Below are 56,600 nucleotides of genomic sequence, written 5' to 3'. Positions count from 1 at the left end.
GGCTTCGGCGGCCTCCAGCGCCTTGCCCACGCGTTGCAGCGCGGCAGCCGGATCGCAATCCAGCGCCTCCAGCAAGAGCGCGACGTCGCCGCCGCCTCGGCGCAGCAGGCAGAGCAGCCAATGATCTAAATCCACCAGCGCGTGCCGGCGCGAGCGCCCCAACGCGGTGGCTTCCACCAAGGTGTCGTATGCGGTTGGGCCTAAGCGGCCGAAGATGCGTTCTCGGTTCACAGCGGATCCTGGAATGATTCATACACGGTGAGAGTCCGGAGCGAGACGCCGGGGCGGGACCATGCGTCCACCCCCAGGCGCATGCGCCCCACCTTGCCTGCCAGTTCCGGCCGGGTGCGGACCTGGACCTTGATGACCGGAGCGGCCCGGCCATCGGCGAAATCGGCGGCGACGGCGAACATCGCCAGCACCGCGGGCGAGCCGCGCCGCCAGCGGGCAAACTCGGAGGCGTCGATCGGCCCTATGGTGATGTCCAGCGCGTGCTGGGCGTCCCAGATCCGGCTGCCGACGCGCCAGTTTCCCAGCCGGCGCGGCCCCCCGACGCCGCGCAGCGGTATCCAGCGCCCCTGGCGCGGGGACAGACGCACCGGCGCGCCGAAATAGCCGGCCAGGATTTTTCGCAAGTCCGCCAGCGAACGGCGCGGCGCGTGATAAGCGCCGGGATGGCTGCGACGGCAGGCGGCGGCGTGCGGGTCCAACAGAGACTCCGCGTCCGGCGCGGCGCCGGCCAATGCGGCGACGCGTTCAGCGAAGGGGTGGCGACCGCGCTCGTAGCCCAGCGCCGGGTGCATCGCCGCGCGGGCGGCGTAATGCAACCAGGCCAGATCGCCGCAGGCCAGATTGACGAAGCGTTCGAAGGCGGCGTTGCGCTCCAGCCGGCGCTCGTGCAGCGCGTGCTCGGTGATGTGCAGCGGCAAGGGGCCGTAGGGCGCGAACAGACCGAAATGGCGGCACACCACGCTGACGCGCGGCGCGGCGTCGTTCTCCGCTTCTTCCACCCTCACCCCGCTGATTTCGCTGCTGGCGAAGTGCATGTCGGCGGCCTGCTCCAGGCCCAGCCAGTCCGGCCGGCGGCGCAGCCGGCTTGCCGCGGACGCGTCCGGCAAACGCCATTGCCAGGTTTCGACGCGGCGCATCAGTTCGAAGAAAGTGCGCTGCGGGCTCAGCTCCCGGATCATCTGCTGCCGTTTCATTGCAGTTCTCCGTCTGGGCGCAGGGTATTGCCATGCCGGCTGACCAGCTCGCCGTCCAGCCGCAGGCTGACCTCGATGCCGTCGTTGAGCGTGACCGCCTGGGCCAGGGCCTGCGCCAGCAGCCGGCCGAACAGCCAGCCGCCTCGGTCCGCGTGCATCACGGCGGCAATGTCGATGTCCACCAGGGCGGCGCGCACCAGGGCTTGCGGCGAGCTCCGGCCTGCGGGCAAAAAGCCGGCTTGCAGATGCGCGGCCTTCAGGCTGTCTATGCGCTGCCGGTCCAGCGCCAGCTCCGGCTGAGCGGCCAGCCGCAGTTGTTCTGTCAGCCGAGCGCTGATGTCTTGACGGCCGGCGCCGCGCAAGCTGAGCGGATTCAAGCCGATATGGGCCACCGCTTGCCAGCAGCGCTCCTGGTCCGGGATCGGCCGCGGCGCGCTGGCAGGCCACAGGCATTCCAGCCGCGCCACCGCGCCGCCCTCGGCCCGCAGCTCCGCGGCAGGCAAGTCCTCTGGCCGCCAACCGCGGTCCGCCACCAGCGCGCGCCCGGTCAGCGTGGCGATGTCGTCCAGACCGATGTCGCCGGCGCAGGCGGAAATGGTGATCAAATCGTGGCTGCCCAGTGTGTCGGGGCGCGCCTGTCGCGGGCCCTCGCTCTGGAGCGCCGGCTCGCGGCGCAACGAGTAGCGCGCCGCTGCCGGGCCGCTCTGGTAGCCGCCGGCGTCCAGAGCCGGCCGCGCTTCGCGAGAACGGCCGTTGCTATCGCACACATTGACTTCCAGCAAGCGCCACAAGTGGTGCTCCGCCGGCCGCATCCGGTCCACCGGAATCCATTGTTCGGTCTGGTTCGGGTCGTAAGGCACCGGGTCCAGCCGCTTGGGGTAGAGATTGATTGCCGGGGTGGCGAACAGACGGAACTGGTCCGCGTCGACTTCGCCTATCAGATCCAGCGGCGCCTGGCGCAAAGCCAGGATCAGCTCGAAGCCGCGCGCCGACGGCGCCCGCGCCGCCAAAGCCGCCAGCGCGTCCAATTCCACGCTGAGCAGCCGCGCCGGCTGGGCGAAGTATTCGCGCAGCAGCCGCAAGCCCGGCAAACCGCCCGCGTCGGTGGGCAGCAGCGCCTCGGCCTCGTCGGCCGCGGACAGGCGCAGGCCGCTGAGCGGCAACTCCAGCAGGACTTCGCCGCCGCGTCCGTCGTCGGCCGTGGCGTACCAGGCGCCGACATCGGCCAACATGGCCCGGTGCAGCGCGTAAGCGCGCGGCAGATCGCCGGCCAAGCTCAATTGCAAGGGTTTGGCGCCGCCTTCCACGGCGGCCAGGTCGCCCAGCGCCACCGTGCCCTCCAGCTTGAAGCTCAGTCGCAAGGCGGCCTGGGACGAGGCCAGCCGCCGCGCCAGTTCGGCGGATATCCGGGCCAAGCCGCGGCCGCATTCCGCTCGCTCCAACCTAAGCGGCAACAGCGTCACTTCGCGCCCGGTGGAGAAAGTGACGGGCCGGGCCGCGCCCGGCAGCGTCGCCTGGATCAGCGTGCCGCGCGGCATGCTGCGGCCGCGAAAGGCCTCAGGCGAAGCAAAGTCCGGATGGAAGGCGAAACTGCTGATCGCCGGCGTGGCGCTGAGATAAAGCGGGCAGACCTGGGCCAGCGCCTGACGCGCGAATTCGGCGCATTCCAAGTCCAGCCGGGTTTGCACTCGGGCCGACAGAAAAGCCACGCCTTCCAGCAGACGCTCGACAAAGGGGTCCGCTACCGAATTTGGCCGTAAGCCGAGCGCCGGAGCGATCTGCGGATGCTCGCGGGCGAAACGCGCGCCGGCTTCGCGCAGATGGCGCAATTCATTATTGTAGTGATCGAGGAAATTCATCCGGCTACCCCCGCCTCCGCCGTGCGCGGCAGGCCAAAATAGCCGTCCAGATAGTTAAGCGTCAGGCAAAGCCGCAATGTTTCTCCGCCTTCGCGGGTCTGTGCGGCCACGTCGAAATACAGCAGTTGCCGCGCAAGCGGCCCGCTGCCGGCGCGCGCGCTCACTTCCACGCGCTCCGGGTCCAGCCTCGGCTCGAAGCGGCGGATCGCGTCGCGAATGTGAGCGCAGACGCGCGCCGGGTCGATCAGGCTGGACTTCCTCTCCGCCAACGGCGGCCGCCCATAGTTCCACACCGAAGTCTCCAGCTGGCTGCCCGGCGCCAGCGGCAGGCGCGCGCCGCGCAGCGCGGCGTTCATCAAGTGAGCCAGATCGCGCGCGATGCTGACGGCGAGCGTCTCTCGCCCGGCGCGGGCGGACAGTTGGTCGAATAATCGTGGCGTCATGGCTGCCCGGCGCCGCCTGAGCGGCGCCGTCCCGATAGTGATAGAGAAGAAGGCCGGAAAGACCCGGCTCAAATGGCTTAAACCGCGGCGTTCAGCTTCAGGTCGTAACCGGCCTTGATCACCGCGCCCATGGTTCCGTCGTTACGCTGTTCGCGATATTCGAACTCGATCTTGGCGAAGTTGATCTTGATCTCGTCGGTGGGGAGCACGCTTTCCACATCGCCGCTGCCGTGGCCCATGATGGCGTAGGGCATATTGCCCAGCGTGCGGAACGAGGACACCAGGCCGCTGGCGAAGGTGATGATCATGAAGTCCTGCTGCCCGTTGCCGGACTTGCGGCAGATCAACTTGGCGCGCGGGATGTGCTCGCCGGTGGCGCACATCAGGAACAGCTTGGGCGAGGCCTTGTTCGAAACCATGCGGAACTCGAAGTCTTTCATTTCCACCTTGCCGGCGCCGCCGCCGCTGCCGAAGCCCCATTTACCCGAGTTCTCCTCGGCCCATTGCCAGCTTTGGATCTGGATCAGGCCCGAGTACTGCTGGTCAGTTGATTCTCCTTCGACTCCTTCAATCTGTAGAAAGTAGTCAACCAATGCATTTGCCATGTTGCGATACTCCGAAAAAAAGTGATGGACATGTCAGACCTGAAATGGAATGCAAGCGCCGGGGCGACTCAGGTCGTTCCCGCCCCGCGCCAAACCGGCCGCCGTCAAACCCCGCTCACAGCTTCGAAAGCTGGGGAGAAACGAGCCGAAAACGCTTGAAAAAACGCAATGCGCGAGCGACGCTTGAGCCTTTGGAAACGGCTTCCAACGCGGCTTCACCAACACGCGGCGAACCTGAAGCGGCTTCTCAGCGGGCGCCCTCCTGCTTGGCCGACGGCAGTTTGGAAACCAGCCGCAGCGACACGGTCAAACCTTCCAGCTGAAAGTGCGGCCGCAGGAAGAACTGAGCGCGGTAATAACCCGGGTTGTCCGGTAGTTCATCCACCAGCACCTCGGCCGCGGACAAGGGACGCTTGGATTTGGTGATCTCGCTGGAAATGCTAGGGTCCCCGTCCACGTAGTTCATCAGCCAGTCGTTGAGCCAGCGCTGAGTGTCTTCCCGCGATTTGAAGGAACCGATCTTGTCGCGCACGATGCACTTGAGGTAATGGGCGAAACGGCAGGTGGCGAAGATGTAGGGCAAGCGCGAGGACAGATTGGCGTTGGCGGTGGCGTCGTCGTCCTCGTACACCGCCGGACGGTGCACGGTCTTGGCGCCGATGAAGGCGGCCATGTCCGAGTTCTTGCGGTAAACCAGAGGCATCAGGCCGGATTCGGACAACTCATGTTCGCGGCGGTCGGAGATGGCGATCTCGGTGGGGCAATGCAGCTCCACTTCCTTGTCCTGCGACGGCAGCACGAACTTGGGCAACACTTCCACCGCGCCGCCGGACTCCACGCCGCGGATCTTGGTGCACCAGCCGTAGGTGCTGAAGGCGCGGGTGATGTTGGCCGCCATTGCGTAAGCGGAGTTGGCCCAGCAAAAATCGCTGGCGCGGTTGGGATCCACCTTCTCCTCGAAACCGAACTCCTCTATCGGCTGGGTCTTGGGCCCGTAGGGCACCCTCGCCAGGAAGCGCGGCAGGGTCAGCGCCAGGTAACGCGAGTCGTTGCTTTCGCGCAGCCGGCGCCAGAAGGCGTATTCGGTGGAGGTGAAGATCTTGGACACGTCCCGCGGATTGCCCAATTCGCTCCAGTCGTCCATTTGCAGCAAGCTGGGCGCGGCGGCGGAGATGAAGGGCGTGTGCGCGGCGGCGGCGATCTTGGACATCTCGGTCAGCAAGGCCACATCCTGAGCGCTGTGGTCGAAGTGGTAGTCGCCAACCAGGCAGCCGAAGGGCTCGCCGCCGAACTGCCCGTACTCCTGCTCGTAGATCATCTTGAAGATCGGGCTTTGGTCCCACACCACGCCCTTATAACGGCGCAGGGTCTTGCCCAGCTCTTTCTTCGACACGTTCAGGTAGCGGATTTTCAGGTTCTCCGTGGTGTCGGTGTTGGACACCAGGTAATGCAGGCCGCGCCAGGCGCCTTCCAGCTTCTGGAAATGCTCGTTGTGCAATACCAGGGTGAGCTGTTCCGAGATCTTCCGATCCAGTTCGGCCACCAGTTGCTCCACCGTCTGCGCCACGTCTTCGCGCACCACCACCCGGCTGCGGCGCGCATAGGCCAGCAAGGTCTGTACCGCGCTTTGCACCGCTTCGGCGGCTTCATTGGTGCGCGGTCGGAAAGAACGGCGCAGGATGTCCTTCAATCCGTCGTCTACCGTCGTTTCGGTCTGCCCGGCCGCGGCCGGCGCCAGCATCTCGGCGTGGGTGCTCATTTCGCCTCCCCGTCGGCTTGGACCGCGTCGCCCGGCGCGGCGGCGTCGTCCGCGGGCAAATGCAGATCTTTCAGCAGCTGCTCGATCAACTCTTCGGCCGCCACCTTGCCGTCCATATAGGTCAACAATTCCTTCAACTGGCTGCGCGCATCCAACAACACCGCCAGTTCAGGGATCTTTTTCACCACTTCGGCCGGCTCGAAAGACTCCATGGAATCGAAGCTCAAGTCGATCGGGATCAAGGTTCCGTCGTCGGTGATCACGTTCTTCACGTGGTAGCTGAGTTCCGGCGCAATCTGCGCCATCCGCAGGTCGAAGTTCTCCACGTCGATTTCGGTAAAACGACGGTCTTCTACCGCGCCCAGCGGCTCGGTGTTGTCGCCGGACAAGTCCGCCAACACCCCGGCCACAAAGGGCAGCTCCACTTTTTTCTGCGAACCGTAAACTTCCACGTCGTATTCGATTTGCACGCGGGGCGCACGGCTTTCCCCGATGAACTTCTGCGCATCCTTCTGTCGCGCCATGGCATATGTCCTTTCCCTGATATTGGTTGACTACCCTTGTGAAGACCGGGGGCGATCCAATTTCGCCACCAGCGCATCCGATTCGGCGAACAACTCCGCCATCAACTCCTCAAAACCCGCGCCCAACATCCTCTTGGCGCGCAGCAAAAAAATCGGCGCCGGATGTCCTGGCTCGTGTTCGCGGAAATACGCGACGATCAAGTCCAGCGCCGCCGCCACCTCCTCCCGGCTCTTTAAGGCGCCGGCGGGCAGCGCCCTTGCCGCCGCCGGGGCCGCCTCGCTCAAGGCGGGCGCCTCATCGGGGGGCGCGGCTAGCGTCGGCGTCAGCGCGGCTTCCAGCTCGTCCAGCAAGGCGATCAGACCGGCGCAGTCAAACTGCTCGGCAAAACCTTCGCTCTCGCTCAGCGCAGTCAAGCCCGCCAGGCCGGCGCGCAGCCGGGACAGGTCCCGCAGCGCCCGCTCCCGCGCCGCCGGCCCGGCTGCGGCGGGGTCCTTGGTCAATTGACCGACGCTGACCTCGCTGTCCGCGCTTAGTCGGCTGTGCGCCAGTTGATGCAGGAAGGCCGGCCCGCACAGCCAGGCCAGATGTAAGGCATGGGTTTCGCCCGCCGGCGCGTCCGGCTGACCGGCCGGGCGGATATTTTCCAGCGGCTGCGCCGCTATCGCTCCCAACGCCGCCAAGCCTTCCGCCGCGCCGGCCAGCCCTCTCTGAGCCACCGCCGCGCGCAGCAGCCACACCCCTACCCGCACATCGGCCGCCTTGCTCAGCAAAGTGCGGCACGCGCTTTCCACGCTGGTCCAGTGGAAGGGTTCCGCGCCCTTGCGCAGAGGAACGTGGCCCACCGCGTCGTATTCGCAGATCGCGGCGTCGACGCGGGCAAAATCGGCGTCGAAATCCAACTCGTCCAAGACTGGACTTTCCGGCAAGGCGATATCAGCGATGGCGTAACTCATGGTTTCAGCGTTCATGGCGAAAGTTTGATCCCGGCTGCTGCCCTGCATAGGGCAGTCTCAATATTTTGAATAAGGCGCCGATAAATACCTGGCCCTCTTTCTCAAAAACTCTAGAACAAAGTTATAAGCAAACGCTTGAGCCTGTCCAAACAAAAAGGCCAACGATTGGCTTGCGGAAAAACAGAGGGGAAATGGAAAAAAATCGCACGGCAATACAAATGCATGCCACGCTTTTCATGACAGACGCGCATGCGTGCCATCAGCGAATGGCTTAGCGGACCCTTGAAGACAAGGCTTGCCGAAGGGGTGGCGGGAGACAAAAAAGACAAGACAGGAATGCTGCGAAAAGTTTAATCGCAGTCTATTTTCAATGAGGCTTTAAAAACATACGCCTCGTTCACAAGCTGCGGATTTTATTTGCACTTTCTTCGGAGGAAGGCGGACGCGCGCTTGCGCGGGCCCGGCATGCTTGCGTGCCGGCCCGCATAGCCTCGGCCTTTATCTTCATCCGTATTGCGGGCCCTCTAAAAAATGGTGAGACCGCCTTGGGCAATGTGAAAAATACATACTTATTAGTATAATTTTGAGAAAAGTTTTTTATATTATGATTTACTTAGTGTAAATTGGCATAAACTCACGAATTGCTGAAAACTTGCCTCGCATTTCGGTTTTATTAAGCCAATACTTAAAAAATCGATGTACCCCAGCTTGTGCCCCGCTCAAAAGCGCAAGGTGCAAATTCACATTCCGGTCAAACATTGTTGCATTTGATACACAAAACCCATCGACTGGGAATGGCGCCATTTTTGCACGTTAGCATATTTAGATGATTGGGCACGTCTTAAGGCCTTATCGGCATAAATCAAAAACAAGATTAGGGTTATCCCTAATCTTGCGCAATAAAATAAACGATTGTTTAATTTTGAAAGTGTTTAGATATTTTTATTAAAATTCTTGCCGGCGATCAAAATAATAAACCCCGTCATTGACGGGGTTTATTATTGCCAGCAATCGCCTATTAGATTTGCGTTCAGACCTAATCCAGCACGCGATCACGTTTTTTCAAGCAAACTCGCCGGCCTCCAGCGACTTGCCCACCAAGCGCTCACGCAGATCGAGAATTTCCTTGACCAGAGCCGCGCGTAGTTCCAGTACCAAAGCCAGCAAAGTGGCCATGCGCCGGCGCGGCTCCAGCTTAGCCAGATCTTTGGGTTTCATTTGCCGCCCTTCCGCCGCCAGCTTGCCCATTCGCTGTTGCGACACCAGGTTCTGCAAGCCCGTAGGCAGCGATAAGGCATCTATCGCCTTCAGCTTTTCCAGATTCTGCAGCATCCGCAGCAAAGCCGCGCGCGCCTGCAAAACAATGGCCACCAGCATGGCCATGCGCCGCTGCGGCTCAAGCTCGGCCAGGTCATGACAACTCATGCCGTCGCCCGAGCGCGCCCACTCCAGCATCCGTCTCGGCCCCACCAACTGAGTCAAATTCGAAGGCAAGGCCAAGGCTTCCACCACCCTTAAGCGCTCCAGTTGCGGCGCGGCGCCGCGCGCGCGCTCAGAATTCAGCCGCAGCCAGGCCAATGTCGTCAGCTTTCCGCCCTCCCTCAACTCCAGCAAAGCATCCAGCCGTTCGCGCTGGCCGGCGCTCAAAGCGTCGTTAAGCCGAGCGTAGACTTGACGCGAGCCCAAGGTCAGCGCGGCCGCGCAACTGCGGTCTATCACCCCGATGCTCGGCAAAACAATGCGGCGCTCGCGCAACCAGGACACCATCGCCTGCGCCAAGGTCAACGCCTGGTCGGTTTGATTGGCCAGCCTGGTCAGATGGCGCAATGCCGCCTGGCCGTCCTCGGCTCGGTAAGGTCTCAAGCCCAGATAAGCGTAAAGCTTGACCAGATGTTCGCGCCGGGTTTGATCGCGGGTGGCGTAGCGATCCCAGTCCGACTCCTTCGCCCCCAATGCGGCCGCCACCCGCCGCAATAGCCGGGGAGCCGGCTGGCAGCCCTCGTCCAAAGCGATGCCCGGGTGGCGCAGATAGCACAGCAGTACAGCCACCCCCAGCCGATTGGCGCTACCGCGGTGCTGCTGGATCAAGGCGAAATCCTGTTCGCTGAAAGCGGTTAACTGATTTAGCTCGTATTCGTCCTCTGGAGGCTCCAGCAAGCTGGCGCGCTCCAATGGCGAGAGCAACGGACGTCTTGGCATGATTCTCTTCCCCTGGCCTTGGCCAATGTGTGCTGCGCCGGACAGGCAGCCCGCCGGCGGTGTCACCATGCTCCCCGCTCTGGCGGCGGTATGGAGCCCTTAGAACCTGTTCAAAGCCTGCTGCGCGTCTGCGATACGGCGGTAAAAACCGCTTCGAAATGCTCATGCATCTTGATGTACGCTCCGCATTCTCATCCGTTCCGCCTTGTCTCGCGCTAGCTTGCGGGCCTTTGAACAGGTTCTTACCGCCCGCCGTCGCGGGCATGACGCCAGCGACGAAAGGGCTAATTAAAACATTTTGAAGATATGCTTTCTTCTATGGTAAGCAAACATTTGTGATAGCTAGTATCGGGCGGAGTTCCCAAACTTATGCCATTTTCTTATGGCGAGATATGTATTAATCATTCGACACTTATTTATTCATGAACAAAATGACATTGGGTTTAACCGAACAGCGCCAGGCCATGAAAAAACCCGCCGGCGGCGGGCTGTGCGACTGGCGGTTTTAACGCCGAGTCAGGCATCTCACAAGCGGTATTGCGATAGGGTGGCAATCTGTTCCTTGGCCAACCGGTCCAGTTGCTGCGCGCTGCTAGCGGTTTCCTGTGCCGCTGAGCTGGCTTCCTCCGACATCTGGGCAATGCTTTCCACCTGCACCGCGATATTGTTGGTTGCGCTGCCCTGCTCCTTGATCGCCGCGGAAATCTCGCTCACCATGCGCACGGTGTCGCCGGTTGCGCCCCCTATCTGACGGATGGCGGTATCCGCGTCATCCGCCCTCTCCACACTGTTTTTCACAAGATCTTCCGCGGTTTGCATCTGGGTGCTGGCTTGGCGCGAGCGCTCCTGCATCGCCGACAAGGTGCTGGAAATTTCCTGAGTGGAACTGGTGGTGCGCTCCGCCAGCATGCGCACCTCGTCCGCCACAACCGCGAAGCCGCGCCCCATCTCGCCGGCGCGCGCCGCCTCTATAGACGCGTTCAGCGCCAACAGATTGGTCTGATCGGCAATGTCCTTGATCACACTGACCACGGCATTGACCTGGCCGCTGAATTTTTCCAGTTCGCGAATGCTGCCGGCGGCTTCATCCACCGCCCGAGAGATTTGACGGATATCGTTGATGGTCTGGCTGATGGTGGTGGAGCCCTCCATCGCCATGGTGCCGGCGGAGCTGGCCAAGCTATGGGTTTCCTGTGCGCGGTCGGCCACATGGTTGACGCTGACCGTCATCTGTTCGATGGTGGCCGCCACATTAGCCGAAGAGCTGCTTTGGGACGCTGCCGCCGTGGCCACTTGCTCGGCAGTCTGGTTCAGCGCCTGAGAAGCGCCGGCCACCTCCTGGGCGCCTGACAGAATGGCGCCGAGATTTTGCTGCAAGCGGCCCAGCAAATCATTGAAGGCGCTGGCGGTTACGCCGATCTCATCCATGCGCGCCACCGGAGCGCGACGGGTGAAATCCAGCTGTGCGCTGACCTGTTGGATGGTGTCTTGTATCTGCGCCAGGCCGCGGCGGATCACCGAGAGCACCTGACCGCCCAACAAGGCCACCAGCGCCACCACGAGCGCAATGAAACCGGCCATCATCCAGAGAGTGCGCTCAGAGGCGGCTTCGTTCGCCTTCTGGATTTCGGCGGCCACTTGCATATTGAAGGCAACGTGCGCGTCAATCGCTTTGCGAAACGCTTTGGTGCTCACCCCTATCGCTCCGCTGATGAACTCCTTATTGGTCGCGGCGATATCATTGGTATTGGAGATGGCGAATAATTTCTGCCTGCCTTCTCGCAGTTGCGCCAAGGTGCGAAGGTCTTCATCCAGCAGTTTGCGGTCGCGCTCATCGTAAACATTGCTCTTGCCGTAAGTGTCGAAGGCGCTGTCCAGTACCTGGTCTGCTTGCTTGACCATGTCCTCGGCCGCCCGCTTGTCTTCCGGCCGGCTGGCCAATACATGGCGGATAATCCCGCTACGCATATCGATGAAGCCGCTAGTCGCCTTGTTCAGGTCTCGCACGCTGGGAATCAGATTGCCCAAGGCATCGTCGAAACGATGCTTGGCCTGTTGTTGTTCCCACAGGCCGTAGCCGCCTACAGTCAGCACCGCCAGCAAGCTGGCCGACAGCAGCATTACTATTCTTTGCACAATCGTCATCAACGCTCTCCTCTGTTTTTACCGCGCATGCCAGGATGGACGGCTTCCATGCGATCACTATAGGCGATTGAGCCGGCAAACCGACGGGTAACGCGGATTCATGCATTTGGGAACTTCTGTCCATGCCAACCAATCTCACCCCACCAATAGTGATTAATATAGTCAGTTTCACCCGGACACATGGCCTCAAGGGAGAACCGAATGTTTGAATCCTGGATCCGTTTTTCCGTACTCCTATCTATAGGAGTGACTGTGCTGTCGCTGGCCATCACCGGCTTTCTGCTGTTTCGTTCTTTCGACTGGACCTCGCAACTGCGCGGCCTGCCCGGTCCATGGCAGCGCGAAAGCGTGAAAGACGGTATCCGGCTCAATGCCGACGTGCTGTCGATCCGCCAAACCGGCTTGCTGGTCAACCAAGTGCCTATGATGCGTTTGGAATTGAAAGTATGGCAGGACGGCTTTAGCCGGGAACTGACGATTGAACAACTGATAGACTTGGGCAATATGCCGCGAGCAGGCGAGAAAGTGGAAATCATGGTGGACCGCCATGATCCGTCTCGCGCTTCTTATCTGCGCTTGGCCCCGGCGGGAGACGCGCCGGCAACGCGTTTCCCCTAGAACGGTTTACGATTTTTCGTGCCAAGCCGAGACAAGGCGAAAACGGCTGAGAGAACGACGCGCGCCACGTTTCACAACGCACGGCAGATCGTAAACAGGTTCCGATAGATCGGGTTTGACGCGGCGCTAGGCCCGAGTCGATTTTCGCGGCCGCCTGGCGCGCCGCTGCAATAGTTCTTCCAACTGAGCGCTGATTTCCAGCGACGCCTTCACGCCCAGCCCCTGTTGCAGCGCGTCGCGCTGCGGCGGCGCGGCCTGGGCGAACAGCATGGTCTCCCTCAGCAAGGCGTTCATCGAATCCAGCCCGCCCTGAGCATGCGTTTGCAAGCGCGCGTTGATGCGGCGCAGGCTGTCGGCCACGTCGATGGAATCCGTGACCGCGCTGTTCAGCCGCATCAGCTGCCCTATTTTCAGGTAGTCCTGCAACTTGATGGCGCCGCTTTGGCTCATGGTCAGCACCAGGCCTTCGATGATTCTCTCCAGCGCGGCTTGCCGCGCAACCAGCATCTCCAGAATGTCATCCATATCCACTCCTCAATATCAGGCGCGTCAAAGGCAGACTAACAAGTAAACAGTTTTAAATACATATTAATTTAGACCAGTTTACGCATCCGCTTTATCACGCCGGGTTTTTATCGGCTTATGGCATCAAATATTCAATATGGGAAACGGGTTTGGCAAGCGAAATACCGCAAGACTCAGGCAATGTCAGCGTGGCTGTCGCCAAATTGCGTCGCGGCGACAAACAAAAAAGCGGCGGGCAATGCCCGCCGCCATTCGGAAATTGAATCCCTATTACATTAAATTCTGCTCGGCCACGTTCAGGTTCAAGTCAATCATCTGCTCGCTGCCGCTCCGCTCCGCTCCCGCCTTGCCGTCCAGCCGATCGGCCTCGATCGCGTCCAGATAGGCCGGCGTGATATCGCCGGTAATGTACTCGCCGTTGAAGCAGGAGGTTTCGTAGCTGCTCAGCTTGGGATTGACGCTGCTGACCGCCTCTTCCAGCGCGGACAAATCCTGATAGATCACCGCATCGGCGCCGATTTCTTCCGCGATTTCGGCCTCGTTGCGGCCCGTTGCCAGCAGTTCCGCGCGAGTCGGCATATCGATGCCGTAGACGTTGGGGAAACGCACCGCCGGGGCGGCCGAGGCGAAATACACTTTCTTGGCGCCGGCGTCGCGCGCCATCTGCACGATTTCCTTGGAGGTGGTGCCGCGCACGATGGAGTCGTCCACCAGCAGCACGTTGCGGCCCTTGAACTCGCAGGCCACCGGATTGAGCTTCTGACGTACCGATTTCTTGCGCACCGCCTGGCCCGGCATGATGAAGGTGCGGCCGATATAGCGGTTCTTGATGAAGCCTTCGCGGTACGGCAGGCCCAGGTGGTTGGCCAACTGCAAAGCGCTGGGGCGACTGGTGTCCGGGATGGGCATGACCACGTCGATGTCCAGTTCCGGCAAGGCGCGGCGGATTTTCTCCGCCAGCTTCTCGCCCATCACGATGCGCGCCTGGTAAACCGAGGCGCCGTCAATCACCGAATCCGGCCGCGCGAAGTACACGTATTCGAACAGGCAAGGCGCGTGGCGGGTGTCGCTGGCGCAGCTACGGGCGTGGAATTCGCCGTCGAAGCCGACGAACACGCCCTCGCCCGGCTGCACGTCGCGCAGCAGGTTGAAACCGGAACAGTCCAGCGCCACGGACTCGGACGCGAACATGTATTCGGTCTTGCCGTTGTTGACGCAAGTGCCTATCACCAGCGGGCGGATGCCGTTGGGATCGCGGAAGGCCACCAGGCCGTAACCGGCGATCATCGCCACCACCGCATAGGCGCCGCGCACGCGGCGATGCACCGCTCCGATGGCGCCGAACACCGCGTCCACGTTCAACTCGTTGCCGCTGAGCCGCTGGGTTAGCTCGTGAGCGAACACGTTCAACAGCACCTCGGAGTCGGAGTTGGTGTTGATGTGGCGCAGATCGTGGCGGAACATGTCCGCTTTGAGCTCTTCGGTATTGGTCAGGTTGCCGTTGTGCGCCAGCACAATGCCAAACGGCGAATTGACGTAGAACGGCTGCGCCTCGGCCAGGCAGGAGGCGGAGCCCGCTGTGGGATAGCGCACGTGGGCGATGCCGGCGGTGCCCAGCAGGGAGCGCATATTGCGGGTGCGGAACACATCTCGCACCATGCCGCTGCCCTTGTGCATGTGAAAGGTCTTGCCATTGGTGGTCACGATGCCGGCGGCGTCCTGACCTCGATGTTGCAGCACCTGCAAACCGTCATACAGCAACTGGTTGACCGGAGCCTGACCGACCACGCCTAGAATTCCACACATCTTTTGCTCTCTTCCCTACAACTAAAGAAACGGACAAAAAAACAAGACAAAGAAAAAGGCGGAATCTTGAAGTGAAGATATCAAGATATTCCGCCTTGTTCACCAGCTACCCGGTGTAGTGGAGGTTATCGGCCAGCATCGCCGGTAACCAGGGCCTTAATGATAAGGCCACCGATTCAAATGGCGCCGAGAGCACGGCATTCCTCCACATGGGTTGTCGCGGCAGATCGCTCAAGCCGCCCACCAAAACCAGGGCCGTCACCAGCACCAGCCCGCGAGCCAGGCCGAACACCGCCCCAAACAATCGATTGATCCCGCCCAGGCCCACACTGTCCAGCATGCCGGTCAGCGTGACCCGCAGCAAGGCCGTGGCCAGCCAGGCCAGGAAAAACACCGCTACGAAACCCGCCACCAGCCGCAAGCCTTCCGAACTGAGTTCGCCGGGCAAAAACGCCGACACCACAGGCGAAAACTGCTTGGCGCACCAGAAAGCGATCAGCCAGGAGCCCAGCGACAGCACTTCGGCCACCAAGCCGCGCATCATCGCCACCAGGATGGAGCCGGCGATGATGGCGATGGCAATATAGTCGAAGATGGTCATGACGGCTACTTGGTCACGATAATGCCGTTAACGCCGGCCTTGGCCAGCTTCTGCAAAGTGGCTTGCGCCTCGGCGCGGCTGTTGAACGGCCCCACCCGCACTCGGGTCACTTCGCCCTTGCTGGTCTGCACCTTGCTGAAATGGGCGGACACGCCTATCGACGACAACTTGGATTTCAAGGCGTCGGCCTTTTCCGGGTCCGATAGCGCCGCCAACTGGATGACCGATTTGCCCTCGCTCTTGGCGGAGGGCTCCTCTTTCTTCGCCGCGGGCTTGTCCAGCGAGTCGAAGCGACCCTCAAGGATGGCCGCCGGGTCCGGCTTGCGCGCCGGCTTTTCATCCAGCTTGATCTCAGGCTTTTTATGCTCGGGCTTGGCTTCGGGCTTGGCCGGTTTTGGCTCCGGCTTGTGTTCGGGTTTGGGCTTGGCTTCCGCTTTCGGCTCGGCTTTGACTTCCGGCTTGGGCTCGGGCTTCGCCGCTGGGGCGGGTTGCACCGCCGGCATGGCCGGCGTCACGGAAGACAGGTTGGCCGCCAGTTCGGTGGCGCCTGGCTTGGACGCGGGCGAGACTTCGGCCAGCGCCGCGGAGGCCGGCTGGGCCGGCGGCGGCACGGCGCCCGCAGGCGCTTCGGCGTGATTGGCCGCCGGCGCGGAAGCGCCCGCGCCCAGCACTTCTATGGATTCCGGCTTCATCTGCTGCTCGGGCAGGCGGCCCACTACATTCCACAAAACGACGGTGGCGACGGTAACCAATACCACAGCGCCCACCAGACGGCGTCTGGCGCGCTTGCGCAACAGGATCAACTCCTCGTGTGTGGATAAAGCCATGCTTTCCTCAAGCCGGGTGTTGCCGGGCTTCCATCACCTCGGCAACGGTGTGGAAGGAACCAAAAACGACAATTCTATCACTCTCCTCCGCCTGCGATAAGGCCGCCGACCAAGCTTGCGCCACCGTGGCGAAGGATTGCACCCGCGCGATGCCCATTTCCGCCAGCCTGGCGGCGATGCGCTCGCCGCTCTGCCCGCGCGGCATGTCGAGGCCGCCGACGAACCAAGCGTCGAACTCCTCCCGCGCCAAAGACGCCACCTGCTCCAGATCCTTGTCCTCCAGCATGGAGAACACCGCCAGCCGGTTGCGGGCGAACGGCAGCTGTTTCAGGCTGGCCGTCATCGCCTTGACCGCGTGCGGATTGTGGCCCACGTCCAGCACTACCGCCGGTCGCCCCGGCAGCACCTGGAAGCGGCCCGGCCACTCCACCTCCAGCAAACCGCGCTTAACCGCGCCCAGGCTCACCGGCAGACGAGGCTTCAAGCACTCCAGGGCCGCCAGCGCGGCGGAGGCGTTGATCATCTGATAACCGCCGCGCAAGGCCGGCAGAGGCAAGGCGTGGCGGTGGGCGTCGCCCATGTGGAAGGACCACTGGTTGTCCATGCGCTGATAGCCGAAATCCGGCCCGTACAGCTTCAAATCCGCGCCGATGGCCCGTGCGTGCTCGATCAGACGCCGCGGCGGATTCGGGTCCGCGCACAGGGCCGGCTTGCCGGCCCGGTAGATGCCGGCCTTCTCGAAGCCGATATCCTCGCGGTTGTCGCCCAGGATGGCTTGGTGATCGATATCCACGCTGACCACCACCGACACGTCCGGCTCGAAAATGTTGACCGCGTCCAGGCGTCCGCCCAGCCCCACTTCCAGCACGATCACATCCACCTTTTCCGCAACGAAGCTGTGCACCGCCGCCAGGGTGCCGAACTCGAAATACGTCAGGGAGGTGTCGCCGCGCGCGGCGTCTATCGCCTCGAAGCTGGCGACAATGCGCTCGTCGCTGGCCGGGGCCAGATCAATGGCGATGCGCTCGTTGTAGCGCAGGATATGGGGAGAAGTGTAAGTACCCACCTTGAAGCCGGCGCAACGTAGCATCGCGGACAGCATCGCGCAGACCGAGCCCTTGCCGTTGGTGCCGGCCACCATCACCACAGGGCACGACGGTTGCAGTTTCATCGCGGCGCGCACCCGCTCCACGCGGGCCAGGCCCATATCGATGGCGGTGGCGTGCAGGCTTTCCTGCCAGCTCAGCCACTCGGCCAGAGTCTTGTGTCCAGTCATTTCGTCTCAGTATCGTCCGAGGCTTGAAACCACAGCAAATAAGTCCGCAAGCGGCGGCGGCCGTCCGCCGGCGCCGAATCCGGCCACAACATCAATGCGCGCCGGCGGCCGCCTATGCTCACATTCAACACCGTCAGCCACGGAGTGACGAAGCAGTCGTCCAGCGGGCTAGCCGGCAGCGCGGACTCGCGCCATAAGGTCAAACGGCCCAGGCTGTCCACTTCCAGCCGTCTGAAACGGGCGGCGTCGCCCCAGCCGTCGGCGTGCAAGGCCCGCCAGAGCAAAAAGGCCGCAACCGGCAGCAAGGCCAGCCAGGGCGTCGGCAGATAGCGGACCACCGCCCAGGCCAGCAGCGCGCCGGCGGCGGCCGCCAGCGACAGCCAGAGGCGGGAGGGCCTCAACTCGAAGCCGAAAGGCTCCAGCCGCTGCCGCCGGCTCATTGCTTAGAGATCCAGCGCCGGGTTGTTGCTGATATCGGCGTCCACGCTGTCTATCACCGTGGAATGGATCTCCACGTCGAACCACTCCCAGAAGGCCTTCAAGGACAGATCCTTGGGCCATGTTTCTTCGTCCTCGTACCAGGACGCCAGTTCCATCTTGAACAATTGTTCATAGATTTCGTCGATGTAGGCGACGCCCTCTTCCGGCTCGTCGAACTCCGGCAGCAGGATCACAGTGCAGTCGGTGCGCAGGCTGTCCAGCGCCAGATCCATGTCGTTGTCCGGGGCCTGGTTCAGCCAATCCAGGAACGGTTGTTTCGGTTTGATCACGGCCACCGAGCGGTCAACGAAGTACATAGCATGCCTTTCATTCAAGTTTGGCCGGCATTGTAACAGCACAAACCGCGCGGCGCTAAGCGTGGAAGCGTGACCGGCATGTTACAATCCGTGCATTTTTCCATACAGAAAACAACACGCACCATGGCTCTGATTACCGTCGAAAAAGCCTGCCTGGCTTTTGGTCACCACGCATTGCTGGATAACGTCGATTTTGCGCTGGAGCCGGGCGAAGTGGTCGGCTTGATCGGCCGCAACGGCGCCGGCAAGTCCTCGCTGCTCAAAAGCGTGGCCGGCGCGGTGGCGCTGGACGACGGCCGCGTCAACATCAAGGGCGACGTCAAGGTAGCCTATGTGCCGCAAGAGCCGGAACTGGCCCCGGAGCACACGGTGTTCGAAGCCGTGGCCGAAGGCCTGGGCGACTTGAAAAGCCTGCTCACCGAATACCATCAGGTCACCCATCAACTGACCCAGGCGGACGCGGACCACGAACAGGCGCTGACGCGGATGGAGCATATCCAGCACGAACTGGAAGCCCGCGGCGGCTGGCAGTTCGACGCGCTGATCTCCTCCACGCTCTCGCATCTGAACCTGAACCCGGACGCGCGGATCAGTGAACTGTCCGGCGGCTGGAAAAAACGCGTGGCTTTGGCGCGCGCGCTGGCCGCCAAGCCGGACGTGCTGCTGCTGGACGAGCCCACCAACCACCTGGACGTATCCGCCATCGAATGGCTGGAAACCCTGATCAAGAGCTATGGCGGCAGCGTGCTGCTGATCACCCACGACCGCCGCTTCCTGGACAACGTCGCCACCCGCATCGTGGAGCTGGACCGCGGCATTCTGCGCAGCTATCCGGGCAGCTTCTCCAGCTACCATGTGCGCAAGGCGGAAGAACTGGCCATAGAGGAAGAGCAGAACCGCATCTTCGACAAATTCCATGCCCAGGAAGAAGTGTGGATCCGCAAGGGCATCGAGGCGCGCCGCACCCGCAACGAAGGCCGCGTGCGCCGGCTGGAAGCCATTCGCCGCGAGCGTTCGGCGCGGCGGGAGCGTGTTGGCCAAGTCAACTTTCAGCTTAACGCCGGTGAGCGCTCCGGCAAGCTGGTGGCGGAGCTGGAGCACGTCAGCAAGGGATTTGAGGGCAAAACCCTGATCCGCGACTTCACCACCCGCATCCTGCGCGGCGACAAGATCGGCCTGATCGGCCCCAACGGCGCCGGCAAAACCACGCTGCTCAAACTGATTCTGGGCCAGCTGGACGCGGACAGCGGCAGCGTCAAGCAAGGCAGCAAGCTGGAAATCGCCTATTTCGACCAGTTCCGCGAGCAACTGGACGAAGACAGCAGCGTGGCCGACATCATCAGCCAGGGCAACGACTTCGTGGAAGTCGGCGGCGTGAAGAAACACGTGATGAGCTATCTGGAAGACTTCCTGTTCTCGCCGCAACGCGCGCGCAGCCCGGTGCGCTCTCTGTCCGGCGGCGAACGCAACCGCCTGTTGCTGGCCCGGCTGTTCACCCGCCCGGCCAATGTGCTGGTGCTGGACGAGCCCACCAACGACCTGGATATCGACACGCTGGAACTTCTGGAAGACGTGATCGCTCAATATTCGGGAACCGTGTTCCTGGTCAGCCACGACCGGGCTTTCCTCGACAACGTGGTCACCCAGGTGATCGCCTTCGAAGGCAACGGCCGGCTGGAAGAATATCCAGGCGGTTACCAGGACTGGATCGACACCAAGGCGCGCATGGCGGCGATGAAACCCACGGAAAAGCCCCGGGAAGCCGCCGCTCCGCAGGAAAAGGCCAAGGACAAGCCCAAATCCGCGCGCAATAAACTGTCCTACAATGAGACGCGAGAGCTCGCCGCGCTGCCGGACGAGATCGCCGCGCTGGAAACCGAGCAAGCCAGCCTGAATCAGCAATTGCTGGACCCCAACTGCTACCGCGACACGCCAAAGGAGGCCATCGCCTGGCAGCGCCGGGTGGAGGAAATCGACGAATTGCTGATGGACAAGCTGGCGCGCTGGGAAGAACTGGAGTCAAAGCAACAATGAGCAAAACCCTGCCGCCTTCGCCTTCTTCGCCGCTGGACCGGCGCGCGCTGCTGCGCGGCGCCGCGCTGCTGTCGCTGGCCGGCTTGCTCGCCGCCTGCGGCACCACGCCCTCCAAGGTGGCGGGCGGCCGAAAACCCCGCCCCTCCGGCGACCTCAGCCTCTCCGGATTGAAAGCCGACGGCGCCAGCCGGGAAATCCTGATCTACACGCTGGGCCTGCTGGGCCTGGACTACAAGTTCGGCGGCACCAATCCCGAGGCCGGTTTGGATTGCAGCGGCATGGTCGGCTACATCTACCAGAACGCCGTCGGCGTCACGCTGCCGCGCACCGCCGCCGAAATCGCCAGCGTGGCGCGCCCCATCCCGGACAGCCGGATGCGGGTAGGAGACCTGGTGTTCTTCAACACCATGAACCGCCCGTTCTCCCACATGGGCATCTTCATAGGCGACGGCAAGTTCGTGCACGCGCCGCGCACCAATAGCTCCATCCGCGTGGCGCGGCTGGACAACAGTTATTTCGCGGCCCGTTACGAAGGCGCGCGCACGCTGTTCAGCTAAGAGCGGCTAACAAAAATCAGCTTTACGGCTGAGGCAAGGCGCGCCGACGCAGGCGGTACTTGAGTGAGTACCGCTTCAGAATGCTCATGTACCGTATGTACATTCCGCTTCTTCAGCCGTTTTCTCCTTGTCTCGCTCTTGCTCGAGAGGCTTTGAACGGGCTCTATAAGGCCAATGCCGCGGAAAAATGTGACCACGGACGGCTCGTTATGAGCAGGTTGAATGGGACGCTTGCCCCAGCAAGGCCTTCTCCACCTCATCCAGCGCCCGCGTCGCGCCCTCCTCGGCCGCCATTCTCAAGGCCAGCTCACGGCAGGCTCGGCCCACGCCCGGCTCCGCCAGCAGCCGGCCCAGCAAGCGCTCCATCCTCCCCGCGGACACGCGCCGCGCCGGCAACACTTCCGCCACGCCCAGGCTCTTGGCTCGCTGGCCGTTGTCGAATTGGTCGTAGGCGTAAGGCACGATCAACTGCGGAATCCCGGCGCGCATCGCGTCCGCCATCGTGCTGACGCCGCCGTGGTGCGCCAGCGCCGCCGCCCGCGGCAACAACGCGGCGAAAGGCGCGTGCGCCTGCCACAACACGCTTTCCGGCAATGCCGGCGGCAACTGAGCCGCATGCGAGGTGATGAACAGCCCGCGCCGCCCCATCCGTTTCAAAGCCTGCAGCGCGGCGGCGAAATAAGCCGCCGCGTGCCGATGACCCGTGCCCGGCGTGAATACGATGGGCGGGTCGCCAGCGGCAAGAAAGGCCTCCAGTTCGCGGGACAGCCCCGGCGCCTCCGCCGCCGCGGGCAGCACAAAGTCGCCCTGCGAGAATGGACGCGGCCAGTCCGGCTGCATGGCGGCGAACCAGCGCGGAAACAGACTGACAGAGGCGTTGGGCACCCTCAGCACATGCTCGAAAAAGTGCGGCTCCGCCGGCAAACCGCGCTGGGCGCGCGCCGCGTTCAAGCCGGGCAGCGTTCTGGCGTTGAACCAGCGGTGCAGCGCCCGCCACAACAGGCCAACCCCGGCCGGCGGCAAGCAGCGGGGAATCCTCAAGGAGCCCATGGTGCGCAAATCGTGGCGGCTGCATAGATTGGACGGCGCGAGATACGCCGTCACGATACGCAAACCCGGCCTCGCCGCCCGCGCCAGAGCCGCCATCGGCACCAGAGGGGGGTGGCACAGCACCACGCAATCCTCGGCGTCCGGCAGGTCTTGCGCCAACTCGCACAAAGCGCCCAGGTCCGGAATCAAACCGTTCCAGATCACATCCCAACCCTTGCGCTCATGCCATAGATCCGGGTTGTCCAGCACCGCCTGTCCTTGTTCGCGGCTGCTGAACAGCCGATACGGCAGCCCAGCGGCGCGCACCGCCTCCTCCTGCAGCGCCGGCGCCAGCAGCAACGCGCGGTGACCGCGAGCGCTCAAACCGCGCGCCAGCGCGATGAAAGGCTGCATGTCCCCGCCGGTGCCGCTGGAGGCCACGATGATCAAAGGCCCGCGCGTCGAATCCGCGCCGGCGTGCGGCGGCTCCTGACTCATCGCCTGCCTCCTTTTGCTATTGCGACAAGGTATTTTAAGTCAATGTCATTTCAAGAACAAAAAGAAAACCGCCCCGGAGGGCGGCTGGCTTGCCGGCGGCGACCTGAAACCGTTTTCATCAGTTCGCCGACGCGCGGTAGATCGTAAACAGGTTCTAGAGAGTGAACTGCTGCACCACCCCGCGCAGCGACACCCCGCGCTCCAACAGATTGACCACGCCTTGCTGCGCTTCTTCCGCCGCAAGCCGGTTTTCCTCGGCCGAGCTGCTGACCGACTCCACACTGCCGGCCAAGTGCTGGGAGGCGTTGGCCTGCTCGCGCACCGCCGCGGAGATATCGCCCATGCCGCGCGACACGCCTTGAATCTGCACCGAGAAGCCCTGCAAGGTGTCCTGGGCCTCGCCGGCGTGATTGACGCTGGCGTCCACGCGGTTCACCGCCGCGCGCATGCCGGAGATGGCGGAAGCGGAATCCTGCTGCACGGAATCAATCATCGAACCTATCTCCACCGTCGCATTGGCCGTGCGCTCGGACAGCTTGCGCACCTCATCGGCCACCACCGCGAAACCGCGTCCCTGTTCGCCCGCCCGCGCCGCCTCGATCGCCGCGTTCAAAGCCAAGAGATTGGTTTGATCGGCGATATCCTTGATCACCGCCACAATCATATTGATCTCATTGGTGCGCGAATCCAGTTGATCCAGTTTGCCCGCCAGCTGGGTCACTTCCTGCTGCACCGTCCGCATGCCCTCCACCGCGTTCTGAATGTATTGCACCGTGGTCTGGGTCTGTCCTTCGAACGAAGACATCAGCTTGGCCGCGTCCTCGGCGATTTCCGAGACATGGGCGATGCTCACCGCCAGCTCTTCCACCGCCGCCGCGCTGCCGCGCACGTCTTCCGCCTGCTGACCGGAACGCGCGGCCACGCCGCCCACCAGTTGATCTATGTGCTGGGACTCGCTCTGCACCGCGTCGGATTCGCCGCGGATCTCCAGCAGGCGCTGGCGCAGCGCCTCCATGAAGGTGTTGAATGAAGACGCGATTCGGCCCACTTCGTCTCGGCTGCGCACCGGCATGCTGCGCGCCAGGTTCCAGTCGCCGCCGGCCAGCTGTTGCAAGGCCACGTTCAACTCATTCACCGGCTGCACCATGCGATTGGCCAACAGCAAGGCCACCAGCTGGGACATCAGCAACAGACCCAGGCCCACCGCCCCGCTTTGCCACAACACCTGAGTGCGCAAGGCCTCCACTTTTTGCAAGGAGGTGTCCACCCCCACCACGTAGCGCATGCCGCTGGCCGAGGTGAACGGCACGAACACCGAACGGAACAGGCCGAACTCGCCCTGGTACTCCTCGTACTGGACGCTGCCGCTATTGAAGGCCGCGGCCAGGCCGGCCGGCACATCCTTGTATTCCGCCAGGAACCACTGCTGGTACTGGCCGGACTTCACCTCGTTCGGGCTGGCGGAAGAACTGGTGTACAGCACGCGGCCCCCGCGCTGAATGGTGGAATACGCGTAAGCCAAGCCGCTGTCCCTCGCAAAATCGGTCAGTTGCTTGGTGGTGACCTGACTATTGGGATTGCTGTCCGGCAATTGATCGTGGAAATTCTCGCCCACCATCTGGCGCGCCGCGTAGGCGGCGGTCAGCAAGGTCTGATCCACGCCTTTCATTTCGGAGTCCACGGTGCTGCGATAGGCGTAGATCGAATAAACCGCCACAATCAGCAAGCTCACCAAAGTAAAAGCGGCGGATAGTTTGGCCCGCAAGCCCCAGTCCTTGTTCAAGACACTCATACGGATGCATTCCCTCGACATTCATTCCAAAAACAACTCCCCGCCGGCGGTGTATCCGGGACGCGCCGGACCGGCGCCGCAAGTCCAGGCAGTGGATCATTCAGTAATCGACAAGAGGCGATGACGACGCCGCAAAGTGGTGCGGAGCGAGCGGGGAAAGATAGACAGGCGGCGGCGCGCGGGGACATGCGGCCCGTTGCGGCGGCGAGCGCTGAATATGGAAAGTGATGATAACGCCAATTAAACGCGAATCAATGCGAGGGGCTTTGGTAGTTTGCACATAGCAAGTGCATAATCGCTTTTTCTCCAGATAAAGCGACTCGGCCCCGCTTTGTTTTTAAAGGATATTTTATAAATAAGCGTCGGCAAACCATGGTGTTTACGTAAAAACACCTATCGCCGCTGTATCTATCTTCAGGCCCTGCGTATCCCCGACGCCCGGCGGGTGGCAAACAGCCTCATGGGGTCTCATAACGTGTTTACGATCGTCAACAGGTTCTCAGGCGCGCAAACCCTGCAACAACCTCGCCAAGCGCTCCAAAGACATCACCTCGTCCACCCCGCCGCGAGCAATGGCCGCCTGCGGCATGCCAAACACCACGCAGGAGGCCTCGTCCTGGGCCAGCGTGCGCGCGCCGGCGTCGTGCATCTCGCGCATGCCGCGCGCGCCGTCGTCCCCCATGCCGGTAAGAATCACCCCCACCGCATTCGCCCCGGCGCTCACGGCCACCGAACGAAACAGCACGTCCACCGACGGCCGGTGCCGCGACACCGGCGGCCCGCCCTTGACCTCGGCCACAAACTGTTTCTGCCGGCGGTGCAGCAACAAATGCTGGCCCCCCGGCGCAATCAACACCTTGCCGGCGCTGACCACGTCGCCGTTTCTCGCCTCCCTCACCTCCACCTGGGCCAGTTCATTGAGGCGGCTGGCGAAGATAGACGTAAACCCCTCAGGCATGTGCTGCACCACCGCCATGCCCGGGCAGTGCGGCGGCAAGCGTTGCAGCAGGAACTCCAGCGCCTGGGTGCCGCCGGTGGACGCGCCCAGCGCGATGACGCGCTCCGTGCCCTGCGCCGGCCGGCGGCGCTCCGGCGGCGCGTCCAGGATGGCGTCGGCGGTCAGCTTGGGCGCCGGATAGCCGGACGGCGCCGCTTGCTTCAGCGCTTCCACCCTCACCCCCGCCGCGGCGTACACCTCGTCCACCAGCCGTTTGGCGTTCTCGGCGAAATTCGTCTTCGCGTTGACCAGCGGCTTTAGCAACACGGACACCGCGCCGGCGCTCATCGCCTCCAGCGACACCCGCGCGCCCTCGGTGGTCAAGGCCGAGCAAACAACCACCGGCGTGGGCCGCTCCGCCATCACCTGACGCAAAAAGGTCAGCCCGTCCATTCGCGGCATCGCCAGATCCAGAATGATCACGTCCGGCCAGCGGATTTTCATCCGATTCATCGCGTAAATGGGGTCCGGCGACGCGCCCAGCAGCTTGATGTCCGGCGCGGTGGCCAGCATTTGGCTCAGCATCTCGCGCGCCACCGCGGAGTCGTCAACTATCAGAACATTGATGCTCATCGATTCTTCCGCTCGCAAGGTGAGAATCCAGCCGGTACCGCGACGGCGCCTCTTGCGCCAGAGGCAGCGTCAGGTGCCGGATGGATTCCGAATGTCCGATGATCAAATGCCCGCCCTGCCGCAGTTTGTCGCACAGCGACAGCAGCACTCGCAGCTTGGTGGCCTCGTCGAAGTAAATCAGCACATTGCGCAGGAAAATCACATCGAAATGGCTATGGGCGAAGTGAGAGGCGTGCAGCAGGTTCAAATTGGAGAAGCTCACCTTCTTCGCCAGCGCCGGCGCCACTCTCACCATGCCGGCGTATTCGTCGCGGCCGCGCAGAAAATAACGCCGCCACAGTTCCGGCGGAGTCTTGCGCGCGCGCTCCACCGAGTAGACCGCGCGCCGGGCCAGGAGGGTAACCCGGGTGTTGATGTCGGAGGCGTACACCCGCCAGTTGCCCTGCAAGCCCAGCGCCTCCGCCAAAACCATCGCCACCGTGTACGGTTCCTCGCCAGTGGAACAGGCCGCGGACCACACCCGGAACTCGCCGTTGCCCTGCAGGCGCGTCGCTTTTTGCCGCAGCCAGAAAAAATGCTCAGGTTCCCGGAAAAAATAGGTTTCGTTGGTGGACAGCAGATTGATCGCATATTGCCGTTCCGCCTCGTTGGCCGGGTCCGAAATCAAGCGCCAGTAAGCCGCATAGCTGTTCAGGCGCAAATGGCGGATGCGCTTGGCCAGCCGGGACTGAATCAGCGAACGCTTGCTCACCGGCATGGAGATGCCGGCGGTCTGGTAGATGAAGCGGCGCAGCTGGAAAAACTCCCCGTCCGTCAGCAAGGGCGTGGCAAGCAGCGACTCCTCCAGGGCAAGCATCTATAGCGCCTCGATGTCGTCGCTCAGAAACTGTTGAGTCACCGCCTCCGCCATCTCGCTGAGCTCGGACACCGACAGCGCCTGACGCACATTCAGCAAAATGGCGAAGCGCTGATTGATGGTGGCGATGCCTTGTATGAAGTCGCTGCGGATATTGGAACCAAAGCTGGGCGAGGGGTCGATCTCGCTTTGCGGGATCTCCAGCACCTCGCACACCGAATCCAGCAGGATGCCGATGTCCGCGTAACCGCCCTCCAGTCCCGGCAGCGACAAAATGGCCACGCAGGTGGACGCCTTCAGGGCGGTTTGGCCGCGGCCGAAGCGCACCGACAAATCGATCACCGGCACCACCGCGCCGCGCAGATTGATGATGCCGCGCACGAAATTGGGCATCATCGGCACCTCGGTGATGCCGTCGAACTCGATGATTTCCCGGATGAAGTTGATCTGGATGCCAAACAAATCCTCGCCCAGGATGAAAGTGACGCAATGGAATTTCTGGCCCCCGCTGTCCTGGCCGGCCGGCTGCTCGCTGTTTCTCATTGCCGCGCTCCTCTCAATACTTGGAGAACTTGTCCTCGTCCACGCTCAGGTCCAGGTCGTCATCGTCGTCCATCGGCGGCGGCGGCGCGGCCTTGCCGGCGTGCAGGTGACCAATGTGCACCATGCGGGACTTGCGCCCTCGGGTATTGCGCAGCTTGAATTGCTGCATCAGCTCCTGCAACTGCATCGCCGCGGAGCTCAATTCCTCGGAGGTGGAGCTTAACTCCTCGGCGGAAGTGGCCGAGGACTGCATGCCGCTGCTGATCTGCGTCACCGCGCTGTTGATCTGATCGATGCCGGAGCGCTGCTCGCGCGAGGCGGCGGAAATCTCCTGCACCAGGCTGGCGGTCTGGTCTATGCCGGGCAGCATCTCTTGCAATAGCGTGCCGGCCTTCTCCGCCACGCTCACGGAACGGCTGGCCAGATCGCCTATCTCCCTGGCCGCCACCTGGCTGCGCTCCGCCAGCTTTCTCACCTCCACCGCCACCGTGGCGAAACCCTTGCCGTGCTCTCCGGCGCGCGCCGCCTCGATCGCCGCGTTGATGGCCAACAAATCCGTCTTGTTGGCGATATCGTTGATCACCGTGATCCGCGACGCGATCTCCTTCATCGCGTGCACCATATCGCTGACCGCGCTGCCGCCCTGAGTCGCGCTGGACGCGGACTTGGACGCAATGCTCTCGGTTACGCGCGCATTGTCCGCGTTCTGCGTCACCGTGGCCGCCATCTCCTCCACCGAGGCGCTGGTCTGTTCAATGCTGGACGACAGCTCGGACGAGGTTTGCGCCAGGGAATTGGCGGTGGACGACACCTCCTCGGACGCCGAGCCTATCGCCTCCGACATCGCGCTAACCTCGGACAGCGTCTCGGACAATCGGTGCGCCATGGACTTGATCGAATACAACAGGCTGGAGGTGTCGTCCGGATGCAGCTTCACCGGCACGGACAAATCCCCTGCCGCCACCCGGCTCACCACCTGCACCGTATAGGAGGGGTCCCCGCCCAGTTGCTTGAGCAGGCTGCGCGTCACCATCACCCCCAGCGCGATGCTCAACAATACCGCCGCCACCGCGATGCCCACCAACATCCGCAAGGCGTCCGTGCTGATGACCTTGGTTTCCAGCAACGAGTTGTCGGCCAGCTTGGCGTTCAGGTTCACCAGTTCGGTCAGCACCGCGTCTACGGCCTGAAAGGCTGGCCAGCCCTTCTCCGCCATCAGCTTCAGCGCCAGCTTGTTGTTCTCGCCGTCGCCGCGGTCGGTGTAAGACAACCGTTTCACCTCGGTGGCGTAGGGCTGGTAAATAGCCCAGGCGGCGTCAAAGCGACGCAGCGCGTCCACCTCCGGCGGCGTCAAATCCGTCTTGCGGTAAGTGTCCAGGCTGGCGTTCATGCTTTTGTCAAAGCCCGCCATTTCCAGCTCCACCGCGTCCATCATCTTGGTATCCGTTTCGGCGATATAGCGGTACAAGGAGCGGTTGCTCGCCATGGCGTAGCGCGCCGCGTTGCCGATATCTTTTATCGGCGTCAGCTGATTATCGAACAAGTTCACCATCACCATAGTGATGCGCTCAGTGGCGGTGTAGCTGACAAAGCCCAGCGCCAGCAAAAAGCACAGCACCACGCCAAACGAAAGACCCAGCTTGGTCTTGACCTGCGCATTGTGAAACCACTGCATGGCCTACCTCCCGGCGCGCGCAAGCGCGCTAAATAACGTCGCTCGCCTGCGCCTCGCTGGACTGGCGAATCCGCCTGCGCTCGCGGCGGCAGGCGTGATGAATCAACTGCGGAATATCCAGCACCAGCGCCGGCTTGCCGTTGCCCAGGATAGTGGAGCCGCTGATGCCGCGCAGCGATCGGAAAATCTCGCCCAAGGGTTTGATCACCGCCTGCACTTCTCCCATCAAACGGTCCACCACCACGCCAGCGCGGTTTTCCCCGTAGTGCACAATCACCACGTACTCCGGCTGCGCGGCCGGCGGCAGATTGAACAGCTCGCGCAAGGACACGAACGGCAGCCAATCGCCGCGCACATTGATCTGACGCGCGTTCTGCCGCATGGCCTCCTCCGGCATGTCCACGCACTCGATCATCATGTCCAGCGGCATCACCAGCGACGAATCGTTCACCTCCACCCGGAAGCCGTCGATGATGGCCAGCGTCAGAGGCAGCCGCAGCCGGAACGTCGTACCCTGGCCCGGCAGGGAAAAGATTTCGATCTCGCCGCGCAAGAGCTCGATATTCCGCTTCACCACGTCCAGACCCATGCCGCGGCCGGACAGATCGCTTAAAGCGTGTGCAGTGGAAAAGCCGGGCAGGAAAATCAGCTGCAGGGTTTCCTGCTCGCTCAACTGGCGGCCCTCGCTCAGCAAACCGCGCTCCAGCGCCTTGGCCAGTACCTTGTCGCGGTCTATGCCGCGGCCGTCGTCCCGGATCTCCACCACCACCGATCCGGCGTCGTGAAAGGCGTTCAACGTCACCTTGCCCGTTTCCGGCTTGCCGGCCTCCCGCCGCTCAGCCGCCGTCTCCAGCCCGTGATCCACCGCGTTGCGCACCAAGTGCATCAGCGGATCGGTCAAGCGCTCCACCATGGATTTGTCGATCTCGGTGTCCGCGCCTTGAATCGTCAGCTGTATGGATTTGCCCAATTGCCGCGACACCTCCCGCATCATGCGCGGGAAACGGCAGAACACCTCATCCACCGGCACCATGCGCAAGGTCAGCGCGTCGTCGCGTATGCTTTCCACCAGCGTGTTGATAATGGCCACCGACTCCAACAGCTCGGCGTCGCAACGGTTCTGCGCAATCAGCTTGGTGCCTGCGGACGCAATCACCAGCTCGCCCACCCGGTTGATCAGCCGATCCAGCTTGCCGGCCTCCACCCGGATATAGTGACTGTCGCCGCGGGCCGCCCTGCCCGTCGCCGCACCCGGCTCGCCGCGCGCCTCGCTCTCCGCCCTCGCCCGCCAGGGCGCCTCGCGCACCCGCTCCGCCTCCGCCGCCGTCAAGGCCCCTCGCGCCACCCAGCGCGACAGCTGCGGCTCTATCGACTCGCCCAGGCGCTCCGCCAGCGAGCGGAACGCCGCCAGCGGCGCGTGAGGCGGCAGGATGCCCAGCAAGCTGCCCTCGGCCACAAACTCGAAAGCATCGCGAACCTGCTCAAGGCCGGCCTTGGACTCCAGGCTCAACTCCAGGCCGATGAAACAATCCGTCGGCTCCAACTCCGCGAAGGCCGGCAGCGGGGGCCAGACCAACTCCACCTCTCGCAGCACGCCCAACTGGCTGAGAAAGCGCAAGCAGGACAACGGATCAAAACCGTCTCGGAACAAATCGGGATAAAAACGCAGCGACAATTGCCATAGCGGCGTGGCGGCGGCGTCCAGCGCGTCTTCGCCTGCCACCGCGCAGGCCGCCCCGTCCAGCAGGAACAGCTGCAAACGCTGCAACAGCGGGGCCCCATCCGGCCAAACCGGCTCCGCATCCAGCGCGGATGCCTCCACCGCCTCCAGCATTCGTCGTAAATGATCGTTGCAGCTCAATAACAGGCTGACCAGGTCTTCGCCCAACGCAAGCTTGCCGCGGCGCAGCCGTTCCAGCACGCTCTCCATCGCATGGGCGAAAGCCACCAGCGCGTCGAAACCGAAAGTACCCGCGGAGCCCTTGATGGTGTGCGCGGTGCGCAGCAACAGGTTGAAGGTTTCGGCGTCGGAGGGAAACGCCGCGGGGTCCAGCAGCGCGCCTTCCAGCGCGTCGCACAGCTCGCGGGATTCCTCCAGGAAAATCGCCCTGGCCTTACTCCAGTCCATCCTCGCCTCCCGCCGGCGGCGCGGCCAAGGCCACGCCCAGCAACTGAAACGCCTCGCTGACCAAGGGGTTGTCCGCCAGCAGTTCCAGCTGCCGCAACTCCCGCCCAAACGCCAGCAGCAATTGCACCGCGCAGCCGTCCACCTCCGTCACCCCGGCAAAGCTCAGCGACACCGCCTCGTGCGCCAGCAGCGGCAGCAAGTCGCTTTTCAGTTGCTCCGCCGTGTAAATACTCAATTCGCCGCTCAGGCTGGCCTTGGCCCAACCCTCGCCGATTTCGACATGCAAGGTCATTCCGCCCCCAGACCAAACGCCAAGCGGGTGTTAACTCAATGTTTTTACTTAAGTGTCCACACTAAAAGTAGTCAAGAAACAGATTGTTTTATACAAAACAGTAACCAGTCCTGGCGCGCGGCGGCGCGGACAGGGCAAATGCAGCATGGCGGGAGGCCTATGAAACTGAGCATCAAATCCCTGCTGACGGCCAGCGCCGGCGTCTTCGCCCTGCTCTTGCTGCTGCTCCTGCTCTGCACCCTGCGCCTGCGGCATGAGTTGGGCCTGCAAGCCCAGGTGGAATCGCAACGCAATCAAAGCTACCTCTTGGCCAACGAGCTGCGACAAAGCTCGGACGACCTCACCCGCCTGGTTCGCACCTACGCGGAAACTGGGGACCCGCGCTATGAACGGCAATACTGGGCCGTGCTGGCCATCCGCAACGGCCAGCTGCCGCGCCCTGAGCACTACAATCGCATCTATTGGGACTTCATGGCCGCTAACGACAGCAAGCCGCAGCCGGACGGCCCGGCCGTCCCCCTGCAACAGCTGATGCGGCAGGCCGGTTTCACTCAGCAGGAATTCGACAAGCTCGGGCTGGCCCAGGCCAATTCGGATCGTCTGGTCAAAACCGAAACCGTGGCGATGAACGCGATGAAGGGGCGCTTCGCCGACGGCCAGGGCGGCTTCACCCGGCAAGGGCCGCCCGACCCCGAGCTGGCCAGACGCATCCTGCATGACCGTCAATATCATCTGGACAAAGCCGCCATCATGCAGCCGGTTGACGCGTTCTATCAGTTGATGGAACAGCGCACCAACCAAGCCGTCGCCCAGGCTCAAACCCAGGCCGGCTTATGGCTGGCCATCGTCATCGGGCTGATGCTGGCCTGCTGCGCGCTGGGTCTGCTGATGTTCTGGAGCATTTACCGCCGCCTGTTCGCCATGCTGGGAGACGAGCCGCTGCGCGTCACCCAACTGATGCGGGCGGTGGCCGCAGGCGATCTAGCCGCCGCCGCCCCGCCGGGCGGTTACCCGGCGGACAGCCTGGCGGAGGCCATACTCCAGACCGTCACCACGCTCAGCCGCGCGATAGCGGACTCCCAGCGCGGCGCCGGCCATCTGTCGATGATGTCGGCCCAGATCAGCCACAGCTCCCAGCAACTCTCCCTCAATACCAGCGGACAGGCGGCCGGCCTGGCCGAGGCCGCTTGCTCGCTGGAACAGATCTCCTCCGCCATCAACCAAAGCAGCCACAACGCCACGCTCACGGAAACCATGGCGGCCCAGGCCGCGGACGACGCCCGCCAGGGCGGCGAAATCGTCGAACGCACCGTGCGCAGCATGGAGCGCATCGCCGAACACATCTCGGTAATCGACGACATCGCCTACCAAACCAACCTGCTGGCGCTCAACGCCGCCATCGAGGCCGCCCGCGCCGGCGCGCAAGGCAACGGCTTCACCGTCGTGGCCCAGGAAGTGCGCAAGCTGGCGGAACGCAGCCAGGTAGCCGCCAGGGAAATCAGCGGCATGACCACAAGCGGCGTTCAGCTTGCCGGGCAGGCCGGCGCGCAACTCGCCGCCATCGTCGCTTCCAGCGGAAAAACTGCCAGCCTCATCCGGGAAATCGCCATCGCCGCCAATGAGCAGGCGCAAGGCGTAGGCCAAATCAACGCCACCATCCAGCAACTGAGCGCCGCCACCCAACAAAACGCCAGCCTGGTGGAAGAGCTCGCCGCCATCTCGGCGGACAGCCGCGGCCATGCGGACCAAGTACACGCCCAGATCCAGCGTTTCCATGCCGCCCCCGCTCCCCAAAGAGGAGAAACCAGCGCCGCCGGCCGCGTCCCCGCGGGCCATGCGCCCCGTCATTGACCGGCCATCAGCACATCGTTCAGCCGCACTGAGAGGACATCTCCAACATGAAAAACCTACGCGCAAATCAGGCCATCACCGGCCTGCTGCTGCTCATCGCGCTCACCTTTATCGGCGTGATCTACACCTTTGTTTCCATGCGCCAGGCGGTGGACGTGATGAGCGCCGCCAGCGAAAGCCGCTACCACTCCTACCTGCTGGCTTCCGAGCTGCGACAAAGCTCGGACGACCTGACCCGGCTGGGCCGCACCTATGTCGTCACCGGCGACCCCGGCTATGAGCAGCAATACAACCGCGTGCTGGATATCCGCAACGGCAAGGCGCCTCGCCCGCAGGAATACAACCGCATCTACTGGGACTTTGTCGCCGCCGGCCAGGAAAAACCCAGGCCGGACAGCGAGACCGTGCCCTTGCAAACTCTGATGCAACAAGCCGGTTTCACCGACGCCGAGTTCGCCAAGCTCAAAGAGGCTCAAGCCAATTCCGACGGTTTGGTCAAGCTGGAAGTACGGGCGATGAACGCGGTCAAAGGCAAGTTCGCCGACGCCCAGGGCCAGTACACCGTCAGCGGCCAGCCGGACATGGAACTGGCGCGCAAACTGGTGCACAGCAAGGAATACCACCAGTTCAAAGCCCAGATCATGAAGCCCATCGACGACTTCTTCGTGTTGCTGGATCAGCGCACCAACACCGCGCTGGCGCAGGCCAAGGACAGGCTGTCCAATGCCCAGTTGCAGTTCCTTACCGCCATCGTGCTGCTGGTGGGCGAAATCCTGCTGCTGATCCTGCTGGGCCGCCGCCAGATCCATACCCAGCTGGGCGGCTCCGTCACTGAAATTGAAGGCGTGCTGCAGGAAATCGCTTCCGGCAACCTGGCGGTGGAGGTGCCCAAAGCGCCGGAAGCCAGCGCGCTGGGGCAAATCGGCGTGATGAACCAGCGGCTGCGCCGGCTGATAGGCGAAGTCAACAACAACGCCGGAGAACTGGTCAGCGCCGTCGGCTCTCTGCACCAGACCACCAGCCGGATCAGCGAAGACGCGGACCAGGTCAACCAAGCCATCAGCTCCAGCGCCGCCACCATTGAGCAAATCACCGTCAGCGTCACCCATGTGGCCGACACCACCGCCGACGCCAACGCCATCATCTCCCAGGCCAATAACAGCGCCGAACGCGGCCGTCAGGCCATGCACCAAGTGTCCGCCGAAGTGGGCAAACTCTCCCAGGCCATGTCCACCCTCAGCGACACCTTGCATTCGCTGGGTACCCGTTCCGAGGAGATCAGCTCCATCGTCAACGTGATCAAAGACATCGCCGATCAAACCAACCTGCTGGCGCTCAACGCCGCCATCGAAGCGGCCCGCGCCGGGGAAATGGGCCGCGGCTTCGCCGTGGTGGCCGACGAAGTGCGCAAGCTGGCCGAGCGCACCGCCCAGGCCACCACCGAAATCACCAATATGACCGAAGGCATGCGCCAGCAAACCGCCGGCACCGTCGCCAGCATGCAGCAAGCCCGCTCCACCGTGGACCAGAGCGTGGACCTGGCCCAGGGCGCGGCCAGCGAGATCGAAAACATCGGCGGCCTGATGCGGCAAGTGGTGGACACCTTTACCCAGATCACCCACGCCACCCGCGAGCAATCCACCGCCGTGGGCAATATTGCCCACACCACCGAGCACATCAACGGCATGACCCGCAGCACCTCGGAAGTGGCGCAAGACGCCAGCGCCACCCTCAGCGAACTGAACGGCCACGCCAGCAAGCTCAAAAACGTGGTGGAACGCTTCCATCTCTGAACCCGGCTCCACGCAAACCAACAGGGCTCCGCATTGCGGAGCCCTGTTGGTTTTGACGTTCAGAAAATAGCGCCGGCCCTCAGAACCTGTTCAAAGCCTGCCGCGCTTCGTGAACAGGTTTTAAGCCGGCACCAGGCTGGCGGACAGCGGCAGATGATCGGACAAACGGGACCACGGCGCGCCCTTCAGCACCTCAGCCTCCAGGGGCTTCAACCCGCGCACGTAGATCCGGTCCAAGGGCAGCATCGGCATCCGCGCCGGAAAGCTGCGCGCATGGCGGCCAAACAACTGATCGAACACCTCCACCAAGCCCAAGCTGTCCATCAGATGGTCGGTGGCTTCCTCCCGCCAATCGTTGAAATCGCCGGCCAAAATCAGCGGCGCATCCTCCGGCACGTTCTCGCGCACATAACGCGCCAGGTCCAGGAACTGCTTGCGCCGGTCCCGCGCCAGCAAATTGAAATGGCCGCACAGCGTCACCACCGGCCGCTTCCAACCCGCCGGCGTCAGTTGGCAATGCAGCAGGCCGCGGCTTTCAAAGCGGTTGACCGAAATATCGCGGTTGCACCAGGTATTGATGGGGAAACGCGTCAGCAAGGCATTGCCGTGATGGCCGTGCTCATACGCCGCGTTCAGGCCGTAAGCCGCCTTGTGATCCAGCCGGCGCGCCAGGAAATGATGCTGCGGCAGCTTGGGCCAGCTGGCATGCTGCAAGGCGCGCTCGATGTTCTTGCCTTGCACCTCCTGCAAGAACAGCACATCGGCGTCGATGGACTCCAGCGCGGAAGCCATATCGCCCAGCCGCACATGGCGGTTCAGCGGCGACATGCCCTTGTGGATGTTGTAAGTGGCTACGGTAATGGCTTTCATAGGATATGCTTCTTTATCGGGCGGGCGCACGGCCCGCCGCTTTTAACTGCCCCGTGAACAAGCTAACTCAGACCACCGGCCGCAAGCCCCGTTCCCCACGCCCATTGTCCGCGCCTCAGTTTCAAAGATAAGCGCTGACGGCGTAATTTCAATCTTCGCGCCCACTCATGCTAGTCACTCAAAACAATTATTTTAATAAGTATTGAGCTACTGAAAAATATCCAACATCAAGCATTGCAAGATGCATACAGCTGCACTACACACTTATAACAGTAGCTAGAAAACAATGTGTGGTCATCGGCGGAAGTTTAGGGAGCGAGTGATGGGAAACTTTCTTGCGCAGTTCAGCATCAAGGTCAAGATATTTGGGCTGATCGTGCTTGGCGTGCTGGCCAGCGTGATTATTGGTGGAGTGGGCGTCAGAAGCACGTCGGATATGAACGACCTCACCATTGATATGCACGACAATTTATTGATGTCCGTCTACTGGGTGGCGGTGGCCAACCAATACGCCATCTATGTCAGCCGCTCCGACTATCGCTTCATTTCCGAACCCGACAAAAAGCGCAAGGACGAAGGCTCGGCCAACCGCAGCAAGTACGTAGCGGAAATGAACCGGCTGATGGACCTCTACCGCAAAACCGTACTCACCCCGCCGGAAGTGGACGCGCTTAAGCGCTTTGACGCCGCCTGGCCGGCCATGGAGGAAGCCTGTAAAAAAGCGCGCGACCTCAGTTACGCCGATACCGGCGACGGCGTCAGCAACAAAAAGGCGCTGGAAGTGATGCGTACCGAATGCCGGCCCAAATTCCAGATCGCCGACGACATCATGAGCCAGATCGTCGACATCAACGTCAAGTCGGCTGACCAGGCTTTGAAAGACGCCGCGGCCAAATATGAACGCGCGCGCAACGTGGTCATCGGCGTGCTGGTAGCCGCCATCATCGTGCTGCTGGCCTTGGGCGTGATGATTCAAAACGGCATCGTCGGCAGCCTGAAAAAAGGCATGGCGGCACTGTTCCAGCTGGGCAGCGGCGACCTGACCGGCGAGATCGAAGTACAGGGCAAGGACGAAGTGGCCCAGATGATGCAATCGCTGTCCGACACCCAGAAAAAACTACGCGTTACCGTGGGCGACATCATCAACTCCGCTTCCAGCGTGGCCGCCACCGCCGAGCAACTGGCCGCCTCCACCGAACAAGTCAGCGCCAGCATCGGCCAGCAGGTCAACGCCACCTCCAGCGCCGCCGCGTCAATCGAAGAGCTGACCGTCAGCATCGACCAATGCTCCAATAACGCCTCGCTGGCGGACTCCCAGGCCAGCGAAGCCGGCAGCCAGGCCAAGATAGGCAATAAGGAAGTGCAGGACTCCACCCAACAGGTGCGCAAGGTCAACGACAGCGTGGCCGCCTCCGCCAACAACCTGGAATCCTTGTCCGAGCAGGCGCAGATGATCAGCAGCATCGCCACCGTCATCAAGGAAGTGGCGGACCAGACCAATCTCTTGGCGCTCAACGCCGCCATTGAGGCCGCGCGGGCCGGCGAACAGGGCCGAGGCTTCGCCGTGGTGGCGGACGAAGTGCGCAAGCTGGCGGAACGCACCACCGGCTCCGCCACCGAAATCACTCAGATGATTGCCAAGATCCAGGCCGGGGCCAAGGAGGCGGTGGACAGCATGCGCAACAGCCGCCACATCGTCAGCCAGGTCGTGGAGTCCTCGGAACATGTGTCCACCACCATTAGTTCGGTGGAACAAAGCGCGGAAGGCGTGGTGGGCGCCATCAGCGACATCGCCATGGCGATGCAGGAGCAGCGCCAGGCCAGTACCGATCTGGCCGGCCGCGTGGAGGCCATCGCCCAAATGTCCAAGGAAAACGGCATAGCGGTGGATGTATTCTCTCAAGCCACCCGCGAGCTGGCGGTGGTGGCGGAGCGGCTACAGCAGACCACCCTCGCCTTCAAACTTTAAGAACCGGCTTACCATCCGCTGCGCGTCGGCGGAAAACAGGTTCTACAATCAAGCGGCTTCATCCCCCGCCCCGCCGGCCTGGTCCGCGGGGCGGTTTTTTCATCCTTGCCGTCCCTGCATTGACAGCACGCGCCCGACTCGCCAACAATAGCCCCGCGCCGCTGCAACTGCGGCGCTCGGGATTGGCCTCCCGAGTGAGACGTTCTCGCTATTGCTTTGCCCATTCGGGCGGGTCATGGCGAGGGCACCCCATGGGTGCGCCGGTATGAATGTCTCCCGGTAGGCCAACCTTGTCATGCGCCCGCCTAGCCGCGCCCCGCGGCCAGGCCGGCATCCGCTTGAGGAGGTAGCAATGTCGACATCCATTAGGCGCGTATCCCGCCCCGTTTCCCGGTTTTCCCCCGCATCGGCGCTTGCCTGTTTCAACCAGGAGGCCCGCCATGAGTAAATCCAAAGAAGAACTGCGCGCCTTCTACCGCTTGCTGGAGGCCCGCGAAGCCAAACTGCCTTTTGTAGGCTCCTCGCCGGACCGCAGCCATCCGCATTACTGGCGCGTACCTCGGTGCCGGGACTTTTCGGAGGCCTACGCGCTGGGCGAACGCTACGGCCGCGCGCTGGTTGATCTGTTCCGCCAATACCCGGAGCACGCCGGCCACGGCCTGCTCTCTCGCATCGCCCATGATATGAACTTGTTCGATTTCAGCCCGCAACGCGGCGCCTGGGCAGGTTTCTTCGATCAACTGGAAGTGCTGATCGCCGTCGGCACCCATGTTCACGAAAGCGACGCGGAGGCGCAAGCCCAACGCCCCTAAGCACGTGATTACGATCTCGCGCGCAAAGGCGAAAACGGCTGAGAAAGCGGAATGGTCGAGTGGTGCATGAGCATTTCGAAGACGGTTTCAACGCCCTTGTCTAAACCATCCCGCCGATGCGCGGCAGGCTTTGAACAAGCCCTTAGCGCCCGGATCATCCTTGTCCGGGCCGCTCCTCGACGCCACAATAGGGAATGTGACGATAGCTGGCGTGGGCAATCTATGGTAAAAAGCCTGAAATCCTTGTCTGTGCAACGCTGGCAAGGCGGCTGCGCGAGTCACCTGTTTGATCCATTCACCCTCCCTCTTGGTGCCGGATAAAAACCACAGGCGGGTGACTCGCCCAGCCGAAATGCTTGTCATTTTCACCTCCCCCCTGGTTTCCCGCGCCCCTAAAAACGTGTTTACGATCACGCAAGACAAGGCGAAAACGGCTGAGAAAGCGGAATGCACGCGTGATACATGAGCATTTTGAAGACGTACTCACCGTAAACGCTTCACGGCGCGCGGCAGATCGTAAACAGGTTCTAACTGCATTCGCGTTCATCCCCCCGCTGTCAACGATCTGAAAGGCCCGGTGTTTATTCCCCCCCACGCAGTACCATGGGGGTTCGATTCATCAATCCGTAAAGGAGAGTCTGAATGGCCAAGATCAAACGCGCCGCAAAAAAACTAGCGGCGTTGGCGGACAAGGTACGCGGACAGAAGAAGGCCACTAAATCGGCTAGAAAGCTGGCCGCCAAGGTGCTGAAGCATCCGATGACCGACAAGCCGACCAAGAAGAAGGAACAAAAACGCGCCAAGCGGGACAAGGCCGAAAAGCAGCAAGCTGAATAAGCCTGACGCGCAACTCCGCCAAGGCCTTGAATAGGCCTGCGGCTTCGTCCAAGGGCGGCGCCGGCGTTTCCGCCGCGCCGCCCTTGGAACGTGTTGACGGGCGGGCCGCCCTTACACCTGATAAGCCGACACCGTCTGCAAAATCACCCGCGCTTGCTGGCTCAACTGCCCGGCGGCGTCCGCAGAGCCGCTGGACGCCGAAGAGTTTTCCTCCGCCATCTGGGCAATCTGCTCCACGCGCTGAGCAATGGTGTTGCTGGCAACGCTCTGTTCCGCAATGCTGTTGGAAATATCGCGCACCAGTTCCATCGCCTTGCCGCTGCTGTTCCGTATCTGGTCTATGGCGTCGTTGGCGGCGCGGGCGTTGTCGGTTTCCTGGTGCACTTGTTCCACCACTTTTTCCATGCTCTGCACCGCTTCCATCGTGCTGCCCTGCATCTTGTTGATGATGGCGGCAATCTCGGTGGTGGAACTGGCGGTGCGTTCCGCCAGCTTGCGCACTTCGTCCGCCACCACGGCGAAGCCGCGTCCCATCTCGCCGGCGCGCGCCGCTTCGATTGCCGCGTTCAAGGCCAGCAGATTGGTTTGATCCGCGATGTCCTTGATCACTCCCATCACCGAGGCGATAGTGGCGCTGTCTTCTTTCAATTGTCCAATGCGCTGCGCGGCGTCGGTGATCGCGCCGGCCACCTCGGTGATGCCCCGCACGGTGGCGGAGATCACTTGGCCGCCTTCGGTCGCCATCTCGCCGGCCTGTTGCGACTGACCCCGCGCCTCCACCGCGCTGGAGGCGACATGATTAATGCTCACCGTCATCTGCTCCACCGCCGCCGCCATCGCCGCGGCGGATTCGCTTTGCATTTCCGAACTGCGGGCAATCTCATGGGTGTTGTTGGCCAGGCCGGACATCGCGCCGTCAATGGCGCCGATGCTATCGCGGATGTCACGGAAGCTGCGTTGCAGATTTTCCAGCAATTGGTTGAAGGCGGATGCGGTTTCCCCTACCTCATCCATGCGCCCCACCGGCGCCCGCAAGGTGAAGTCTTTTTGCTGGTTCACATTGAACATGGTGGAGCGAATCTGATGCAGGCTCAGACGGATATGGCTGAACAACAGCCAGCCCAGGCCGCCGCTCAGTAATAAACAAGCCGCGATCACCGCCACGGAGCTGCCGAAGGCCATGCTGTAAGCGGCGGCATTGTCTTTTGAAAGGCTGTCGGCCAATGCGTAGTTGAAGTCGATATGGTCGTTGAGGTCCTTGGCCAACGCCTTGGCGGAGTCCGGGAGCGGCCCTGCCACCAACATCGCTTGCGCCTCCGCGCCCGGATGCTCGCGCGAAGCTTTCAAAAAGCTCTCTCGGTTATTACGGTAGGTTTGCAGATCCGCCCGGTCCTGCTGCAACAGCTTGCGGTCCGCGTCATTGGACAGCAGGTCTTTTTCATAAACGGCCAACACCTGATCCAGCGCTTTATCGCTTTCGGCGATCTGCGCCTCGGCCTCCGCCTTGCGTTTGGCGTCGACGGCGATGCCGTGGCGATATGCGGCGACGCGTATCTTGGTTAAGGCCTGCAAGCCCTGATCCAATGCCTTGATACTGGGGAAGGTATTGACCTTCAGATAATCAAACCGCTCATTAGCGCTGTGCAATTGCCACAGGCCGTAACTGCCGACGCCGATCAAGGCCAGCATGGCCACCATCATGGTCAACATAAGCCGCTGTGAGATATTCATCCTTATTCTCCGTTTCTTCACCCGATGCCGCATGTAGCTTTGTTATAGGCATAGCGATAAAACAGAAGAAAGTACTAAATAAGAATATCCATTAAGCGCGCAAATTCAGCCGCCGCGCGGCTTTACACTTGATATTGGGTCACGGTGTCCAGGATGTTTTTGGCCTGCTGTTGCAATTGCTCCGCCGCATCCGCCGAGGCGCTGGAGGCGGACGCGTTCTCTTCCGCCATCTGCGCGATCTGCTCCACCTTCTGAGCAATGGTATTGCTTGCGCTGCTTTGCTCGTTGATGCTGCCGGAAATGTCCTTGACCAGCTCCATCGCCTGGCCGCTGCTGTCCTGAATCTTTTCAATCACATTGCTGGCTTCGCGGGCGTTGTCGGTTTCCTGATGCACTTGTTCCACCACTTTTTCCATGCTTTGCACCGCTTCCAACGTGCTGCTTTGCATCTTGTTGATGATGGTGGCGATTTCCGTGGTGGAGCTGGCGGTGCGTTCGGCCAGTTTGCGGACTTCGTCCGCCACCACCGCGAAGCCTCGGCCGGTTTCACCGGCGCGCGCCGCCTCGATCGCCGCGTTCAAGGCCAAGAGGTTGGTCTGATCGGCAATATCCTTGATTACCCCCATGACCGAGGCGATGGTGGCGCTGTCCTCCTTCAATTGCCCAATGCGATGCGAGGCGTCGCTGATCGCGCCCGCCACCTCGGAAATGCCGAGCACGGTGGCGGAAATCACCTGCCCGCCCTCGTTGGCCATGCTGCCCGCCTGCTGCGCCTGGGTGCGCGCCTCCACCGCGTTGCTGGCCACATGGTTGATGCTCACCGTCATCTGTTCCACCGCCGCCGCCATGGCTCCGGCGGATTCGCTCTGCACCTCCGAGCTGCGCGCAATCTGATTGGTGTTGGCCGCCAGGCCGGAGGTGGCTTTGTCTATCTCGGAAATGTTGTCCCGTATGCCTCGGAAGCTGTGTTGCAGGTCTTCCAGCAAGCGGTTGAACGCCGCGGCGGTGCGGCCAATCTCATCCTTGCGCAAGACTTGGGCGCGTAGACGGAAGTCCTTGCTGGCGCTGACCTGATCCAGGGTTTTGCCTATCTGGTTAAGGCTGCTGCGGATGCTGCGGAACAAGGCGATGCCCAGCGCGCCGCTGAGGATCAAGGCGGCCACGATGGCCACCAGCGAGGAGACGAAGGCCTGCTCGTAGGCGACGGCGTTGTCCGCGGACAGCTGCTTGGCTAGCTTGTAGTTGTAGTCGATGTGGTCCTTGATGTCCTTGACCACGGCCTTGGCCACGGGCAGCAGCGGCCCGTTCACCAGTTCCTTGCGGGTGATTTCCGGCGGCTGCTCGCGCGAAATCTTGAACACGCTGTCGCGCTGCTGGCGGTAGACCCGGATGTCCGCGCGGTCCTTTTCTATCAGCCGCCGGTCTTCGTCGTCGGACACCAGTTCTTTCTGATAACGATCCAACGCCGTGTCCATCTGCTTGTCCAGCTCGGCGATGCTGGCTTCGATATCCGCCTTGACCTTGGCGTCTTCGCTGATGCCGTGTCGATAGGTCAGCACCCGCATATCGGTTTGCGCTTGCAGGGCCTGATCCAGAGTTTGGATGCTGGGAAAGGAATTGATCTGCAGATAATCGAAGCGTTCGTTGGCGCGATGCAGTTGGAGCAGCCCGAAGCCGCCGACAACGAACAAGCCGAGCAAGGCAACCGCCAAGGTCAGCAGCAAGCGCTGGGATATGCTCATGGTAACCCCCTAGATTCATCACTTATGAAGCTCGATTCTTTATAGGCTTGCTTCCTTGGAGTTTTCAAATCATTTGGCATGGAAAATCAGGCTTTTGCGACTTGCGCCGGCACCGTAGAATGTTCTCGCAATCACAACATTCATAAAACACAAACAACAAAGGAGAACTATCATGACGCCATTCCGTCCCCGCCCAAGACTGCTGCTGAGCGCCCTGGCCCTAAGCTTGAGCCTGGGCTTCAACGCCCCGGCCCTGGCGCTGAGCCCGCCGGCGGCGCCGCAGGTCAAATACGATTACGACTACGATGTTTTCCATCCGGTCTACGCCCGCAACGGCATGGTGGCCACCGAGCAAGGCCTGGCCACCCAAGTGGGCTTGGACATCCTGCGCCAGGGCGGCAACGCGGTAGACGCCGCGGTGGCCGTGGGCTTTGCGCTGGCGGTGACGCTGCCCAACGCCGGCAACCTGGGCGGCGGCGGCTTCATGGTGCTGCACGATGCCAAGAGCGGCCGCAACATTGCGCTGGATTTCCGTGAGATCGCGCCGGCCAAGGCCAGCCGCGACATGTATCTGGATGCTCAGGGCAAGGTGGTTGACGGCCGGTCGCTGTACACCCACCTGGCGGTGGGCGTGCCCGGCACGGTGGCCGGGCTGGCTCACGCCCAGCAACGCTGGGGTAGCCTGCCGCTGGCCAAGGTGATTGCTCCGGCGGTGAAGTTGGCGGAGCAAGGCTTCGCGGTGTCGCAGACGCTGGCGGAAATGCTGGAAGTGGAAAAAGACAATCTGGGCCGATGGGACAGCAGCCGCGCGGTGTTTTTCCGCGACGGCCGCCCGCTGCGCGCAGGCGAAAAGCTGGTGCAACGCGATTTGGGACAATCTCTGCGCCTGATCGCGAAACAAGGGCCAAAAGCCTTTTATCAGGGCAGCATCGCCGACAAGATCGTGGCGGAAATGGCGCGCCACGGCGGCCTGATCAACAAGGCTGACCTCGCTGGCTACAAGGTGGAAGAGCGCGCACCGGTCAGCGGCAGCTACCGCGGCTACCAAGTGGTGTCCATGCCGCCCCCCAGCTCCGGCGGCATCCACATCGTCCAGATCCTGAATTTGCTGGAACGCTATCCGCTGGCCGATTACGGCCCCAACAGCGCGCAAACCATCCACTATCTGGCCGAGGCGATGAAGCTGGCCTACGCCGACCGCTCCGAATACCTGGGCGACCAGGCTTTCGTCAAAGTGCCGCAGACCGGACTGACTTCCAAGCGCTACGCCGACCAATTGGCAACAACGATAGACCCGGTCAAGGCCAGGCCCGCCGCCGAGATCAAGCCCGGCAAGCCGCAACCCTATGAAAGCGACCAGACCACCCACTACTCCATTGTGGACAAGCAAGGCAACGCGGTGGCGGTGACTTACACGCTGAACCTGAACTTCGGCAGCGGCATCATTGCCGGCGGCACCGGCATTTTGCTCAATAACGAGATGGACGACTTTTCCGTCAAGCCGGGCGTGCCCAACGCCTTTGGCCTGATCGGCGGCGACGCCAACGCAGTGGCGGCCGGCAAACGGCCCTTGTCGTCGATGTCCCCAACGCTGGTGCTGAAAGACGGCAAACCCTGGCTGGTGACCGGCAGCCCTGGCGGCGCTCGCATCATCACAACCACTTTGCAAACCATCGTCAACGCCATCGATTTCGGCATGAATCCGGCCGAAGCCGCATCCACGCCGCGAGTGCACCACCAGTGGCTGCCGGATGAGCTGAGAGTGGAAAAAGGCCTGAGTCCGGACACGCTGCGGCTGTTGCGCGAGCAAGGTTACAAGATCTCGCTCAAACCCAGCATGGGCCGGACCCAAACCATACAACTGCGCGACGGCGGCTTGTACGGTTATTCCGACCCGCGCAACCCGGACGGCGCCACGATGGGCTATTAAGAACCTGTTCACGATCCGCGGTGCTTAGTAAGACGCGACACGGTGATTACGGCTTCGAAATGCTCATGTGCCGCGTGTACACTTCGCTTTCTCTGCCGTTTTCGCCTTGTCTCGCTCTTGCTTGCAAGATCGTGAACGCGTTCCAAGTCGCGCCGGCCAGGCGGCTCCCCGCTCTCCGCATCAAGAAAGCGCCTGGCTGGCCGATAAAGCGTTAAACCGGCATGGAAACTCAACCATAATGTAACAAGGCATCCGAACCTGGCCGCCGGTCCAGCGCCGTTCATTGGGGAGAAGCCCGCACATGCTGAAATTGCTGAGCAGCGCCGCGCTGGCCTTGTCTCTGCCGCTCCATGTCGACGCGGCCACCCTGCACTTCGTCACCCAGGATTTCCCGCCTTTCATCGAAGTGACCGACAAACCCCTGCCGCAGGGCCTGATGGTGGACACGCTGGTGGCGGTATGCCAGCGGCTGAACTGGAGTTGCGAAGTTCAGGCCATGGTGTGGCGCCGCGCCTTGTTGCTGGCAGAGGAAGGCAAGGTGGACGGCATCTTTCCAGTCCAGGACACGCCGGAGCGCAGGATATCGCTGGCCTTGAGCGCGCCGGTGTACAACAGCAGCTACGGCCTGTTCGCCACCGCCAGCTCCACCTTCCGCTACCAGCAAGCGCAGGATCTGCAAAACCACCGCATTGCGGTATACGGCCCATCGGTGACGCAGAACGCCTTGGACAAGCTGATTGCCGGCCTGCCCAATATGAACATTTCCGTGGAAAACAACCAGGAAACAGTGTTAAAGAAATTGGCCGCCATGCGTTACGGCTCGGACGCGGTGGCTTTTGCCAATGAAGACGTTACTCGCTATATCATCCGCCGCGAAGCGCTGAGCGGCCTCCGCCCGCTGGCCACCATCCAACCGCTGACCTACCTCTACGGTTTCCCGTTAAAGTCAGTCAAACCGGGCATGGTGGCGGACTTCAACCAAGCCTTGAACGCGCTGTGCCACGACGGCACGCTGCCTCGTCTGGCGCGCCGCTACAACGTCCGGCTGGCTTCTTGCAAATAGCATTTGAAAGTTTTTGCTATCAATTAAATTGAACATCCATTAGCGATGTGTTATATTTGTTCAAAATTTCAAACAGCCACCATAAGCGCCACGCCATTTTGGCGCTTATCTTGCGCTTCAATGCGATAAACAACCCTTCTGCCCCAAACGGTTTTACGGGGCGGTCTAAGCGACCGACTGTCTTTGCTGACGGCGTCATCCGCGCTTTTCGCGGAGCGTTGTTGCGCCTCTAGCGCATGTGGCTTCCGGATTTCCAATCACAGGAGCGTAGCATGCAAACTCAATCTTCTCCCCACCCCTGGCTGGGCTGGGCTTTTCTGTTGGTGGCCATCGGCACCGAGATCTTGGGCACATCCTTCATGGCTTACGCCGCCCGCACCGAAAGCTACTGGGGCTATGGCGTGATGGCGGCGGCATTGGCGCTGTCCTATTACTTTCTGTCTCTCGCCATCCGCACCATCTCCGTGGGCGTGGCTTACGCCGCCTGGGAAGCCCTGGGTCTGGCCGGCCTGGCCCTGATCGGGGTCTATCTGTTTGGCGAAACCTTGCTGACTCAGGAAATCATCGGACTGGGGCTGTCCGTGGCGGGCATTGCCTGCGTGGTGTCCGGCGAAGCCGATGAACAAGCCCAGGAGCAAAGCGCATGAAAACCGTATTCTATTTATTCGTGGTGTCCTCGGCCCTGATCGAAGTGGCCGCCAACCTGATGCTGGAAAAGTCCAACGGCTTCCGCAACAAGGCCTGGGGCTTCGGCGCCATCGCCATGGTTTGGGTGGCATTCGCCCTTCTGGGCCAGGCGGTGCGGGGCATCGACCTTGCCGTGGCTTACGCGCTGTGGGGCGCGCTGGGCATCATCGGCACCGCCATCGGCGCGCGCATCTTTTTTGGCCAGCGGCTCAAGCCGCTGGGCTGGGTGGGCATGGCGGTCGTGATTTCCTCGGTGGTGGTGCTGACCACCGCCTGATAAACCGCGGCGGCGTTCAGTGACGCTTTTATGACGCGCCGCCGCCTGCAACCTGTCCTATCTGAGTATGGCGACCCGCGCCATAACGGTTTAGGGTACGGGCTCCATCCAAGCAATGAAAGGCTGAGACATGCAACAGTATCGAGTTGTGAGCAGCATGAGCCAAGAGTCCTTGGAAAACACCCAAGCCTTGCTCACCCTCTGCGAGCACTGCGCCAGCGATGTTGGCATCCTGGCCATCCATGGCGAAACAGATCAACCTTGCGAGCTGTGCGGCGAAGCCGATTGACACGCCGCCTTCGACCACACAGCGGGCCGGCCATGCCGGCCCTTTGTTTTTCCCGGCGCCTCCGCGCCGGCACGGGAATACCGATGCCGATTCAAAAACTGGACCGCGCCGCCCTGCCAGACTGGGTGGCGCTGCGCCAACAACTCTGGCCGCACCATGCCCCCACCGGCCACTACCAAGACGGCGAGGCCATTCTCGCGTCGGGCCATCTTGCCGCCTTCCTGGCGCGGGACGCCGCCGGCCAGGCCGTGGGCTTCGCCGATGCCGCGATCCGGCACGACTACGTCAATGGTTGCGCCAACAGCCCGGTCGCCTTCCTGGAAGGCATTTTCGTGTTGCCCGCCTGCCGGCGAAACGGCATCGCCCGACAATTGGTGACGGCGGTACAAGCTTGGGGCCTGGAGCACGACTGCATGGAACTAGCGTCCGACGCGCCGCTGGACAATCTCGCCTCACAAAGCATACATGCCCGCTTGGGCTTCGAGGAGACGGAGAGAGTGGTGTTTTATCGAATGCCGCTGCGTTGAATCAGGCTTGCATCCAATAAAAATACCCCGCTTGCGCGGGGTATTCTTTTGGGGGTGCGTCCAGGGGTATTCAATGATACGCTCCGGACGCCTCGCCAGGACTCAGACAATCAAATCATTGATTTGATTACACCTTCACGGTGTCCGCCAGCTCCTGGTAATCGGCGATCTCGTTGAAGTTCATGTAGCGGTAAACTTCGCTGGCCTTCTGATTCAGCACGCCGATGTCGGCCATGTATTCCTCCTTGGTCGGGATGCGGCCCAGACGGGAGCAGATCGCGGCCAGTTCGGCGGAACCCAGGTAAACATTGGAGTTCTTGCCCAGACGGTTGGGGAAGTTGCGAGTGGAGGTGGACATCACGGTGGCGCCCTCCTTCACCTGCGCCTGGTTGCCCATGCACAGCGAGCAGCCCGGCATTTCCATGCGCGCGCCGGCGGTGCCGAAGGTGCCGTAATGGCCTTCCGCGGTCAGCTGTTCGGCGTCCATCTTGGTTGGCGGCGCCACCCACAGTTTTACCGGGATGTCGCGCTTGCCTTCCAGCAGCTTGGAAGCGGCGCGGAAGTGGCCGATATTGGTCATGCAAGAGCCGATGAACACTTCGTCGATCTTGGCGCCGGCCACGTCGGACAGGGTTTTCACGTCGTCCGGGTCGTTCGGGCAAGCCACGATGGGTTCGTGGATGTCGGCCAGGTCAATTTCAATCACCGCCGCGTATTCCGCGTCGGCGTCGCCCTTCAGCAACTGCGGGTTGGCGATCCAGGCTTCCATCGCCTTGATGCGGCGCTCCAGCGTGCGCGCGTCCTGATAGCCGTTGGCGATCATGGTCTTCATCAGGGTAATGTTGGAGGTCATGTATTCGATGATGGGCGCCTTGTCCAAGTGCACCGTGCAGCCGGCGGCGGAGCGCTCGGCGGAGGCGTCGGACAGCTCGAAGGCTTGCTCCACCTTCAACTCCGGCAGGCCTTCGATTTCCAGAATCCGGCCGGAGAAGACGTTTTTCTTACCGGCTTTGGCCACGGTCAGCAGGCCTTGCTTGATCGCGTACAGCGGGATGGCGTTGACCAGATCGCGCAGGGTCACGCCTGGCTGCATCTTGCCCTTGAAGCGCACCAGCACCGATTCAGGCATGTCCAGCGGCATCACGCCGGTGGCGGCGGCGAAGGCCACCAGGCCGGAGCCGGCCGGGAAGGAGATGCCGATCGGGAAACGGGTGTGGCTGTCGCCGCCGGTGCCCACGGTGTCCGGCAGCAGCAGTCGATTCAGCCAGCTGTGGATCACGCCGTCGCCCGGACGCAGCGACACGCCGCCGCGGGTGGAGATGAAGGCCGGCAATTCTTTGTGCATCTTCACGTCCACCGGCTTGGGATAAGCGGCGGTGTGGCAGAAGGACTGCATCACCAGGTCGGCGGAGAAGCCCAGGCAGGCCAGGTCTTTCAGTTCGTCGCGGGTCATCGGGCCGGTGGTGTCCTGCGAGCCGACGGTCGTCATCTTCGGTTCGCAGTAAGTGCCCGGGCGCACGCCCTGGCCTTCCGGCAGGCCACAGGCGCGGCCAACCATTTTCTGAGCCAGGCTGAAGCCCTTGCCGGAATCAACCGGGGATTTGGGCAGACGGAACTCGGTGGACGCCGGCAGGCCCAGCGCTTCACGCGCCTTGCTCGTCAGGCCGCGGCCGATGATCAGGTTGATGCGGCCGCCGGCGCGCACTTCGTCCAGAATCACTTCGGACTTGAGCGCGAAGTCCGCGATCTTCTGACCGGCCTTCTCGATCTTGCCTTCATACGGGTAGATGTCGATGACGTCGCCCATCTCCATCTTGGACACGTCCACTTCGATCGGCAGCGCGCCGGAGTCTTCCTGGGTGTTGAAGAAGATGGGGGCGATCTTGCCGCCCAGGCACACGCCGCCGAAGCGTTTGTTCGGCACGTAGGGGATGTCTTCGCCCGTGCCCCAGATCACGCTGTTGGTGGCGGATTTGCGGCTGGAGCCGGTGCCCACCACGTCGCCTACGTAGGCAACCAGGTGACCTTTTTTCTTCAGGTCCTCGATGAACTGCATCGGGCCGCGCTTGCCGTCTTCTTCCGGAGTGATGCCGGGACGGGCGTTCTTCAGCATGGCGAGATAATGCAGCGGGATGTCCGGGCGGCTCCAGGCGTCCGGCGCCGGGGACAAGTCGTCGGTATTGGTTTCGCCGGTAACCTTGAACACGGTGACAGTGATCTTCTCAGCCACCGCCGGGCGGCTGGTGAACCATTCGGCGTTAGCCCAGGACTCCACCACCTGCTTGGCGAAGGCGTTGCCCTTGTCCATTTTTTCCTTCACGTCGTGGAAGGCGTCGAACATCAGCAGGGTTTTCTTCAGGCCGTCCGCGGCAATCTGGGCCACGGCGGCGTCGTCCAGCAGGTCGATCAGCGGCTTGATGTTGTAACCGCCCAGCATGGTGCCCAGCAACTGGGTGGCCAGCTCGCGGGAGATCAGCGGGGATTGGACGTCGCCCTCGGCCACGGCGGCCAGGAAGGAAGCCTTGACCTTGGCGGCGTCGTCCACGCCCGGCGGCACGCGATGGGTGATCAGTTCAACCAGGGTGCTTTCTTCGCCCTTGGGCGGATTTTTCAGCAGTTCCACCAGCGCTTCCACTTGCTTGGCGGACAGCGGCAGCGGCGGAATGCCCAGCGCGGCGCGCTCGGCCACGTGTTGACGGTAAGCTTCCAGCATGACTTTGGACCTTTATGGCTTGGGTTGTTGGCAGCGTCCCCGGCAAGGCCGGGACTCCGACGCTGCGGGACAATGGGGTAAGGCTATGGCTGCGGCCACCAAGGCCGCGCTGCGACACCCGTTGGCGCGGCCTTGATTTCATGCCTGAAGATTACGCTGTTAGCCGTCCGCTTTCAAACGAGTTATCGCAACATAGATTGTGAGTTAAAATCACAGCATGAGCACTTACCCCCCTCTCAACACTCTGCGTATTTTTGAGGCAGCAGCCCGGCTGGAGAGCTTTTCCGCCGCCGCCGGCGAACTCTTCGTCACCCATGGGGCTGTGAGCAAGCAGATCAAGCAATTGGAGGATTGGCTGGGCGTGCCGCTGTTCGAGCGCAGCGGCGGCAGGGTCAAGCTGACCGACCCCGGCTGGCGCTATCTGGTGCAAGTGCAAGACGGCCTGGACCTGATCGCCAACGCCACTTCCCAACTGCTGCAAGCGGATAGCCGGCGTCGGGTCAGCATCAATTCCACGCCCACCTTCGCCATGTACTGGCTGCTGCCGCGGCTGAGCCGTTTTCGCGAGCAGTTTCCGGAACTGGAATTGCACCTGGCCACATCGGACCGCGACATCAGCCGGCTGGACAGCCCGTTCGACATCGCCATCCGCCGCGGCCCCGGCGATTGGCCCGGCCATATCGCCAAGCCCTTCCTGAAAGAATGGGAGCTGCCGCTGTGCAGCCCGGCGCTGCTGACCGCCGCGCCCATCGCCAGCCCGGCTGATCTGGCGCGCCACACCCTGCTCTACGCCGACACCCGCCCCACCGCCTGGCCGCGCTGGCTGACCTTGGCCGGAGTGCCGGGGCTGAAACCGGCCAGCGCCCTGCACTTCGATAGTTTCTCGCTGGCCTTGCAGGCGGCGATGGACGGCCTGGGGGTAGTGCTGGGCCCCATGCCGATGGCACAGGCGCAGATAGACGCGGGCGTGCTGCTGTCGCCGTTGCCGGCGCCGGTGGCCACGGTGCGCGATTACTGCTGGGTGGCGCCGCGCGCGGCGGCGGAGGATGCCGCCGTTGCCGCGTTCTGCCGCTGGCTGGAGAGCGAGGCCACCCGCCCCGACGCGATCTGAACGCATGTTCAAAGCCGCGCCAGCATGAACGAGATCAACGCCCGGAACCAGGCTGCAGGCCAATCAGTTTGACATCCATAGGCGCAACGTCGCGCGGCAGCCATTTGTTGTAGATGCGTTTAAAGCTCCCGTCTTTCTTGACGGCGCTGAACGCGGTCTGCCAGCGCTTCACCTCCGCCGCCGATGTGCCGCGGGAAAACGCCAGATACAACTCCAGCGTTTCCAGCACTCGCACCACTTCCACCGCTTCCGGCGGCTGATGGATGTCTTTCAGTACCGATGCGACGACAAACCCGCCTTCCGACCACATATCGTAGCGGCCCACCAGCAGCTTCTGCGCGGTGATCTGCGGGGTAGGCGCCAGGTCCACCTCCACAAAACCGGCCGCAATCGCCGCGTCGGCGAAAATGCTGCCGCGGTAAGCGCCCACCGGCCGGTGATAGATGCCGTTGCCCAAGGCCAGCAAGCCGGCCGCTTCGCCCTTTCGCGCCAGCAACACGGTCTGAGAAATGGCGATGGGCCCCAGCAGCGTCATCTGCTTCTCCCGTGTGTCGTTGCGCCCCACGGTGAACAGCATCACCCCCGGCGTAGTCAGCAACTCCTTATAGCCGCGCGCCCAGGGCACCACGTCAATGGCGCTGTTGTCGTGCATCCGCGCCTGGATTTCACGCACCACTTCCACCGCCATGCCGTCCGGCACGCCGTTGTGTTGGAAAGTGATGGGAGGCCAGTCTTCGGTGTAAATGGTGATCGCCCGCGCCTGCCATGCCGCCAGCAGCAATAGCAGCGCCAATAAACCTTTAGCCATGATCTTTCCCCGTACCGCGTGAACCCGATTTTATTCATAGCCGTTTCACGCGTCGCCTGCCGGCCATTTCCGCCCCCGCCGCGCCGCCAGGGGCATGACGACCGCAAGACGCTTATCCGTTATAATATGGCGGTCAAGCCGGCGCAGCCGGCATATCGAGCATTTGTTTCGCGCACCCACCCAAAGCTAAGGATTGCCATGAGCCGCATCACCCTCTCCCGCTTTTTGATCGAACAGCAACGCAAGGCCGGCACGCTGCCGCCCGAGCTGCGCCTGCTGATCGAAACCGTTGGCCGCGCCTGCAAGGCCATCAGCTATTCGGTAAACAAGGGCGCGCTGGCCGACGTGCTGGGCGAAGCCGGCACCGGCAACATACAGGGCGAGGCGCAGAAAAAGCTGGACGTGATCGCCAACGACTACCTGCTGGACGCCAATGAATGGGGCGGCAGCCTGGCGGCGATGGCCTCCGAGGAAATGGAGCTGCCTTACCACATCCCCGGCGAATACCCGAAGGGCGAGTACCTGTTGATGTTCGATCCGCTGGACGGCTCATCCAACATCGACGTCAACATCTCGGTGGGCACCATCTTCTCCATCCTGCGCTGCCCCCAGGGCATCGACCACGCCACCGAGAGCGCCTTCCTTCAGCCCGGCACTGAGCAAGTGGCCGCCGGCTACACCGTGTACGGCCCGCAAACTCTATTGGTGCTGACCTTCGGCAGCGGCGTCCACGGCTTCACGCTGGACCGCGAACAGGGCTCTTTCGTGCTGACTCACCCGGACATGAAAGTGCCGGAAAGCACCGGCGAATTCGCCATCAACATGTCCAATATGCGTCACTGGGACGCGCCGGTGAAACGCTATGTAGACGAACTGCTGGCCGGCAGCACCGGACCGCGCGGCCGCGATTTCAATATGCGCTGGGTGGCGTCCATGGTGGCCGAGGTGCATCGCATCCTGACCCGCGGCGGCATCTTCATGTACCCGCGCGACGCGCGCACCCCGGATCAGGCCGGCAAGCTGCGCCTGATGTACGAAGGCAACCCGATGGCCTTCGTGGTGGAACAGGCCGGCGGCGCGGCCACCAACGGCCATCAGCGCATCATGGACATCCAGCCTCAGAAGCTGCACGAGCGGGTGGCGGTGTTCCTGGGCTCCAAGGAAGAAGTGGAACGCGTCACCGCCTACCACGCCGAACAGCGGTAAGCGCGCGCCAAACAAAAACCCCCTGTCGAAACCGACAGGGGGTTTTTCTTGTTAGCCGCCGGCGCTAGCGCAAGCGCTCGCGCACTTCCATCAGCACAAAGCCCAACAGATTGCTGCCGTCCCACATGTCCGGCAGACTGGCCTGCGGGTCGTCCTCGGCCCAGCCTATGCCCCAGACGCAGTCCACCGGGCTGGCCTCTACCAGAATGGCGTCGCCGGTGCCGCGCAGAAAGTCCCCCAGCGCCGGGTTTTGCACGAACTTGGCCAGATTGCCCCGCATCACCACCTCGCAGCTGCACTGCCGCCACAAGGCGCTGTCGAAGCCCCGCACTTGGCGTCCCAAGGCCTTGGCCTCGGCCGGCGTGGCCGCGGCCAGTATCCTGCTCCGAATCTCCCCGTCTTCGAACAAACGCGCTTTTTCCGCCATCATGTAATGCTCGGCGCTGGCATACCCCACTCCGTCAAGTTCAAAACCAGCGGGGAACCACTGACTCAAACAGCTCTTGCAAACACTGTGTTCATGTTTAGGTCTATGCCCCCAGAAAAACAGAAAATCCAGGGTTTCGCCGGCCGCAGCCCGCTTGCGCAACTCACTTACTGTCCGGATCGCCATGGTCCGCGTCCTCCACTTCCTGCGCGGCCATATGCCGCAAAAAATGCCAAGAGCCCCCTCTTTGTCCGCTGTCGCCGCGGCGCTGAACATCTGCATGGCCATCACTATAAGGAGCCGGAATCGGGTTAGACAAGCGCGGCGAGCAGCCGGCCCGCGCGTGAATCCACCGGTTTTCACGCAAACAGACAAAAACAATGATTAATTACCGCATGACGATGATTTGGCCGCATCCGCCCATATTCCGGGCGCAGTGGATATGCAACACCGCCTTACCAACATAGGACCGGCCACCCCGCTTGCCCATGGGTAAAACTACTCAGCGCAAGCGCAACCGTCCGCATTGCCATGAAGCGGCGTAGCGGAGTATGTTTTCCCCCATAAGCCTGATAAGCCGCTGTTGGAAAAGACATTACAAGCCCTGGGGAGACCGGCATGGCTATTGTGATCACGCTGGACATCATGCTGGCGCAACGCAAGATCAAATCCAAGGATCTGGCGCGGGCCATCGACATCACGCCGCATAATCTGTCGCTACTGAAACTGGGCAAAGTCAAAAGCCTGCGCCTGGATACGCTGGACGCGCTGTGCCGGCAGTTGGGCTGCCAGCCAGGCGATTTACTGACCCACGTGCGGGAAGCGGACCCGACGGACGGAGAGCCGTCGGTCTGACTCTCCGCCCGCCCGCGTCAGCGGGCTGTCTGACGCGCGCCGCGCGCCGAGGTGCGGCCCGAATTCAAATAGCCGGCAATGTAGTCTTGCGACACTTCGCCGTTATAGCGGCCGTCCCCGTCCAGCACCGGCATCCAGGTCAGGTTGTGCTCGTACAAGCGGGACAGCACCACGCGCAGGTTCTCACCCGCCGCCGCGGTCACGCTCACCGGCTTGATCTTGTCCGCGCACACGCCGTCCGCGCCGCGCGCGTCGCGGCGACGGACAAAGCCCAGCGGCTGGCCGTCTTCGTCCACCACGGTCAAATGCAACAGGTCATTGTCGTCCATCAGGGCGTAAGCGGCCGCCAGCGGCGTATCCAGACGCGCGGTCAGCGTTTCCTGCTGATCGGCCACTTCGCCGGCCTGCACCAGCAGCAGGCGCTTGAGCGTGCGGTCCTGGCCAACGAAGCTGGCGACGAAATCGTCCGCGGGACGCGCCAGAATCTCGTCGGAGCCGGCGCACTGCACCATGCGGCCCTGACGGAACACCGCGATGCGGTCTCCCAGCTTGATCGCTTCGTCGATATCGTGGCTGACCAGCATCACGGTCTTGCCCAACTGCCGCTGCATTTGCAGGAACTCGTTCTGGATCTGCTCACGGTTGATCGGGTCCACCGCGCCAAAGGGTTCGTCCATCAGCAAGACCGGCGCGTCGGCCGCCAGCGCGCGGATCACGCCGATGCGCTGTTGCTGGCCGCCGGACATCTCGCGCGGATAACGCTGCAGGAAGCGGTTGGGATCCAGGGCCACCATACTCATCAGTTCGCGCGCGCGCTCGCGGCAGCGCTTCTTGTCCCAGCCCAGCATCCGCGGCACCACGGTGATGTTGTCCTCAATGGTCATATTGGGGAACAGGCCGATTTGCTGGATCACGTAGCCGATCTGGCGGCGCAGCGTCACGCTGTCGATGCCGGCGGTGTCCTCGCCGTTGATCAAGACCTTGCCGGACGTGGGTTCGATCAAGCGGTTGATCATTTTCATCGTGGTGGTCTTGCCGCAGCCGGACGGGCCCAACAACACGCAGATCTCGCCTTCCGGCACATGCAGATTGACATTGTCCACCGCCTGGAAGACCTGGCCGTTTTTCTGGGTAAATTGCTTGCAGAGGTTTTGCAGTTCAATCATCAACGAATTCCTTTCGGGGTCAGCGCGCGCTGAGCGCGCAGCAACAACCAATCCATCGCGACGGCGAGCACGCTCACCGCCACCGCGCCGGCAATCAGCTTGCGAATGTCGCTCTGGCTGATGCCGTGCAATATCAGAGTGCCCAAGCCGCCGGCGCCGACGATGGCGGCTATCGCCATCACGCCGATGTTCAGCACCACCGCGGTGCGGATGCCGGCAAAGATCAGCGGCGTGGCCAGCGGCAGTTCCACCCAGCGCAAGCGCTGCCAGAAGGTCAGCCCCAGGCCGCGGCCGGCCTCGCGCACGCCGGGTTCAAGATGCGTCAGCGCGGTATGGGTGTTGCGCACGATGGGCAACAGGGAATACAGGAAGGCGGCGGTGATGGCCGGCACCGCGCCGATGCCCTGCCCGATCATGGAAAACAGCGGCACCATCAAGCCGAACAAGGCGATGGCCGGAATGGTCAGCACCACGGTGGCCAGGCCCAGCACCAGACCGGCCAGCGCCTGGAAGCGCACGATCAGCACGCCCAAAGGCACGCCCAGCAGCACCGCCAGCCCAACGGCGATGCCCACCAGTCTCAGGTGCTGCTCGGCCAAAATCGCGATTTGCGGCAGGTTTTGCCAGATGAACTGGCAGGTTTGCAATAGGGTTTCCATGCGGCCTCCTTCAGATCAGGCCGCGCTGGCGCAGGAACTCGCTGGCGACTTCCTTCACCGGACGGTGTTCGATGTCCACCTTGGCGTTGAGCTCGGACATGGTGTCGTTGTCCAGCAACGCCGCCAGCTTGTTCAGTTCGTCGGCGAGGCCGGGATTGCG

51 protein-coding genes (2 of these 51 cut by a window edge) are annotated in these 56,600 nt (G+C 62.4%); 17 read left to right on the top strand and 34 right to left on the bottom strand.

The annotated features are described in order from the left end of the window. The 10 genes from tssH to BR71_RS01990 all read right to left on the bottom strand — a co-directional run. Nucleotides 1–231, bottom strand: the 5' end (the start) of a protein-coding gene (gene tssH, locus BR71_RS02035; protein ID WP_081862510.1) for a type VI secretion system ATPase TssH. The gene continues 2,391 nt to the left of window position 1, outside the view; only the first 231 of its 2,622 coding nucleotides appear in the window; the start codon lies at nt 229–231; the stop codon falls past the left edge of the window. Further along, nucleotides 228–1,205, bottom strand: a complete 978-nt coding sequence (locus BR71_RS02030; RefSeq protein ID WP_043631831.1) for a type VI secretion system baseplate subunit TssG — start codon at nt 1,203–1,205, stop codon at nt 228–230. The genes tssH and BR71_RS02030 overlap by 4 nt, the downstream gene beginning before the upstream one ends. Beyond that, nucleotides 1,202–3,064: a type VI secretion system baseplate subunit TssF gene (gene tssF / locus BR71_RS02025; protein ID WP_043631828.1), complete on the bottom strand. Its 1,863-nt coding sequence runs from the start codon at nt 3,062–3,064 to the stop codon at nt 1,202–1,204. The genes BR71_RS02030 and tssF overlap by 4 nt, the downstream gene beginning before the upstream one ends. Further along, on the bottom strand, nt 3,061–3,507 hold the full coding sequence (locus BR71_RS02020) for a type VI secretion system baseplate subunit TssE (protein WP_043631825.1): 447 nt from the start codon (nt 3,505–3,507) through the stop codon (nt 3,061–3,063). Before BR71_RS02020 ends, tssF begins: the two co-directional genes overlap by 4 nt. 77 nt (nt 3,508–3,584) lie before the next feature. Next, nucleotides 3,585–4,112: an Hcp family type VI secretion system effector gene (locus tag BR71_RS02015; protein WP_039755389.1), complete on the bottom strand. Its 528-nt coding sequence runs from the start codon at nt 4,110–4,112 to the stop codon at nt 3,585–3,587. Between the two features lie 247 nt (nt 4,113–4,359). After that, entirely contained in the window at nt 4,360–5,871 is a 1,512-nt protein-coding gene (tssC, locus tag BR71_RS02010) for a type VI secretion system contractile sheath large subunit (RefSeq protein WP_114152925.1), read from the bottom strand. Then, entirely contained in the window at nt 5,868–6,395 is a 528-nt protein-coding gene (gene tssB / locus BR71_RS02005) for a type VI secretion system contractile sheath small subunit (RefSeq protein WP_019102291.1), read from the bottom strand. The genes tssC and tssB overlap by 4 nt, the downstream gene beginning before the upstream one ends. Nucleotides 6,396–6,425: 30 nt before the next feature. Continuing rightward, nucleotides 6,426–7,364, bottom strand: a complete 939-nt coding sequence (locus BR71_RS02000) for a type VI secretion system ImpA family N-terminal domain-containing protein (RefSeq protein ID WP_208854826.1) — start codon at nt 7,362–7,364, stop codon at nt 6,426–6,428. Nucleotides 7,365–8,411: 1,047 nt separating this feature from the next. Then, a complete protein-coding gene (locus BR71_RS01995) occupies nt 8,412–9,548 on the bottom strand; it encodes a DUF4158 domain-containing protein (protein ID WP_162179183.1) in 1,137 nt (378 codons plus the stop codon). Nucleotides 9,549–10,073: 525 nt separating this feature from the next. Then, nucleotides 10,074–11,693 carry a methyl-accepting chemotaxis protein gene (locus tag BR71_RS01990; protein ID WP_081862508.1) on the bottom strand — a complete coding sequence of 540 codons (1,620 nt, stop codon included), beginning with the start codon at nt 11,691–11,693 and terminating at the stop codon, nt 10,074–10,076. A 201-nt stretch (nt 11,694–11,894) separates the two neighbouring features. Here BR71_RS01990 and BR71_RS01985 point away from each other — a divergent pair, with 201 nt between their 5' ends. Beyond that, nucleotides 11,895–12,311 carry a hypothetical protein gene (locus tag BR71_RS01985; protein ID WP_196783766.1) on the top strand — a complete coding sequence of 139 codons (417 nt, stop codon included), beginning with the start codon at nt 11,895–11,897 and terminating at the stop codon, nt 12,309–12,311. Nucleotides 12,312–12,437: 126 nt separating this feature from the next. Here the strand turns inward: BR71_RS01985 and BR71_RS01980 are convergent, their stop codons facing one another. The 7 genes from BR71_RS01980 to BR71_RS01950 form a co-directional block, all read right to left on the bottom strand. Beyond that, entirely contained in the window at nt 12,438–12,836 is a 399-nt protein-coding gene (locus tag BR71_RS01980) for a hypothetical protein (protein ID WP_043631820.1), read from the bottom strand. 270 nt (nt 12,837–13,106) lie between these two features. Next, nucleotides 13,107–14,642 (bottom strand): amidophosphoribosyltransferase, encoded by a 1,536-nt coding sequence (gene purF, locus BR71_RS01975; protein WP_043631818.1) that lies wholly within the window; start codon nt 14,640–14,642, stop codon nt 13,107–13,109. 106 nt (nt 14,643–14,748) lie between these two features. After that, on the bottom strand, nt 14,749–15,243 hold the full coding sequence (locus tag BR71_RS01970) for a CvpA family protein (RefSeq protein WP_019102285.1): 495 nt from the start codon (nt 15,241–15,243) through the stop codon (nt 14,749–14,751). Between the two features lie 5 nt (nt 15,244–15,248). Next, entirely contained in the window at nt 15,249–16,070 is an 822-nt protein-coding gene (locus BR71_RS01965; protein ID WP_043631814.1) for an SPOR domain-containing protein, read from the bottom strand. Between the two features lie 7 nt (nt 16,071–16,077). Further along, nucleotides 16,078–17,346, bottom strand: a complete 1,269-nt coding sequence (folC, locus tag BR71_RS01960; protein ID WP_043631810.1) for a bifunctional tetrahydrofolate synthase/dihydrofolate synthase — start codon at nt 17,344–17,346, stop codon at nt 16,078–16,080. Further along, nucleotides 17,343–17,786, bottom strand: a complete 444-nt coding sequence (locus BR71_RS01955; protein WP_043631807.1) for a protein YgfX — start codon at nt 17,784–17,786, stop codon at nt 17,343–17,345. The genes folC and BR71_RS01955 overlap by 4 nt, the downstream gene beginning before the upstream one ends. Nucleotides 17,787–17,789: 3 nt before the next feature. Continuing rightward, nucleotides 17,790–18,143, bottom strand: coding sequence for a hypothetical protein (locus BR71_RS01950; protein ID WP_019102281.1), 354 nt, complete (start codon nt 18,141–18,143; stop codon nt 17,790–17,792). 123 nt (nt 18,144–18,266) lie between these two features. Between BR71_RS01950 and BR71_RS01945 the strand changes: the two genes are divergently transcribed. Continuing rightward, a complete protein-coding gene (locus tag BR71_RS01945; protein ID WP_043631800.1) occupies nt 18,267–20,177 on the top strand; it encodes an ATP-binding cassette domain-containing protein in 1,911 nt (636 codons plus the stop codon). Continuing rightward, nucleotides 20,174–20,734, top strand: a complete 561-nt coding sequence (locus tag BR71_RS01940) for a C40 family peptidase (protein ID WP_019102279.1) — start codon at nt 20,174–20,176, stop codon at nt 20,732–20,734. The genes BR71_RS01945 and BR71_RS01940 overlap by 4 nt, the downstream gene beginning before the upstream one ends. Before the next feature lie 207 nt (nt 20,735–20,941). On the opposite strand, the gene BR71_RS01935 is transcribed toward BR71_RS01940, so the two are convergent. The 8 genes from BR71_RS01935 to BR71_RS01900 form a co-directional block, all read right to left on the bottom strand. Then, complete coding sequence (locus BR71_RS01935; protein WP_052370260.1) at nt 20,942–22,261, bottom strand: glycosyltransferase; 1,320 nt, start codon at nt 22,259–22,261, stop codon at nt 20,942–20,944. A 154-nt stretch (nt 22,262–22,415) separates the two neighbouring features. Continuing rightward, nucleotides 22,416–24,053, bottom strand: a complete 1,638-nt coding sequence (locus BR71_RS01930; protein WP_043631790.1) for a methyl-accepting chemotaxis protein — start codon at nt 24,051–24,053, stop codon at nt 22,416–22,418. 499 nt (nt 24,054–24,552) lie between these two features. Continuing rightward, on the bottom strand, nt 24,553–25,623 hold the full coding sequence (locus BR71_RS01925; RefSeq protein WP_043631787.1) for a protein-glutamate methylesterase/protein-glutamine glutaminase: 1,071 nt from the start codon (nt 25,621–25,623) through the stop codon (nt 24,553–24,555). Continuing rightward, entirely contained in the window at nt 25,598–26,479 is an 882-nt protein-coding gene (locus BR71_RS01920) for a CheR family methyltransferase (protein WP_043631784.1), read from the bottom strand. Before BR71_RS01920 ends, BR71_RS01925 begins: the two co-directional genes overlap by 26 nt. After that, a complete protein-coding gene (locus BR71_RS01915) occupies nt 26,480–27,022 on the bottom strand; it encodes a chemotaxis protein CheW (protein WP_043631780.1) in 543 nt (180 codons plus the stop codon). 13 nt (nt 27,023–27,035) lie between these two features. Next, complete coding sequence (locus tag BR71_RS01910; protein ID WP_043631777.1) at nt 27,036–28,697, bottom strand: methyl-accepting chemotaxis protein; 1,662 nt, start codon at nt 28,695–28,697, stop codon at nt 27,036–27,038. 28 nt (nt 28,698–28,725) lie between these two features. Then, the gene (locus BR71_RS01905) at nt 28,726–30,825 is read right to left on the bottom strand and encodes a chemotaxis protein CheA (RefSeq protein WP_043631773.1); all 2,100 of its coding nucleotides are present in this window, start codon (nt 30,823–30,825) and stop codon (nt 28,726–28,728) included. After that, nucleotides 30,812–31,117, bottom strand: a complete 306-nt coding sequence (locus BR71_RS01900) for an STAS domain-containing protein (protein ID WP_043631770.1) — start codon at nt 31,115–31,117, stop codon at nt 30,812–30,814. Before BR71_RS01900 ends, BR71_RS01905 begins: the two co-directional genes overlap by 14 nt. 159 nt (nt 31,118–31,276) lie before the next feature. Between BR71_RS01900 and BR71_RS01895 the strand changes: the two genes are divergently transcribed. Together BR71_RS01895 and BR71_RS01890 are read left to right on the top strand one after the other, a co-directional pair. Beyond that, entirely contained in the window at nt 31,277–32,968 is a 1,692-nt protein-coding gene (locus BR71_RS01895) for a methyl-accepting chemotaxis protein (protein ID WP_052370259.1), read from the top strand. 47 nt (nt 32,969–33,015) lie between these two features. Continuing rightward, nucleotides 33,016–34,761, top strand: coding sequence for a methyl-accepting chemotaxis protein (locus BR71_RS01890; RefSeq protein ID WP_052370258.1), 1,746 nt, complete (start codon nt 33,016–33,018; stop codon nt 34,759–34,761). 120 nt (nt 34,762–34,881) lie between these two features. Here the strand turns inward: BR71_RS01890 and BR71_RS01885 are convergent, their stop codons facing one another. Continuing rightward, the gene (locus BR71_RS01885) at nt 34,882–35,631 is read right to left on the bottom strand and encodes an endonuclease/exonuclease/phosphatase family protein (protein ID WP_043631767.1); all 750 of its coding nucleotides are present in this window, start codon (nt 35,629–35,631) and stop codon (nt 34,882–34,884) included. A gap of 322 nt (nt 35,632–35,953) precedes the next feature. On the opposite strand from BR71_RS01885, the gene BR71_RS01880 reads away from it, so the two are divergent. From BR71_RS01880 to BR71_RS01870, 3 genes are all read left to right on the top strand, one after another. Next, nucleotides 35,954–37,600 (top strand): methyl-accepting chemotaxis protein, encoded by a 1,647-nt coding sequence (locus BR71_RS01880; protein ID WP_052370257.1) that lies wholly within the window; start codon nt 35,954–35,956, stop codon nt 37,598–37,600. 440 nt (nt 37,601–38,040) lie between these two features. Then, the gene (locus BR71_RS01875; RefSeq protein WP_043631764.1) at nt 38,041–38,412 is read left to right on the top strand and encodes a hypothetical protein; all 372 of its coding nucleotides are present in this window, start codon (nt 38,041–38,043) and stop codon (nt 38,410–38,412) included. Between the two features lie 642 nt (nt 38,413–39,054). Further along, nucleotides 39,055–39,249, top strand: coding sequence for a hypothetical protein (locus tag BR71_RS01870; RefSeq protein ID WP_043631761.1), 195 nt, complete (start codon nt 39,055–39,057; stop codon nt 39,247–39,249). A 111-nt stretch (nt 39,250–39,360) separates the two neighbouring features. Here the strand turns inward: BR71_RS01870 and BR71_RS01865 are convergent, their stop codons facing one another. Both BR71_RS01865 and BR71_RS01860 read right to left on the bottom strand, forming a co-directional pair. Beyond that, a complete protein-coding gene (locus tag BR71_RS01865) occupies nt 39,361–40,980 on the bottom strand; it encodes a methyl-accepting chemotaxis protein (protein ID WP_043631759.1) in 1,620 nt (539 codons plus the stop codon). Between the two features lie 122 nt (nt 40,981–41,102). Then, nucleotides 41,103–42,722, bottom strand: a complete 1,620-nt coding sequence (locus BR71_RS01860; RefSeq protein ID WP_043631746.1) for a methyl-accepting chemotaxis protein — start codon at nt 42,720–42,722, stop codon at nt 41,103–41,105. 172 nt (nt 42,723–42,894) lie between these two features. Here BR71_RS01860 and ggt point away from each other — a divergent pair, with 172 nt between their 5' ends. From ggt to aac(6'), 6 genes are all read left to right on the top strand, one after another. Further along, entirely contained in the window at nt 42,895–44,652 is a 1,758-nt protein-coding gene (ggt, locus tag BR71_RS01855; RefSeq protein ID WP_043631742.1) for a gamma-glutamyltransferase, read from the top strand. 301 nt (nt 44,653–44,953) lie between these two features. Further along, nucleotides 44,954–45,715 (top strand): substrate-binding periplasmic protein, encoded by a 762-nt coding sequence (locus tag BR71_RS01850; protein ID WP_043631732.1) that lies wholly within the window; start codon nt 44,954–44,956, stop codon nt 45,713–45,715. 272 nt (nt 45,716–45,987) lie between these two features. Then, nucleotides 45,988–46,362 (top strand): DMT family transporter, encoded by a 375-nt coding sequence (locus tag BR71_RS01845; protein WP_043631729.1) that lies wholly within the window; start codon nt 45,988–45,990, stop codon nt 46,360–46,362. Continuing rightward, nucleotides 46,359–46,679 (top strand): SMR family transporter, encoded by a 321-nt coding sequence (locus tag BR71_RS01840; RefSeq protein WP_043631726.1) that lies wholly within the window; start codon nt 46,359–46,361, stop codon nt 46,677–46,679. Before BR71_RS01845 ends, BR71_RS01840 begins: the two co-directional genes overlap by 4 nt. 157 nt (nt 46,680–46,836) lie before the next feature. Beyond that, entirely contained in the window at nt 46,837–46,968 is a 132-nt protein-coding gene (locus BR71_RS24930; protein ID WP_254894676.1) for a hypothetical protein, read from the top strand. A gap of 83 nt (nt 46,969–47,051) precedes the next feature. Then, nucleotides 47,052–47,495 carry an aminoglycoside 6'-N-acetyltransferase gene (gene aac(6'), locus BR71_RS01835; protein ID WP_043631724.1) on the top strand — a complete coding sequence of 148 codons (444 nt, stop codon included), beginning with the start codon at nt 47,052–47,054 and terminating at the stop codon, nt 47,493–47,495. A 127-nt stretch (nt 47,496–47,622) separates the two neighbouring features. Here aac(6') and acnB read toward each other — a convergent pair whose 3' ends face one another. Further along, nucleotides 47,623–50,208, bottom strand: coding sequence for a bifunctional aconitate hydratase 2/2-methylisocitrate dehydratase (acnB, locus tag BR71_RS01830; RefSeq protein WP_043631719.1), 2,586 nt, complete (start codon nt 50,206–50,208; stop codon nt 47,623–47,625). A 217-nt stretch (nt 50,209–50,425) separates the two neighbouring features. Between acnB and gcvA the strand changes: the two genes are divergently transcribed. Further along, nucleotides 50,426–51,319 (top strand): transcriptional regulator GcvA, encoded by an 894-nt coding sequence (gene gcvA / locus BR71_RS01825; RefSeq protein ID WP_043631716.1) that lies wholly within the window; start codon nt 50,426–50,428, stop codon nt 51,317–51,319. 34 nt (nt 51,320–51,353) lie between these two features. Here gcvA and BR71_RS01820 read toward each other — a convergent pair whose 3' ends face one another. Continuing rightward, a complete protein-coding gene (locus BR71_RS01820) occupies nt 51,354–52,127 on the bottom strand; it encodes a substrate-binding periplasmic protein (protein WP_052370255.1) in 774 nt (257 codons plus the stop codon). A gap of 198 nt (nt 52,128–52,325) precedes the next feature. Here BR71_RS01820 and BR71_RS01815 point away from each other — a divergent pair, with 198 nt between their 5' ends. Next, complete coding sequence (locus tag BR71_RS01815; protein ID WP_019101924.1) at nt 52,326–53,333, top strand: class 1 fructose-bisphosphatase; 1,008 nt, start codon at nt 52,326–52,328, stop codon at nt 53,331–53,333. A gap of 64 nt (nt 53,334–53,397) precedes the next feature. On the opposite strand, the gene BR71_RS01810 is transcribed toward BR71_RS01815, so the two are convergent. Next, the gene (locus BR71_RS01810; protein ID WP_240314961.1) at nt 53,398–53,829 is read right to left on the bottom strand and encodes an NADAR family protein; all 432 of its coding nucleotides are present in this window, start codon (nt 53,827–53,829) and stop codon (nt 53,398–53,400) included. A gap of 549 nt (nt 53,830–54,378) precedes the next feature. Here BR71_RS01810 and BR71_RS01805 point away from each other — a divergent pair. After that, nucleotides 54,379–54,615, top strand: coding sequence for a helix-turn-helix domain-containing protein (locus BR71_RS01805; RefSeq protein ID WP_043631712.1), 237 nt, complete (start codon nt 54,379–54,381; stop codon nt 54,613–54,615). A gap of 17 nt (nt 54,616–54,632) precedes the next feature. Here BR71_RS01805 and BR71_RS01800 read toward each other — a convergent pair whose 3' ends face one another. The 3 genes in view from BR71_RS01800 to BR71_RS01790 are tightly spaced (at most 10 nt apart) and all read right to left on the bottom strand, a layout consistent with a single transcriptional unit that may run on beyond the window. Continuing rightward, entirely contained in the window at nt 54,633–55,781 is a 1,149-nt protein-coding gene (locus BR71_RS01800) for an osmoprotectant ABC transporter ATP-binding protein OsmV (RefSeq protein WP_043631709.1), read from the bottom strand. Further along, on the bottom strand, nt 55,781–56,440 hold the full coding sequence (locus BR71_RS01795; RefSeq protein ID WP_052370254.1) for an ABC transporter permease: 660 nt from the start codon (nt 56,438–56,440) through the stop codon (nt 55,781–55,783). The genes BR71_RS01800 and BR71_RS01795 overlap by 1 nt, the downstream gene beginning before the upstream one ends. 10 nt (nt 56,441–56,450) lie before the next feature. After that, nucleotides 56,451–56,600: the final stretch of a glycine betaine ABC transporter substrate-binding protein gene (locus BR71_RS01790; protein WP_052051979.1), read on the bottom strand. It continues 771 nt past the right edge of the window; the window shows 150 of its 921 coding nt (coding positions 772–921); the start codon falls outside the window, past its right edge; it ends in the stop codon at nt 56,451–56,453.

The sequence above is a fragment of the Chromobacterium haemolyticum DSM 19808 genome (genome assembly GCF_000711885.1).
Lineage (GTDB): Bacteria > Pseudomonadota > Gammaproteobacteria > Burkholderiales > Chromobacteriaceae > Chromobacterium > Chromobacterium haemolyticum.
The sequence above is the reverse complement of the archived record's forward strand: the minus strand, read 5'-3'. Positions and strand labels throughout refer to the sequence as shown.

Bases quoted from the DNA above. Each gene is read 5' to 3' on its own strand.
- BR71_RS02030 (WP_043631831.1), bottom strand. From the start codon at position 1,205: ATGAAACGGCAGCAGATGATCCGGGAGCTGAGCCCGCAGCGCACTTTC.
- tssF (WP_043631828.1), bottom strand. From the start codon at position 3,064: ATGAATTTCCTCGATCACTACAATAATGAATTGCGCCATCTGCGCGAA.
- BR71_RS02020 (WP_043631825.1), bottom strand. From the start codon at position 3,507: ATGACGCCACGATTATTCGACCAACTGTCCGCCCGCGCCGGGCGAGAG.
- BR71_RS02015 (WP_039755389.1), bottom strand. From the start codon at position 4,112: ATGGCAAATGCATTGGTTGACTACTTTCTACAGATTGAAGGAGTCGAA.
- tssC (WP_114152925.1), bottom strand. From the start codon at position 5,871: ATGAGCACCCACGCCGAGATGCTGGCGCCGGCCGCGGCCGGGCAGACC.
- tssB (WP_019102291.1), bottom strand. From the start codon at position 6,395: ATGGCGCGACAGAAGGATGCGCAGAAGTTCATCGGGGAAAGCCGTGCG.
- BR71_RS02000 (WP_208854826.1), bottom strand. From the start codon at position 7,364: ATGAACGCTGAAACCATGAGTTACGCCATCGCTGATATCGCCTTGCCG.
- BR71_RS01995 (WP_162179183.1), bottom strand. From the start codon at position 9,548: ATGCCAAGACGTCCGTTGCTCTCGCCATTGGAGCGCGCCAGCTTGCTG.
- BR71_RS01990 (WP_081862508.1), bottom strand. From the start codon at position 11,693: ATGACGATTGTGCAAAGAATAGTAATGCTGCTGTCGGCCAGCTTGCTG.
- BR71_RS01985 (WP_196783766.1), top strand. From the start codon at position 11,895: ATGTTTGAATCCTGGATCCGTTTTTCCGTACTCCTATCTATAGGAGTG.
- BR71_RS01980 (WP_043631820.1), bottom strand. From the start codon at position 12,836: ATGGATGACATTCTGGAGATGCTGGTTGCGCGGCAAGCCGCGCTGGAG.
- purF (WP_043631818.1), bottom strand. From the start codon at position 14,642: ATGTGTGGAATTCTAGGCGTGGTCGGTCAGGCTCCGGTCAACCAGTTG.
- BR71_RS01970 (WP_019102285.1), bottom strand. From the start codon at position 15,243: ATGACCATCTTCGACTATATTGCCATCGCCATCATCGCCGGCTCCATC.
- BR71_RS01965 (WP_043631814.1), bottom strand. From the start codon at position 16,070: ATGGCTTTATCCACACACGAGGAGTTGATCCTGTTGCGCAAGCGCGCC.
- folC (WP_043631810.1), bottom strand. From the start codon at position 17,346: ATGACTGGACACAAGACTCTGGCCGAGTGGCTGAGCTGGCAGGAAAGC.
- BR71_RS01955 (WP_043631807.1), bottom strand. From the start codon at position 17,786: ATGAGCCGGCGGCAGCGGCTGGAGCCTTTCGGCTTCGAGTTGAGGCCC.
- BR71_RS01950 (WP_019102281.1), bottom strand. From the start codon at position 18,143: ATGTACTTCGTTGACCGCTCGGTGGCCGTGATCAAACCGAAACAACCG.
- BR71_RS01945 (WP_043631800.1), top strand. From the start codon at position 18,267: ATGGCTCTGATTACCGTCGAAAAAGCCTGCCTGGCTTTTGGTCACCAC.
- BR71_RS01940 (WP_019102279.1), top strand. From the start codon at position 20,174: ATGAGCAAAACCCTGCCGCCTTCGCCTTCTTCGCCGCTGGACCGGCGC.
- BR71_RS01935 (WP_052370260.1), bottom strand. From the start codon at position 22,261: ATGAGTCAGGAGCCGCCGCACGCCGGCGCGGATTCGACGCGCGGGCCT.
- BR71_RS01930 (WP_043631790.1), bottom strand. From the start codon at position 24,053: ATGAGTGTCTTGAACAAGGACTGGGGCTTGCGGGCCAAACTATCCGCC.
- BR71_RS01925 (WP_043631787.1), bottom strand. From the start codon at position 25,623: ATGAGCATCAATGTTCTGATAGTTGACGACTCCGCGGTGGCGCGCGAG.
- BR71_RS01920 (WP_043631784.1), bottom strand. From the start codon at position 26,479: ATGCTTGCCCTGGAGGAGTCGCTGCTTGCCACGCCCTTGCTGACGGAC.
- BR71_RS01915 (WP_043631780.1), bottom strand. From the start codon at position 27,022: ATGAGAAACAGCGAGCAGCCGGCCGGCCAGGACAGCGGGGGCCAGAAA.
- BR71_RS01910 (WP_043631777.1), bottom strand. From the start codon at position 28,697: ATGCAGTGGTTTCACAATGCGCAGGTCAAGACCAAGCTGGGTCTTTCG.
- BR71_RS01905 (WP_043631773.1), bottom strand. From the start codon at position 30,825: ATGGACTGGAGTAAGGCCAGGGCGATTTTCCTGGAGGAATCCCGCGAG.
- BR71_RS01900 (WP_043631770.1), bottom strand. From the start codon at position 31,117: ATGACCTTGCATGTCGAAATCGGCGAGGGTTGGGCCAAGGCCAGCCTG.
- BR71_RS01895 (WP_052370259.1), top strand. From the start codon at position 31,277: ATGAAACTGAGCATCAAATCCCTGCTGACGGCCAGCGCCGGCGTCTTC.
- BR71_RS01890 (WP_052370258.1), top strand. From the start codon at position 33,016: ATGAAAAACCTACGCGCAAATCAGGCCATCACCGGCCTGCTGCTGCTC.
- BR71_RS01885 (WP_043631767.1), bottom strand. From the start codon at position 35,631: ATGAAAGCCATTACCGTAGCCACTTACAACATCCACAAGGGCATGTCG.
- BR71_RS01880 (WP_052370257.1), top strand. From the start codon at position 35,954: ATGGGAAACTTTCTTGCGCAGTTCAGCATCAAGGTCAAGATATTTGGG.
- BR71_RS01875 (WP_043631764.1), top strand. From the start codon at position 38,041: ATGAGTAAATCCAAAGAAGAACTGCGCGCCTTCTACCGCTTGCTGGAG.
- BR71_RS01870 (WP_043631761.1), top strand. From the start codon at position 39,055: ATGGCCAAGATCAAACGCGCCGCAAAAAAACTAGCGGCGTTGGCGGAC.
- BR71_RS01865 (WP_043631759.1), bottom strand. From the start codon at position 40,980: ATGAATATCTCACAGCGGCTTATGTTGACCATGATGGTGGCCATGCTG.
- BR71_RS01860 (WP_043631746.1), bottom strand. From the start codon at position 42,722: ATGAGCATATCCCAGCGCTTGCTGCTGACCTTGGCGGTTGCCTTGCTC.
- ggt (WP_043631742.1), top strand. From the start codon at position 42,895: ATGACGCCATTCCGTCCCCGCCCAAGACTGCTGCTGAGCGCCCTGGCC.
- BR71_RS01850 (WP_043631732.1), top strand. From the start codon at position 44,954: ATGCTGAAATTGCTGAGCAGCGCCGCGCTGGCCTTGTCTCTGCCGCTC.
- BR71_RS01845 (WP_043631729.1), top strand. From the start codon at position 45,988: ATGCAAACTCAATCTTCTCCCCACCCCTGGCTGGGCTGGGCTTTTCTG.
- BR71_RS01840 (WP_043631726.1), top strand. From the start codon at position 46,359: ATGAAAACCGTATTCTATTTATTCGTGGTGTCCTCGGCCCTGATCGAA.
- BR71_RS24930 (WP_254894676.1), top strand. From the start codon at position 46,837: ATGAGCCAAGAGTCCTTGGAAAACACCCAAGCCTTGCTCACCCTCTGC.
- acnB (WP_043631719.1), bottom strand. From the start codon at position 50,208: ATGCTGGAAGCTTACCGTCAACACGTGGCCGAGCGCGCCGCGCTGGGC.
- gcvA (WP_043631716.1), top strand. From the start codon at position 50,426: ATGAGCACTTACCCCCCTCTCAACACTCTGCGTATTTTTGAGGCAGCA.
- BR71_RS01820 (WP_052370255.1), bottom strand. From the start codon at position 52,127: ATGGCTAAAGGTTTATTGGCGCTGCTATTGCTGCTGGCGGCATGGCAG.
- BR71_RS01815 (WP_019101924.1), top strand. From the start codon at position 52,326: ATGAGCCGCATCACCCTCTCCCGCTTTTTGATCGAACAGCAACGCAAG.
- BR71_RS01805 (WP_043631712.1), top strand. From the start codon at position 54,379: ATGGCTATTGTGATCACGCTGGACATCATGCTGGCGCAACGCAAGATC.
- BR71_RS01800 (WP_043631709.1), bottom strand. From the start codon at position 55,781: ATGATTGAACTGCAAAACCTCTGCAAGCAATTTACCCAGAAAAACGGC.
- BR71_RS01795 (WP_052370254.1), bottom strand. From the start codon at position 56,440: ATGGAAACCCTATTGCAAACCTGCCAGTTCATCTGGCAAAACCTGCCG.